The sequence below is a fragment of the Streptomonospora salina genome, from assembly GCF_014204715.1.
Lineage (GTDB): Bacteria > Actinomycetota > Actinomycetes > Streptosporangiales > Streptosporangiaceae > Streptomonospora > Streptomonospora salina.
Window position 1 is genome coordinate 4697057 of record NZ_JACHLY010000001.1, and the last position, 57671, is coordinate 4754727.

General features: G+C 72.8%; 50 protein-coding genes (1 of these 50 cut by a window edge). 48 read left to right on the plus strand and 2 right to left on the minus strand.

The window, feature by feature from the left end; all coding sequences use genetic code 11:
• The first annotated feature begins 24 nt into the window (after nt 1-24).
• The 20 genes from HNR25_RS21250 to HNR25_RS21345 all read left to right on the plus strand — a co-directional run bounded on the left by HNR25_RS21250 (nt 25) and on the right by HNR25_RS21345 (nt 18352).
• The gene (locus HNR25_RS21250; protein WP_184639651.1) at nt 25-1677 is read left to right on the plus strand and encodes a DUF885 domain-containing protein; all 1653 of its coding nucleotides are present in this window, start codon (nt 25-27) and stop codon (nt 1675-1677) included.
• 347 nt (nt 1678-2024) lie between these two features.
• Nucleotides 2025-2600 (plus strand): hypothetical protein, encoded by a 576-nt coding sequence (locus HNR25_RS21255; RefSeq protein WP_184638040.1) that lies wholly within the window; start codon nt 2025-2027, stop codon nt 2598-2600.
• Nucleotides 2601-2628: 28 nt separating this feature from the next.
• Nucleotides 2629-3411 (plus strand): TerC family protein, encoded by a 783-nt coding sequence (locus HNR25_RS21260; protein ID WP_184638042.1) that lies wholly within the window; start codon nt 2629-2631, stop codon nt 3409-3411.
• Between the two features lie 124 nt (nt 3412-3535).
• Nucleotides 3536-4081: an HIT family protein gene (locus HNR25_RS21265; protein WP_184638044.1), complete on the plus strand. Its 546-nt coding sequence runs from the start codon at nt 3536-3538 to the stop codon at nt 4079-4081.
• Between the two features lie 14 nt (nt 4082-4095).
• Nucleotides 4096-4530, plus strand: a complete 435-nt coding sequence (locus tag HNR25_RS21270; RefSeq protein WP_312862670.1) for a thiol-disulfide oxidoreductase DCC family protein — start codon at nt 4096-4098, stop codon at nt 4528-4530.
• Between the two features lie 121 nt (nt 4531-4651).
• A complete protein-coding gene (gene pgsA, locus HNR25_RS21275; protein ID WP_184638046.1) occupies nt 4652-5284 on the plus strand; it encodes a phosphatidylinositol phosphate synthase in 633 nt (210 codons plus the stop codon).
• A gap of 63 nt (nt 5285-5347) precedes the next feature.
• Complete coding sequence (locus HNR25_RS21280) at nt 5348-6274, plus strand: phosphatidylinositol mannoside acyltransferase (RefSeq protein ID WP_184638048.1); 927 nt, start codon at nt 5348-5350, stop codon at nt 6272-6274.
• Nucleotides 6271-7419 carry a glycosyltransferase family 4 protein gene (locus tag HNR25_RS21285; RefSeq protein WP_184638050.1) on the plus strand — a complete coding sequence of 383 codons (1149 nt, stop codon included), beginning with the start codon at nt 6271-6273 and terminating at the stop codon, nt 7417-7419. The genes HNR25_RS21280 and HNR25_RS21285 overlap by 4 nt, the downstream gene beginning before the upstream one ends.
• Nucleotides 7420-7445: 26 nt before the next feature.
• Nucleotides 7446-8000 carry a hypothetical protein gene (locus tag HNR25_RS21290; RefSeq protein WP_184638053.1) on the plus strand — a complete coding sequence of 185 codons (555 nt, stop codon included), beginning with the start codon at nt 7446-7448 and terminating at the stop codon, nt 7998-8000.
• A gap of 225 nt (nt 8001-8225) precedes the next feature.
• A complete protein-coding gene (gene pdxS / locus HNR25_RS21295; protein WP_184638054.1) occupies nt 8226-9134 on the plus strand; it encodes a pyridoxal 5'-phosphate synthase lyase subunit PdxS in 909 nt (302 codons plus the stop codon).
• A gap of 70 nt (nt 9135-9204) precedes the next feature.
• Complete coding sequence (gene pdxT / locus HNR25_RS21300) at nt 9205-9813, plus strand: pyridoxal 5'-phosphate synthase glutaminase subunit PdxT (RefSeq protein ID WP_184638056.1); 609 nt, start codon at nt 9205-9207, stop codon at nt 9811-9813.
• Nucleotides 9810-10559, plus strand: a complete 750-nt coding sequence (locus tag HNR25_RS21305; RefSeq protein WP_184638058.1) for a YebC/PmpR family DNA-binding transcriptional regulator — start codon at nt 9810-9812, stop codon at nt 10557-10559. The genes pdxT and HNR25_RS21305 overlap by 4 nt, the downstream gene beginning before the upstream one ends.
• Before the next feature lie 191 nt (nt 10560-10750).
• Nucleotides 10751-11266, plus strand: a complete 516-nt coding sequence (locus HNR25_RS21310) for a DUF4282 domain-containing protein (protein ID WP_184638059.1) — start codon at nt 10751-10753, stop codon at nt 11264-11266.
• A 345-nt stretch (nt 11267-11611) separates the two neighbouring features.
• On the plus strand, nt 11612-12178 hold the full coding sequence (gene ruvC / locus HNR25_RS21315; RefSeq protein ID WP_184638061.1) for a crossover junction endodeoxyribonuclease RuvC: 567 nt from the start codon (nt 11612-11614) through the stop codon (nt 12176-12178).
• 7 nt (nt 12179-12185) lie between these two features.
• Entirely contained in the window at nt 12186-12800 is a 615-nt protein-coding gene (gene ruvA / locus HNR25_RS21320; RefSeq protein WP_184638063.1) for a Holliday junction branch migration protein RuvA, read from the plus strand.
• An 11-nt stretch (nt 12801-12811) separates the two neighbouring features.
• Nucleotides 12812-13906 (plus strand): Holliday junction branch migration DNA helicase RuvB, encoded by a 1095-nt coding sequence (gene ruvB / locus HNR25_RS21325; protein WP_184638065.1) that lies wholly within the window; start codon nt 12812-12814, stop codon nt 13904-13906.
• 278 nt (nt 13907-14184) lie between these two features.
• A complete protein-coding gene (gene yajC, locus HNR25_RS21330; RefSeq protein WP_184639655.1) occupies nt 14185-14511 on the plus strand; it encodes a preprotein translocase subunit YajC in 327 nt (108 codons plus the stop codon).
• Between the two features lie 153 nt (nt 14512-14664).
• Nucleotides 14665-15213, plus strand: coding sequence for an adenine phosphoribosyltransferase (locus HNR25_RS21335; RefSeq protein WP_184638066.1), 549 nt, complete (start codon nt 14665-14667; stop codon nt 15211-15213).
• Between the two features lie 517 nt (nt 15214-15730).
• Nucleotides 15731-17902 carry a RelA/SpoT family protein gene (locus HNR25_RS21340; RefSeq protein WP_184638068.1) on the plus strand — a complete coding sequence of 724 codons (2172 nt, stop codon included), beginning with the start codon at nt 15731-15733 and terminating at the stop codon, nt 17900-17902.
• 120 nt (nt 17903-18022) lie between these two features.
• Nucleotides 18023-18352 (plus strand): cupin domain-containing protein, encoded by a 330-nt coding sequence (locus HNR25_RS21345; RefSeq protein WP_184638070.1) that lies wholly within the window; start codon nt 18023-18025, stop codon nt 18350-18352.
• A 51-nt stretch (nt 18353-18403) separates the two neighbouring features.
• Here HNR25_RS21345 and HNR25_RS21350 read toward each other — a convergent pair whose 3' ends face one another.
• Nucleotides 18404-19636, minus strand: coding sequence for a DUF349 domain-containing protein (locus tag HNR25_RS21350; RefSeq protein ID WP_184638072.1), 1233 nt, complete (start codon nt 19634-19636; stop codon nt 18404-18406).
• A 442-nt stretch (nt 19637-20078) separates the two neighbouring features.
• On the opposite strand from HNR25_RS21350, the gene HNR25_RS21355 reads away from it, so the two are divergent.
• From HNR25_RS21355 to HNR25_RS21370, 4 genes are all read left to right on the plus strand, one after another.
• Nucleotides 20079-20765: an MBL fold metallo-hydrolase gene (locus HNR25_RS21355; protein WP_184638074.1), complete on the plus strand. Its 687-nt coding sequence runs from the start codon at nt 20079-20081 to the stop codon at nt 20763-20765.
• A gap of 242 nt (nt 20766-21007) precedes the next feature.
• Nucleotides 21008-22756: an aspartate--tRNA ligase gene (gene aspS, locus HNR25_RS21360; RefSeq protein ID WP_184638076.1), complete on the plus strand. Its 1749-nt coding sequence runs from the start codon at nt 21008-21010 to the stop codon at nt 22754-22756.
• A 739-nt stretch (nt 22757-23495) separates the two neighbouring features.
• Entirely contained in the window at nt 23496-25529 is a 2034-nt protein-coding gene (locus HNR25_RS21365; protein WP_184638078.1) for a SpoIIE family protein phosphatase, read from the plus strand.
• Between the two features lie 58 nt (nt 25530-25587).
• Nucleotides 25588-26946: a replication-associated recombination protein A gene (locus HNR25_RS21370; protein WP_184638080.1), complete on the plus strand. Its 1359-nt coding sequence runs from the start codon at nt 25588-25590 to the stop codon at nt 26944-26946.
• A 130-nt stretch (nt 26947-27076) separates the two neighbouring features.
• On the opposite strand, the gene HNR25_RS21375 is transcribed toward HNR25_RS21370, so the two are convergent.
• On the minus strand, nt 27077-28597 hold the full coding sequence (locus HNR25_RS21375; protein ID WP_184638082.1) for a serine/threonine-protein kinase: 1521 nt from the start codon (nt 28595-28597) through the stop codon (nt 27077-27079).
• A gap of 329 nt (nt 28598-28926) precedes the next feature.
• Between HNR25_RS21375 and HNR25_RS21380 the strand changes: the two genes are divergently transcribed.
• The 24 genes from HNR25_RS21380 to HNR25_RS21495 form a co-directional block, all read left to right on the plus strand.
• Nucleotides 28927-29319 carry a DUF948 domain-containing protein gene (locus HNR25_RS21380; RefSeq protein WP_184638084.1) on the plus strand — a complete coding sequence of 131 codons (393 nt, stop codon included), beginning with the start codon at nt 28927-28929 and terminating at the stop codon, nt 29317-29319.
• A complete protein-coding gene (locus HNR25_RS21385) occupies nt 29316-29630 on the plus strand; it encodes a hypothetical protein (RefSeq protein WP_184638087.1) in 315 nt (104 codons plus the stop codon). Before HNR25_RS21380 ends, HNR25_RS21385 begins: the two co-directional genes overlap by 4 nt.
• Nucleotides 29630-32302: an alanine--tRNA ligase gene (gene alaS / locus HNR25_RS21390; protein WP_184638089.1), complete on the plus strand. Its 2673-nt coding sequence runs from the start codon at nt 29630-29632 to the stop codon at nt 32300-32302. The genes HNR25_RS21385 and alaS overlap by 1 nt, the downstream gene beginning before the upstream one ends.
• Before the next feature lie 102 nt (nt 32303-32404).
• Nucleotides 32405-32884, plus strand: coding sequence for a Holliday junction resolvase RuvX (gene ruvX / locus HNR25_RS21395; protein ID WP_184638091.1), 480 nt, complete (start codon nt 32405-32407; stop codon nt 32882-32884).
• The gene (mltG, locus tag HNR25_RS21400; protein ID WP_184638093.1) at nt 32881-34965 is read left to right on the plus strand and encodes an endolytic transglycosylase MltG; all 2085 of its coding nucleotides are present in this window, start codon (nt 32881-32883) and stop codon (nt 34963-34965) included. Before ruvX ends, mltG begins: the two co-directional genes overlap by 4 nt.
• Nucleotides 34965-35807, plus strand: a complete 843-nt coding sequence (locus tag HNR25_RS21405) for a shikimate dehydrogenase (RefSeq protein WP_184638095.1) — start codon at nt 34965-34967, stop codon at nt 35805-35807. The genes mltG and HNR25_RS21405 overlap by 1 nt, the downstream gene beginning before the upstream one ends.
• A gap of 472 nt (nt 35808-36279) precedes the next feature.
• Nucleotides 36280-36906: a translation initiation factor IF-3 gene (gene infC / locus HNR25_RS21410; protein ID WP_184638097.1), complete on the plus strand. Its 627-nt coding sequence runs from the start codon at nt 36280-36282 to the stop codon at nt 36904-36906.
• Between the two features lie 191 nt (nt 36907-37097).
• Nucleotides 37098-37289: a 50S ribosomal protein L35 gene (gene rpmI, locus HNR25_RS21415; RefSeq protein ID WP_184638099.1), complete on the plus strand. Its 192-nt coding sequence runs from the start codon at nt 37098-37100 to the stop codon at nt 37287-37289.
• A 117-nt stretch (nt 37290-37406) separates the two neighbouring features.
• Nucleotides 37407-37787 carry a 50S ribosomal protein L20 gene (gene rplT, locus HNR25_RS21420; protein ID WP_184638101.1) on the plus strand — a complete coding sequence of 127 codons (381 nt, stop codon included), beginning with the start codon at nt 37407-37409 and terminating at the stop codon, nt 37785-37787.
• A 24-nt stretch (nt 37788-37811) separates the two neighbouring features.
• A complete protein-coding gene (locus HNR25_RS21425; protein ID WP_184638103.1) occupies nt 37812-38663 on the plus strand; it encodes a TrmH family RNA methyltransferase in 852 nt (283 codons plus the stop codon).
• Between the two features lie 258 nt (nt 38664-38921).
• Nucleotides 38922-40052, plus strand: a complete 1131-nt coding sequence (locus HNR25_RS21430) for a sensor histidine kinase (RefSeq protein ID WP_184638105.1) — start codon at nt 38922-38924, stop codon at nt 40050-40052.
• Nucleotides 40053-40178: 126 nt separating this feature from the next.
• Nucleotides 40179-41297: a phenylalanine--tRNA ligase subunit alpha gene (pheS, locus tag HNR25_RS21435; protein WP_184638107.1), complete on the plus strand. Its 1119-nt coding sequence runs from the start codon at nt 40179-40181 to the stop codon at nt 41295-41297.
• On the plus strand, nt 41297-43804 hold the full coding sequence (pheT, locus tag HNR25_RS21440) for a phenylalanine--tRNA ligase subunit beta (protein WP_184638109.1): 2508 nt from the start codon (nt 41297-41299) through the stop codon (nt 43802-43804). Before pheS ends, pheT begins: the two co-directional genes overlap by 1 nt.
• 419 nt (nt 43805-44223) lie before the next feature.
• Nucleotides 44224-45453, plus strand: a complete 1230-nt coding sequence (locus HNR25_RS21445) for an aminotransferase family protein (protein WP_184639657.1) — start codon at nt 44224-44226, stop codon at nt 45451-45453.
• 170 nt (nt 45454-45623) lie between these two features.
• Nucleotides 45624-46118, plus strand: a complete 495-nt coding sequence (locus tag HNR25_RS21450; RefSeq protein ID WP_184638111.1) for a MarR family winged helix-turn-helix transcriptional regulator — start codon at nt 45624-45626, stop codon at nt 46116-46118.
• A gap of 176 nt (nt 46119-46294) precedes the next feature.
• Complete coding sequence (gene argC / locus HNR25_RS21455) at nt 46295-47323, plus strand: N-acetyl-gamma-glutamyl-phosphate reductase (RefSeq protein ID WP_184638113.1); 1029 nt, start codon at nt 46295-46297, stop codon at nt 47321-47323.
• A 34-nt stretch (nt 47324-47357) separates the two neighbouring features.
• Nucleotides 47358-48509: a bifunctional glutamate N-acetyltransferase/amino-acid acetyltransferase ArgJ gene (gene argJ, locus HNR25_RS21460; RefSeq protein WP_184638115.1), complete on the plus strand. Its 1152-nt coding sequence runs from the start codon at nt 47358-47360 to the stop codon at nt 48507-48509.
• Between the two features lie 92 nt (nt 48510-48601).
• Nucleotides 48602-49525, plus strand: a complete 924-nt coding sequence (argB, locus tag HNR25_RS21465; protein WP_184638117.1) for an acetylglutamate kinase — start codon at nt 48602-48604, stop codon at nt 49523-49525.
• A gap of 3 nt (nt 49526-49528) precedes the next feature.
• Nucleotides 49529-50725, plus strand: a complete 1197-nt coding sequence (locus HNR25_RS21470; RefSeq protein ID WP_184638119.1) for an acetylornithine transaminase — start codon at nt 49529-49531, stop codon at nt 50723-50725.
• A complete protein-coding gene (gene argF / locus HNR25_RS21475) occupies nt 50722-51702 on the plus strand; it encodes an ornithine carbamoyltransferase (RefSeq protein ID WP_184638121.1) in 981 nt (326 codons plus the stop codon). The genes HNR25_RS21470 and argF overlap by 4 nt, the downstream gene beginning before the upstream one ends.
• Nucleotides 51699-52232, plus strand: coding sequence for an arginine repressor (locus HNR25_RS21480; RefSeq protein WP_184638123.1), 534 nt, complete (start codon nt 51699-51701; stop codon nt 52230-52232). The genes argF and HNR25_RS21480 overlap by 4 nt, the downstream gene beginning before the upstream one ends.
• A 69-nt stretch (nt 52233-52301) precedes the next feature.
• Nucleotides 52302-53501 (plus strand): argininosuccinate synthase, encoded by a 1200-nt coding sequence (locus HNR25_RS21485; protein ID WP_184638125.1) that lies wholly within the window; start codon nt 52302-52304, stop codon nt 53499-53501.
• A 138-nt stretch (nt 53502-53639) separates the two neighbouring features.
• The gene (gene argH / locus HNR25_RS21490; RefSeq protein ID WP_184638127.1) at nt 53640-55070 is read left to right on the plus strand and encodes an argininosuccinate lyase; all 1431 of its coding nucleotides are present in this window, start codon (nt 53640-53642) and stop codon (nt 55068-55070) included.
• A gap of 451 nt (nt 55071-55521) precedes the next feature.
• On the plus strand, nt 55522-57671 hold the 5' portion of the coding sequence (locus HNR25_RS21495; protein WP_184638129.1) for a sensor histidine kinase. It continues 517 nt past the right edge of the window; only the first 2150 of its 2667 coding nucleotides appear in the window; the start codon lies at nt 55522-55524; the stop codon falls past the right edge of the window.

A 57671-nucleotide genomic window follows, 5' to 3' on the forward strand; every position in this document is an offset into this window, starting at 1 on the left:
CAGCCCGACCCCGGCGCCAACGCGATGACGGACCGCTTCCGGTCCGTGGGCGAACGCGTCCTCGACGCCCTCCTCGAAGACGCCCCGGAATGGGCCGACGACCTCGGTGACCACCGCTTCGCCGATCGGCTCACCGACCACTCCGCCGACGCCGACGCCGCCCGCGCCGGAGTGCTCACCGACGCCCTGGGCGCCCTCGACGAGATCGACGACCTGCTGCTGCCCCCGGACGACCGGGTCGACCTGGAGATGCTGCGCAACCGCGTCTCGGCCGACCTGTGGCAGCTCACCGAGTTGCGTCCGCAGACCTGGGACCCGCTGGTGCACCTGCCCGGCGACGCGCTCTACGGCCTCGTCACCGGAACGGACCTGCCGGCCGAGGAACGCCTGAGCGCCGCGGTCCGGCGCTGCGCCGCCGTCCCCGAATTCCTGGCCACCGCGCGTGACCGCCTCGAAACCGGCCCCGGCATGCCGCGCGTGCACGCAGAGGCCGCGATCGCCCGCGCCGAGGGCGTCCTCGGTCTGCTCGGCGGCGGGATCGACGGCCTCATCGAGCAGGCGCCCTCCCTGCGCGCCGACGCCGGCCGCGCCCGCGAGTCCGCCGCCGACGCGCTGCGCGAGCACGTCTCCTGGCTGCGATCGCGGGTCGGCACCGCCGACGGCGACCCCCGCCTGGGAGCGCGCGACCACGCCGCCCGGCTGTGGTACACGCTGGACTCCGAGTTGTCCCAGGACGCCCTGCTGACCCGCGCCGAAAGCGACCTCCTGGCCACCGAGGAGGCCATCGCAGAAGCGGCCTCCGACTTCGCCGGCGCACCGCCGCGCCCCGGCCAGGTGCGCGAAGTGCTCGACCGGATCGCGGCCGAGGCCGCGGTCTCCGAAGACGCGGTGCGGCCCGTCTGCGAACAGGCCCTGGAGCATCTCGCCGGCCGCGTCGGCGAGCTCGGCTTCGCGACGCCGCCCGACCCCCCGGCGCGCGTCGTCTCCGTGCCGGAGTCGCACCGCGGCACGGCGGTGGCCTACTGCGACCCTCCCGGCCCCCTCTCGCCGCGGCCCGAGCGGCCCGCCCGCATCGCCGTCGCTCCGCCGCCGGCCGAGTGGCCCGCCGAGCGCCGCGCCTCCTTCTACCGCGAGTACAACGCCGACATGCTGCGCGAGCTGATGGCGCACGAGGGCGTGCCCGGCCACGCGCTGCAACTGGCCCGCGCCGCGGGCTACAACGGGGCCACCCGGCTGCGCCGGGCCCTGCACAGCGGGACCTTCGTCGAGGGGTGGGCGGTGTACGCGGAGGAGGCGCTGCAGGAGGCGGGGTGGAGCGAGGACCCCGACCGGAACCGGCGGCTGCGCATCGTCCAACTCAAGACCCGGCTGCGCATGATCATCAACGCCGTCCTCGACGTGCGCGTCCACGCCCACGGCATGACCGAGTCCGAGGCCATGTCCCTGCTGGTCGAGCGCGGACACCAGGAGGAGGGCGAGGCCGCCGGCAAGTGGCGGCGCGCCCGGCTCGGCAGCGCCCAACTGTCCACCTACTACGTCGGCTACCAGGAGGTCTCCGCGATCGTGCGCGACCTGGCCGCCGCGCGGCCCGGAGCCTCCCGCCGCGAGCTGCACGACAGCGTCCTGGACCACGGCTCCCCGGCCCCGCGCCACTTGCGCACCCTGCTGCACGTGTGAACGGCCCGATCCGGCCGCCGGAGACCCGCGGATTCCCGAGAGCGCACGCGGCACCATGGCCTAGACTCCTGACGGCCTGAAATCCCCTGATCCCTGACAACCGGAGCTGACGTCCCCGCTGTAACGGGTTCTCCCGCCTGATGGCAGGGGCTTTCACCCTCGGGTGAGGCCCGCCGTTGCCAGCACTAGCCAACACCACAAGGGAGGTGACCACGTTGGCTACGTTCCACACAGGACCACAGACCCACCAGGCCGTGCCTCCTCAGCGGCCTGCTCTGGAACCCGGCCCAGCAGACAACCCCGGGAACAGGGACGAAACGGGGGCCGGGCGCCGCGACGCACCCGGTGTGGAACACGTGCGAGAGGAGACCCCCGGTCGTGCACCTGCGACCGGGGGCGCCACCCCCGGCCCTTCCGGGATCGGGGAGCAGGGCCGTGAGTGGGCGCTGTGGCGCGCACTCGACACCCGCCTACCCACGCACGCGGGATCGGGCGGGCGCACCAAATGGAACCGCACCCGCAACCGTTTGCCCAAGACCCACACCCTCGACGCGCTATGCGCCGGCACGACCGACACCGTCACCGCAACCGTGTCCGCGGTGCTGGTGGCCGCCTGCACCGGCCGCGGAACCCACGCCCGCACCCGGTGCGGCAAGCACGGGTTCCCGAGGCTGTACATGCCCCGCACCAAGGCGTTCCACGGGTTCGCCACCGGCGACCTCGTCCGCGCGGTCGTGCCCACCGGCAAGAACGCCGGAACCCATACCGGCCGGGTCGCGGTGCGGTCCAACGGCAAGTTCAACGTCACCACCGACCGCGGCGCTGTCCAGGGCATCCACCACCGCCACGTCCGCCGCCTCCAGCGAGGAGACGGTTACGGCTACACAACCGGAAAGGAGGGAGCGGCTTCCTCCCCGGTCTGACGGCCGGGGGATCCGCTGCAGAACCCTGATGACCACGGATCTGATCGTCGGATTCTTCACGCTGACGGCGCTGGAGATCGTCCTCGGCATCGACAACCTCGTATTCATCTCGATCCTGGCGAACAAGCTGCCCGAGCACCAGCGACACCGGGCGCGCCAGCTCGGGATCGGACTGGCCCTGATCGGCCGGTTGGCGCTGCTGGGCTCGATCACGCTGATCATGCGGCTGACGGAGCCGCTGTTCGCGGTCGGCTCGTTCGAATTCAGCGGTCAGGCGCTCATCCTGCTCGTCGGCGGGCTCTTCCTCATCGCCAAGGCCACCTACGAGATCCACGAGAGCCTCGAAGGCGAGGAGGACCACGCCGGCTCGAAGGTGCGCGCCGCGATGGGCGCGGTGCTGATGCAGATCGTCGCACTGGACATCGTCTTCTCCCTGGACTCGGTGATCACGGCGGTCGGCATGATCGGGCCCGACGGCATCTGGGTGATGGTCGCCGCCGTGGTGATCGCCGTGATCGTCATGCTCGTCCTGTCGGGGCCGCTGAGCCGCTTCGTCAGCGACCACCCCACGGTCAAGATGCTGGCCCTGGCGTTCCTGCTGCTGATCGGCATGACCCTGGTCGCCGATGGCCTCGGCTTCCACGTGCCCAAGGGCTACATCTACACCGCGATGGGCTTCTCGCTGTTCGTGGAGGTCCTCAACCTGCTGCGCCGGCGCGCCCGCAGCGCTCCGGTGAAGCTCAGCAGCCGCTACTCCGAGGAGGGGGAGAGCCACGGCTCCGGCGCCCCCGCCGTCGGAAAGGCCGAGTGACCCGCCCGACCGCCGGGGGGTCGGTCCCGCGCCGCCGGGCGGATTATGCTGGGAGCAGCACGGCGCCGCGGACCGGTCCGCGGCGGTCGGGGCGGATCCCAGACGCGGTGGGGGTGAGCGCACGATGAGCGAGGCCGAGCGGGAAGCCCCCTTCGGCGACCCGGACGGCTTCCAGCGCCTGTGGACCCCGCACCGCATGGCCTACATCAAAGGCGAGAACCGGCCCACCGGCCCCGCCCCCGACGACGGATGCCCGTTCTGCCGCGCCCCCGGGCTGCCCGACGGCGAAGGCCTGGTGGTGGCCCGCGGCGAAACCGGGTACGCGGTGCTCAACCTCTACCCCTACAACAGCGGGCACCTGCTGATCTGCCCCTACCGGCACGTCGCCGACTACACCGCACTCGACGGTGCCGAAGCCGCGGAGGCGGCGGCCCTGACCCAGGCCGGGATCACCGCGATGCGCCGCGCCTACGGGCCGCAGGGGTTCAACGTCGGTATGAACCTCGGCGCGCCCGCCGGCGCCGGAATCGCCGCCCACCTGCACCAGCACATCGTCCCCCGCTGGGAAGGCGACACCAACTTCATGCCCGTCATCGGGCGCACCAAGGTCCTGCCCGAACTCCTCGAGCAGACCCGCGAGGCCCTTTCCCAGGCCTGGCCTCAGGAGTGACCGCCGCAGAAGAGGTGAGTCCCATCGCCACGCAGCGCCCCGCACCGGTGCTGATCTTCGACGGCGACTGCGGTTTCTGCACCGGCAGTGTCCGGCTGGTATGCCGCTTCGTCGAGCCGCGCCTGCGCGCCGTTCCCTGGCAGACCGGCGACCTGCCCCCGGCCGCGCGTACCCGGGCCCGGGAGGAGGTCCTGCTGCTGGACGCCGCCGGCACCCGGCTCTGGGGCGGTATCGACGCGGTCGCCGTGCTCCTGCTCGCCAGCCGGCGCCCCCTGTGGCAGCCGGCCGGCTGGCTGCTGCGCCGCGCGCCCCTGCGCGCCGTGGGCGGCGCCGCCTACCGCTGGGTCGCACGCAACCGCCACCGGTTGCCCGGAGGGGCGCCGGCCTGCGCCGCCGGCGCCGCGGACGGTGCCGGGCCGCGTCCCGCGGCTGCGGGAGGTGGCGGGTGACGTTCGCACGGAAAGCGACGTGCGGCGCCGGCGGGCTCGGCGGCCGACCCCCGTCCGGCCCGCGTGCGCCGGACCGCCGCGTGGCCTCTCCCGCTCCTGCGCACTACGATCTTGAGAGATCATGCTGAGAAACCTGCGTCCCGTTTTCAACCGAATGCTGCTGCCCCCCGGCCGACTGCTGGCCAGGGTCGGCGTCACCCCGACCATGGTCACCCTCGTCGGCGCCTTCGGCGTCGTCGCCGCGTCCCTGGTCTTCTACCCCCGCGGCGAGCTCTTCATCGGATCGGTCGCGGTCACGGCCTTCGTGCTGCTGGACATGCTCGACGGCGCCGTGGCCCGCGCCGCCGACCGCACGACCCGCTGGGGCGCCTTCCTCGATTCGACTCTGGACCGCCTTTCCGACGCGGCCATCCTCAGCAGCCTGGTGCTGTGGTTCTTCGGCGGCGGAGACGCGCCCCTGCTGGGCTATGTCACCCTGTTCTGCCTCGTCAGCGGGTTCGGCATCTCCTACATCAAGGCCCGCGCCGAAGGGCTGGGCGCCAACTGCGACGTCGGGTTCGCCGAGCGCACCGAGCGACTCGTGATCCTCCTGGTGGCCGTGGGCCTGGGCGGACTCGGCGTGCCCTACGTGCTGTCGGCCGGGTTGTGGATCCTGGCCGCCCTCAGCGGCATCACCGTCGTGCAGCGCCTGATCGAGACGCGCAACCGCCTCACCCGGCCGCGCCGCCCCGCCGGCGACACCGGCACGGTTTAGGGCGCGTCCGATGGGCCGCTCGCCACGGACGGACGCGTCGAACACACCCGAAAGGGGGCGGACATGTCCGAACGCGCGACGACGGCGCTCTACACTCTGGGCTGGTCGCTGCTGCGGCGCGTCCCCGAACGCGCCGGGCGCGCCGCGTTCAGCGCCGTGGCCGACGCCGCATGGCTGCGCCGCGGCCCCGGCGTGCGCCGCCTGGAGGCCAACCTGCGCCGCGTGGCCGGTCCCGAAGCCGGCGGCGACCGCATCCGCGCGCTCGCGCGCGTCGGCATGCGGTCGTACCTGCGCTACTTCTACGAGATGTTCATGCTGGAGGCTTACAGCGACGCGGACGTGCGCGAGCGCGTGCACTGCACCGGCGTCGACGCCCTCCAGGACATCCTCGACTCCGGGCGCGGCGTCGTCGCCGCGCTTCCGCACATGGGCAACTGGGACCTCGCCGGCGCGTGGATCACCCGCTACGGAATCCCCCTGACCACCGTGGCCGAGAGACTCGAACCCGAGGCGCTGTTCCAGCGCTTCGTCGCCTTCCGCGAAAGCCTCGGCATGGAGGTGCTGCCGCTGACCGGCGGCCCCGCCCACAGCGCCGGGGTTCTCGCCCGCAGGCTGCGCCAGGGCGGCTTCGTGTGCCTGCTCGCCGACCGCGACCTCACCGAGAACGGAATCGACGTCGAATTCTTCGGCGAATCCGCGCGCCTTCCGGCCGGGCCGGCGGCGCTGGCCGAGCGCACCGGCGCCGCTCTGCTCCCCGTGGCGATGTGGCACGACGGCGGGCGCCTGCGGATCGACATCCGCGCCGAGATCCCGGTGCCCGCCGCGACCGGCCGGACCGAGCGGGTCCGGGCCATGACCGCCCAGCTCGCGGGGGTCTTCGAAGGCGCCATCGCCGAACACCCGCAGGACTGGCACATGCTCCAGCGCGTCTTCGCCGCCGACCTGGACTCCGGCGGCCGCGTCCCGAACCGGAAGCGGACGACGCGATGAGGGTCGGTCTGGTCTGCCCCTACACCTGGGAAGTCCCCGGCGGTGTGCAGCAGCACGTCGGCGACCTCGCCCGAGCGCTGCAGCGGCTGGGCCACGACGTCTCCGTGCTGGCGCCCTGCGACTCCGAGACCGAGCTCGACGACCACGTCGTCTCGGCGGGGAGGGCCGTGCCCGTGCCCTACAACGGTTCGGTCGCGCGGCTGTCCTTCGGGTTCCGCGCCGCCGCGCGGGTCCGCCGCTGGATCCGCGCGGGCGCCTTCGACGTGCTCCACGTGCACGAGCCCGCCGCGCCCAGCCTGTCCCTGCTGGCCTGCTGGGTCGCCGAAGGCCCGATCGTGGCGACCTTCCACGCCTCCACGCCCCGCTCACGCGCGCTGGCCGTCTCGGCCGGCGCGCTCCAGCCCGCGCTGGAGAAGATCAACGGCCGCATCGCCGTCTCCGACGCCGCGCGCACGACGCTCGTACAACACCTGGGCGGCGACGCCGTACTCGTCCCCAACGGTGTCGCGGTGGACCGCTACACCCACGCCCGCCCCTTCGACGGCTGGCCCGGCGAGGGCGGCGCCATCGGATTCCTGGGCCGCATCGACGAGTCCCGCAAAGGGCTGGGCGTGCTGCTGGACGCCTTCGACACCCTCGGTCGCGAGCGCACCGGTCTGCGACTGCTGATCGCCGGCCCCGGCGACACCGCCGAGGTGCGCGAGCGCGTCGCGCCCGAGCTGCGCGACCGGGTCGTCTGCCTGGGCCGGGTCGACGAGGCCGACAAGGTGCGCGCTTACCACTCGGTCGACGTGTTCTGCGCCCCCAACCTGGGCGGCGAGAGTTTCGGGATCGTGCTCGCCGAAGCGATGTCGGCGGGAGCCCCGATCCTCGCCAGCGACATCCCCGCCTTCTCCAGCGTGCTGCGCGAAGGCGCGGCCGGACGCCTGTTCGCCACCGGCGACCCGGCCGGACTGGCGCGCGGCGCCGCCGAACTGCTCGACGCCCCCGAGCGCCGCGAGACGCTCTCCCGCGCCGCCCGCGCGGCCGTCGACGCCTACGACTGGCGCACGGTCGCCGCCGACGTCGTGCGGGTCTACGAGACCGTGCTGCCGCTGGAACGCAACGCGGGTCCGGTGACCGCCGGCCGCCAGGAGCCCGTATGACCGCCCGCGACCCCGGATAGCCGCCGATGCCCGACTGGATCTCCACCCTGGCTCTGGCCGTCGCTGCGCTCGTGCTGCTGTCGGCCTACGTATCCTGGCGCGCCGGGCGGCTGGACCGGCTGCACACCCGCGTCGAGACCGCCTACGCCGCGCTGGACGCCGCGCTGCTGCGGCGCGGCGCCGTGGCGCTGGAGCTGGCCGCCTCCCCGGAGCTGGAACCGGCCTCGGCGGTGCTGCTGGGCGACGCCGCGGCCTATGCGCGCCGCGCCCACGGCGGCGACCGCGCGGCGCGCGAACAGGCGGAGAGCAACCTCTCGCGGGCTCTGCGCGCGGTGCTGGACGAGCCCGGGTTCGCCGAGGAGACGGCCGCCGCCGACGGTGCCGCCGCCGACGTCGCCGCGGAAGTGCGGGCCGCCGCCAAGCGGGTGCTGCTGGCCCGGCGCTTCTACAACAACGCCGTGGCCGGCATCCGCGAGGCCCGGTCCCGCCGGCTGGTGCGGCTGCTGCGGCTGGCGGGCCGCGCCCCCGTTCCCGAGTTCTTCGAGATGGACGACGAGCCGCCCGCACCCGTCCCCGCGTGAGCGCTGGACCCGCAGCCCCCGGGCCCGCTGGAACAGCGGATCGGCCGGATGTGTTGTCCCCGCAGAGTCGTCCCCGCACAGGTGCACGAACCGGTGCACGAACCGGTGAACTACCATGGAGCCCGGGACAGCACCGGCCGCACGCCGCTGACGTGCCAGGTCGACCATCCGACGCGCACCGGGCCCCGCACCCCGGTCCGCCCGACCTTTTGGGAGTCCGCCACCGTGACCGACACCGCCGACACCGCCGACAGCGCCGTCGGCACCACCCGCGTCAAGCGGGGGATGGCAGAGCAGCTCAAGAACGGCGTGATCATGGACGTGGTCACCGCCGAGCAGGCCCGGATCGCCGAAGACGCCGGAGCCGTAGCGGTCATGGCCCTGGAGCGCGTGCCCGCCGACATCCGCTCGCACGGCGGCGTGGCGCGCATGTCCGACCCCGACATGATCGACGGCATCATCGAGGCCGTCTCCATCCCCGTCATGGCCAAGGCCCGCATCGGCCACTTCGTCGAGGCGCAGGTCCTGCAGTCCCTCGGCGTCGACTTCATCGACGAGTCCGAGGTGCTCACCCCCGCCGACGAAGCCCACCACGTCGACAAGTGGGCCTTCACCGTCCCGTTCGTCTGCGGCGCCACCAGCATCGGCGAGGCGCTGCGCCGCATCGCCGAGGGCGCGGCCATGATCCGCTCCAAGGGCGAAGCCGGCACCGGCAACGTCGTCGAGGCCACGCGCCACATGCGCGCCATCCGCTCCGAGATCGCCCGGCTGGGCACCCTGGACGGAGCCGAGCTCTTCGGCGCCGCCAAGGAGATGCAGGCGCCCTACGAGGTCGTCAAGGACGTCGCGCGCCTGGGCAGGCTCCCGGTGCCGCTGTTCTCCGCCGGCGGCGTCGCCAGCCCGGCCGACGCGGCACTGATGCGCCAGCTCGGCGCCGAGAGCGTCTTCGTCGGATCGGGCATCTTCAAGTCCGGCGACCCGGCCAAGCGCGCCGACGCCATCGTCCAGGCGACCCTGCACTACCGCGACCCCGGGGTCGTCGCCAAGGTCTCGCGCGGTCTGGGCGACGCGATGGTCGGCATCAACGTGGACGACCTGGAGGAGTCCGAGCGCTACGCCGGACGCGGCTGGTAGAACCGCCCGCGGAGCCGGTGCGGGACGCCCGCGCCGGCCGCGGCCGAGCCACCCGAGCGAGAGGGAGTCTGTGACCGCCACACCCACCGTCGGCGTTCTCGCCCTGCAGGGCGACACCGCCGAGCACCTGCGCGTGCTCGGCGACCTCGGCGTCCCGGCCGAACCGGTCCTCGCCCCCGAAGACCTCGACCGGGTCGACGGAGTGGTCCTGCCCGGCGGGGAGTCCACCACGATGTCCAAGCTCGCCGCGCGCTACGGGCTCCTGGAGCCGCTGCGCAAGCACATCGACGGCGGCATGCCCGCCTACGGCACCTGCGCCGGCATGATCCTGCTCGCCGACCGCATCCTCGACGGCGCCGCGGAGCAGGAGACCGTCGGCGGCCTCGACATGACGGTGCGGCGCAACGCGTTCGGCCGCCAAAGCGACTCCTTCGAGGCGGGCATCGACATCGACGGCATCGGCGGCGCCCCCTTCGAAGCGGTCTTCATCCGGGCGCCCTGGGTCGAGTCGGTGGGCGATCGGGTGCGGGTCCTGGGCCAGACCCCCTACGGTGAGCGGGCCGGTAGGATCGTCGCGGTACGACAGGGCGGCCTGCTGGCTACCTCTTTCCATCCCGAACTCACCGGTGACCCGCGGATACACCGGTTCTTTGTCGACATGGTGAAAGGACAGGTATGAGCGGCCACTCCAAGTGGGCCACCACCAAGCACAAGAAGGCCGCGATCGACGCCAAGCGCGGCAAGCTCTTCGCCAAGCTGGTGAAGAACGTCGAGGTGGCTGCACGCACGGGCGGCGGGGACCTGGAAGGCAACCCCACCCTGTACGACGCCATCCAGAAGGCGAAGAAGAGTTCGGTGCCGCTCGACAACATCGAGCGCGCCCGCAAGCGCGGTTCCGGCGAAGAAGCCGGCGGCGCCGACTGGCAGACCGTCTGGTACGAGGGATACGCCGCAGGCGGGGTCGCGCTGCTCGTCGAGTGCCTCACCGACAACCGCAACCGCGCGACCTCCGAGGTGCGCATGGCGGTCACCCGCAGCGGCGGCTCGATGGGCGACGCCGGATCGGTGTCCTACCTCTTCACGCGCAAGGGCGTCGTGACGGTCTCCAAGGACAGCGCCACCGAGGACGACGTCACCCTCGCGGTGGTCGAAGCCGGCGGCGAGGACGTCAACGACCTCGGCGAGTCCTTCGAGGTCGTCAGCGAACCCAACGAGATCGTCAACGTGCGCACGGCACTGCTGGAAGCGGGCATCGAGTACGACTCGGCCGAGGTCTCCTTCCTGCCCAGCGTCGAGGTCCGGGTAGGCGAGAACGACGCGAAGAAGGTCATGCGCGTGGTCGACGCCCTGGAGGACTCCGACGATGTGCAGAACGTCTACACCAACGCCGACATCCCCGACGACGTCATGGCCAAGCTCGGCTAGAGTCCCCGCGCCTCCGCGCCCGTACGCCGCACGCCCCGCACTCCGGTCCCGGAGCGGGGCGTGCGGCGTTTCGCGCCCGCCGGGCCGCCCGGGTGCCGCGGATCCGCCCGCTCGCCCCGCTGCGCGCGGCCGCGCGCGGTAGGGTGGCCAACCGCCGAAGCAGTCCCGCCCAGCCGCGTGAGCGAGGCCCCATGAATCCCCCCGGTGACACCCCCGACGAGTCCGGCCGTCCCGACTACGGTTCCCGGCCCGGGCCGGATCCGTCCGGCTACTCCGATCCTGCGGGCTATCCCGGCCAGCCGGGCCAGCCGGGCGCGTCCGGCCCCCAGCAGGGCCGGCAGCAGCCGCCGCACCAGCCGCCCTACGGCGCGCCCGGTCCCGGCCCGGCGGCTCCGCCGCCCGCGGCCGGCCCCAACTTCGTCACGGCGCTGTTCGACTTCGAGTTCCGCAGCTTCGTCACCACCCGGATCACCAAGGTGCTGTTCGTCCTCGGCCTGGTGCTGATCGCGATCTCCACCCTCAGCGGGATCGTCGGCTCCTTCGACCTCATATCCCACAACGCACTGGCCGGCCTGCTGGCCCTGCTGGGAGCACTGGTCGGCGGAGCCGTGTCGGTGCTGCTCACGCGTGTGGTCCTGGAAGTGCTGATCGTGCTGTTCCGCATCAGTGAGCACCTCGCCGCGCTCCGCGCCCGCAGCGGCATGTGAGCCGGCGGGTGCTCCGCGGGCGGCGCCCGTCGGCGGAGTCCGCCGGGTCTTGTCGGGGGTGGTGCCCCGGTCCTCACCGAGCGCGGGGTTCTCACCGGCACAGTGCTGGAGAACGGTTGAAACCCCGCGCTCGTTTTCGGTGCACCCGACACAACGGGCCGCGGCCGAGGGCGGACGCGCCGAAGGGCGGGGGAGAGGAGCGTCGCCGGTTCCCGATAGGCTCGGAGCCTGCGAACGGGCGTTCGAGGACGGCGCCGCGGCGCGCAGAGCCGCTGTCGGGAACGGCGGAGCGCCCGCACGGGCAGGCAGCGCCCGCCCGGCCGGTGCGGACGAGGGAGGAGCGGCGTGCGAGTCATGGGGGTCGATCCGGGGCTGACCCGGTGCGGAGTGGGAGTGGTCGACGGCGCGGTCGGGCGGTCCCTCGCGCTGTCGGGCGCCGGGGTCGTGCGCACCGGCGCCGACGCCGACCTGCCCGAGCGGCTCCTGGGCATCGAACACGGCATCGAGGACTGGCTGGACCGGTACCGCCCCGACGCCGTCGCCGTCGAGCGGGTCTTCGCCCAGCACAACGTCAGCACCGTCATGGGCACCGCCCAGGCCAGCGCGATCGCGATCACGTGCGCGGCCCGCCGCGGACTCCCCGTCGCGCTGCATACGCCCAGCGAAGCCAAAGCCGCCATCACCGGCAGCGGACGCGCCGACAAGGCCCAGGTGCAGACCATGGTCGCCCGGCTGCTGGGCCTGGACGCCGCCCCCAAACCGGCCGACGCCGCCGACGCCGCCGCACTGGCCATCTGCCACATCTGGCGCGGCGGTGCCCGGGACCGCATCGCCCAGGCCCAGCAGGACCTCGCCCGCAAGGTGGAGCTGGCGCGCCGCACCCGTCCGACCCCCGAAACCCCCGGAAGGTGACGCCGACGTGATCGCGTTCCTCAGCGGCCGCGTGGCCGCCCGCACCGGAGGGACCGCCGTGATCGAGGTCGGCGGCGTCGGCATGACCGTGCACTGCACACCGACGACCCTGGCCGGCCTGCGGGTGGGCGAGCAGGCCACCGTCCCCACCTCGCTGGTGGTCCGCGAGGAGTCGCTGACCCTCTACGGATTCGCCGACGACGACGAGCGCGAGGTCTTCGAACGGCTCCAGCAGGCGAGCGGGGTCGGGCCGCGCCTGGCGCTGGGCATCCTCGCCGTGCACACGCCCGACGTCCTGCGTTCGGCCGTCGCCTCCGAAGACACCGCCGCCCTCACCCGCGTACCCGGCGTCGGACCCAAGGGCGCCCAGCGCATCGCCCTGGAACTGCGCGACAAGCTCGGTCCGCCCCCGGCCGCCGACCCCGCCGTCGCCGAGCACGGTGCCGCGCCTCCCGCGGCCGAGGCGCCGTGGCGCCCGCAGGTGGTCTCGGGGCTGGTCAACCTGGGATGGTCGGCCAAGGACGCCGAAACCGCGGCCGAGGCCGTCGCCCCCGAGGCCGCCGACTCCCCCGATGTGGCCGTGCTGCTGCGCAGCGCCTTGCGCAGGCTCAGCCGGTCTTAGGAGCACACACGATGAGCGACTACGAGCGCGACGCCGTCGCGGCCGACGCCGACTCCGACGAGCGTGCGCTGGAAGGAGCGCTGCGTCCGCGCAGCCTGGACGACTTCGTCGGCCAGGAGCGTGTCCGCCAGCAGCTGTCGCTGGTGCTGCGCGGCGCTCAGCGGCGCGGCCGGGCCCCCGACCACGTGCTGCTCTCCGGCGGGCCGGGCCTGGGCAAGACCACCCTGGCCATGATCATCGCGGCCGAGCTCGGCGCGCCCCTGCGCATCAGCTCCGGACCGGCCATCGAGCGCTCCGGCGACCTCGCCGCGGTGCTGTCCACCCTGCACGACGGCGAGGTGCTGTTCCTCGACGAGATCCACCGGATGGCGCGCCCCGCCGAAGAGATGCTCTACGTCGCCATGGAGGACTTCCGCGTGGACGTGATGGTCGGCAAAGGGCCGGGCGCGACCGCCATCCCGCTGGACGTCGCCCCCTTCACCCTGGTCGGCGCCACGACGCGTTCGGGACTGCTGCCCGCACCGCTGCGCGACCGGTTCGGCTTCACGGCCAACATGGACTTCTACGACGCCGCCGACCTGGAGTGGATCCTGCGCCGCTCGGCCGGCCTGCTGGGCGTCGAGGTCGACGGCGACGCCGCCGCCGAGATCGCCGGGCGTTCGCGCGGCACCCCCCGCATCGCCAACCGGCTGCTGCGGAGGGTGCGCGACTACGCCGAAGTGCACGGCGACGGCCGCCTCACCCGCGACACCGCCTGCGCCGCGCTGACGCTGTTCGAGGTCGACCACCACGGGCTGGACCGGTTGGACCGGGGGGTGCTGGAAGCCCTGTGCGGGAAGTTCCGCGGCGGTCCGGTCGGGCTGTCGACACTGGCTGTGGCGGTGGGGGAGGAGCCCGAGACCGTCGAAGTGGTCGCCGAACCGTTCCTGGTGCGCTCGGGACTCATCGCCCGCACCCCGCGCGGGCGGGTGGCCACCCCCGACGCCTGGAACCACCTGGGTATCGCGCCGCCGGCCGACGCCGCGTTCGGGGCCGCGGCGGCCGCCGACACCGCGGCCGCCCCGCGCGCCGTCGACGCGTCCGGAACCGAAGGCGCGGCCCGGTGAGGCGGAAACATCCGCGGGCGGGGGTCCGCTGCGCGGACCGGTAGGTAAACTGGGACGCGGACCTTGCGAGTCGGCAACGATGGACGCGGATCGCAGCCGCGGGGAACACGCGGCGCCGCCCACGCGTTGACCTGCGGCGGCGTGGTGCCGCGGAACGCGGATCCGCGACCGCGGTGGCGGCGCGGCCGCTAAGGTCGGAACAATCTATGGAAGGACACCCCGTGCTGGCCCAGACAATTTTGGCCGAGGGCACCCAAGACACCGGCGGCCTCCTCGGGATGGTCCTGCCGCTCGTGCTCATCGCACTCGTCTTCTGGCTGCTGATCCTCCGCCCGCAGCAGAAGCGCAAGCAGCAGGAGACCAAGCTGCAGAGCCAACTGCAGCCGGGCGTCGAGGTGCTGACCAAGGCGGGCATTTTCGCCACCGTCGTGGAGGTCCGCGAGAACGAGGTCGAGTTGGAGATCTCCCCGGGTACTCGGGTCCGGATGCTCAAGGCGGGCGTCGGCGACGTCGTCACGCCCAACGACGGCGTGAGCGACGACACCCCGGTCGAAGACCGCCCCGACTTCCCGGGCAACGACGACAAGAACGACGGCTCCCGCTAGGAGCCGGTGACGAAGCGGGCCCCGCCGCGGGCCCCGTTTCGTGCGTCCGCGCCCGGTCGGCGCGCCCCAACGCCCCCGCCGCTGCGGCCCGGGCCGCCGGGCGCGCCGCCGACCCCCGCCCCCATCAACCGAGACGAGGAGACCCCCTCCGCCATGCCCGCCGACTCCAGTGCCCCCGCCGACCTCGAATCCCGGATCACGTCCGGCATGCGCGACGTCCCCGACTTCCCCAAGGAAGGGGTCGTCTTCAAGGACATCACTCCGCTGCTGGCCGACCCCGAGTCCCTGCGGGCCGTGGTCGCGGGCATCGCCGGCCGCTACGCCCGGGGCTCGGTCGACGCCGTGCTCGGACTGGAGGCGCGCGGCTTCATCCTGGGGGCCCCGATCGCGCTGGAACTGGGCGCCGGCTTCGTGCCCGTACGCAAAGCCGGGAAACTCCCGCGCGAGACCCACCGGGCGTCCTATGATCTGGAATACGGCTCGGAGACCATCGAGATGCACGCCGACGCCGTGGGCCCGGGAAGCCGTGTCCTGATCGTCGACGACGTGCTCGCCACCGGCGGCACGGCTCGGGCCGCGGTGGAGCTGGTCGACAAGGCGGGTGGTACGGTCGTGGGATTCTCCGTCCTGGTCGAGCTCGGGTTCCTCCAGGGTCGGCGGAAACTGACCGACGTGGAGCCGCACGCATTGGCCGTGCTTTAGCGGCCGGGTTCCGGGCCGTGCGCCCCGGACCCGCCGAATAGGCCCTGACATGCGAAAATCGCTGCCGTCCGGCAGTAGAATCGCGGGCATAACAGGGCTGCGGTGATGCGTTGCTACAGGTGACACCTGACGTGCACGACGCAGACGTCGACCCGGCGGGCCGAGCGGCGGCGACCCCGCGGCGCGGTCACCCTCCCGCAGCGAGGCGGAGTGGACCCGGCCCCCGGGAGAACCCGCGGGAGGGATGTCCATGGCAGGCGAAGCGGCATCGGCCGAGGCGGCCTCCGCACTGCGCGGAGCCTCCCCGAGCGGGCACGACCGCTCCGGGAACGCGCATACCCCCGAGCCGCCCGCCGCACACGCCGCCGACCCCGCTGATTCCGGCGCCGCGTCCCGACAACCCGGTCCAGACAGCGGAGCCGACGGCCGGAACGCCTCCCCGGCCGGCTCCAACCCGTCGTCCGGCGTGCGGGTACGGCGCAGACTCGCACGACTCGGTGCACAGCGGGGGGTATCCATGAACCCGGTCCTCGAACCACTCATCAAGACCGTCCGGGCGACCCATCCCAAGGTCGACGTCCGGCTCATCGAGCGCGCCTACGACGTCGCGGCGCACTACCACCGCGACCAGAAGCGCAAGAGCGGCGACCCCTACATCACCCACCCGCTGGCGGTGGCCACCATCCTCGCCGAGCTGGGCATGCAGGAACCCACGCTCGCCGCGGCGCTGCTGCACGACACCGTCGAGGACACCAGTTACCCCCTCGACCAGCTGCGCAAGGACTTCGGCGACGAGATCGCCGAGCTCGTCGACGGGGTGACCAAGCTCGACAAGGTCAAGTACGGCGAGGCCACCGAGGCCGAAACCGTGCGCAAGATGGTCGTGGCGATGTCCCGCGACATCAAGGTGCTGGTCATCAAGCTGTGCGACCGGCTGCACAACATGCGCACCCTCCGCTACCTGCCCGAGGCCAAGCGCGAGAAGAAGGCCCGCGAGACCCTGGAGATCTTCGCGCCCCTGGCCCACCGGCTGGGCATGAACACCATCAAGTGGGAACTCGAAGACCTCGCCTTCGCCACCCTCTATCCCAAGCGGTTCGACGAGATCGCCCGCCTGGTCTCCGAGCGGGCCCCGCGCCGCGACGTCTACCTGCAGGACGTCATCGAAGCGGTCTCGGCCGACCTGCGCGACGCCAAGATCAAGGCGACGGTGCGCGGGCGGCCCAAGCACTACTACTCGATCTACCAGAAGATGATCGCCCGCAACTGCGGCTTCGACGAGATCTACGACCTCGTCGCCGTGCGGGTGCTCGTCGACAGCGTCCGCGACTGCTACGCGGCCCTGGGCACCATCCACGCGCGGTGGAACCCCGTCCCCGGACGGTTCAAGGACTACATCGCGATGCCCAAGTTCAACATGTACCAGTCGCTGCACACCACGGTGATCGGTCCGTCGGGCAACCCCGTCGAGCTGCAGATCCGCACCCGCGCGATGCACCGCCGGGCCGAGTACGGGATCGCGGCGCACTGGAAGTACAAGGAGGAGCGGGCCGCCGCCAAGGAAGCCGGGACGTCCAAGGGCACCGCCGACATGGCCTGGCTGCGCCAGCTCATCGACTGGCAGCAGGAGACCAAGGACCCCGGCGAGTTCCTGGAGTCGCTGCGTTTCGACCTGTCGGTGCAGGAGGTCTTCGTCTTCACCCCGCAGGGCGACGCCATCGCCCTGCCGCAGGGGGCCACCCCCATCGACTTCGCCTACGCGGTCCACACCGAGGTCGGGCACCGCACCGTGGGGGCCAGGATCAACGGCCGGCTCGTGTCTCTGGAGAGCGAGCTGCACAACGGCGAGACCGTGGAGATCCTCACCTCCAAGGCCGGCGACGCCGGCCCCAGCCGCGACTGGCTGCAGTTCGTCAAGAGCGCCCGCGCGCGCAACAAGATCCGGCAGTGGTTCACCAAGGAGCGCCGCGAGCAGGCCATCGAGCGGGGCAAGGACGCCATCGCGCGGGTCATGCGCAAGCAGGAACTGCCGATAAAGCGGTTGTTCAGCGGCGAAGCCCTGATCGCGCTGGCGCGCGACCTGCGCTACGGCGACGTCGACTCCCTGTACGCCGCCGTGGGCGAGGGCCGCATCGGCTCGCAGAACGTCGTGCAGAAACTCGTCGACTCGCTCGGCGGGATCGAGAGCGCCGAGGAGGACATCGCCGAGTCCTCCCTGCCGACCCGGACCCGGCCGCGGCCGGCCGGCAACCCCGGCGTGGTCGTCGAGGGCGACTCCGCCGTGTGGGTGCGGCTTTCCAAGTGCTGTACGCCGGTTCCCGGCGACGACATCGTCGGATTCGTCACCCGCGGCAACGGGGTATCGGTGCACCGCAGCGACTGCGTCAACGCCCGCGCCCTGGACCAGGAGCGCATGGTCGACGTGGAGTGGCAGCCCACCGAGGACTCCATGTTCCTGGTGGCGCTGCAGGTCGAAGCGCTGGACCGCTCCCGCCTGCTGTCGGACATCACTCGGGTGCTGTCCGACCAGCACGTCAACATCCTTTCGGCCACCGTGCAGACCAGCCGCGACCGGGTCGCGCTGAGCCGGTTCACCTTCGAGATGGCCGACCCCACCCACCTCGGCCACGTCCTCAAAGCCGTGCGCGGGGTCGACGGGGTCTACGACGTCTACCGGATGAAGAACTGACCTCCCCGGTAGGGCCGCACGGGCGGTCCCGGCCGGCGGTCCCCGCGTGTTCCGCCGGCCCGCGGCGGCCTGCGGCGTTTCGCGGCGTGTGAGCCGCCGCGCAGCGGTCAGAATGTCGGCATGAACAAGTTGTCGTTGGACGCCCTCGCCCGCAACCACCTGGAGACGGCGGCGGCGGCGCCGGCCGGCCGCAGTTCCGAAACGTTCTACGGCGGGCACGAGCGCACGCTCCGCCAGACCCTCATCGCGCTCACCCGGGGCAGCACCCTGTCGGAACACCCCAATCCCGGCGAGGCGACCGTCCTGGTCCTGCGCGGCCGCGTCCGCCTCGACGCCGACGGGGACAGTTGGGAAGGCCGGGCCAACGACGTGCTGGTCGTCCCGGAGAAGAGCCACTCGCTGGAGGCGTTGGAGGACTGCGCGATCGTGCTCACCGTCGCCAAGAGCTGACACCGGAGGCGGCCGCACCGCGGAGACCGCGCAGGACCGCCGCCCGCCGCATCAGCTCATCTCGTCCAGCGCACGCTGCGCCTCCTCCAGCCAGGACCGGCGCGCGGCCAGCGCCTCCTCGGCCTCGCGGATCTCGCGGTCGTCGCCGCGCCGCTTGGCGCCGTCGAGGTCGTCCTCCAACTGGGAGATCGCGCCGCGCAGCCGGTCGGCGGTGGCTTCGGCGCGCGCCCGGGCCTCGGGGTTGGTGCGCTGCCACTCGCGGTCCTCGGCCCGGCGCACCTCGTCCTCGAGCTTGCGGAAGGCGCCCTCCAGCCGGTCGCGCTGGTCGCGCGGCAGCGGCCCCGCCTCCTCCCAGGCCTCCTGGAAGTCGCGGAGCCGGGCGCGCGCCGCCCGCGGTCCGGTGATCTCCGACAGCTCGGTGCGCGCATCCTCCAGGAGGCGTTCCTTGGCCTCGGCGTTGCCCCGCAGTTCGGCGTCGCGCTCGGCGAAGGCCGCGTTGCGCGCCTGGAAGAACCGGTCCTGGGCCGCCTTGAACCGCGACCACAGCTTGTCCTCGCTGGTGCGGTCGGCGCGGCCGCTGCCCTTCCACTGCTGCATCAGATCCCGGTAGCGGGCCGCGGTGGCGCCCCAATCGGTGGAGTCGGTCAGCGACTCCGCCTCGGCCACCAGGCGCTCCTTGTCCTGGCGTACCTGCTCGCGCTGCTGGTCAAGGCCCGCGAAGTAGGCCTTGCGGCGCTTGGAGAAGGAGTTGCGCGCCGCCGACATCCGCTTCCACAGTGCCTGTTCGGTGGGCCGGTCGGTACGCGGCGCCGCCTTCCACTCGTCGATCAGCTGCCGCATCCGCTCGCCACCGGACTTCCAGTGCGTGGTTTCGGCTGCGACGCGCTCGGCCTCGGCGACGATGCGCTCCTTGACCTCGCGCGCCTCGGACCGCGCCTGCTCCTGCGCCTGCTTCTGCTCGACCCTGCGCTTCTCGGCCTGCTCGGTCAGCACGTCCAGACGCCGCGAAAGCGCATCGAGGTCGCCCACGGCGTTGGCTTCGCGCACCGCGGTGCGCAGCTTCTCCACGCTCGACAGCGCCTGCGACGCCGACAGGTCCGTGGTGCGCAGCCGCTTCTCCAGCAGATCGACCTCGGTAACCAGGGCGTCGTATTTGCGGCGGAAGAACGCGAGGGCCTCCTCGGGCGCGCCCGCCTGCCACGATCCGACGACGCGCTCGCCCTCGCCCGTGCGCACGTAGACCGTGCCGTCGTCGTCAACGCGGCCCCAGGGGTCCGTGGTCACCGTGTCCTCCAGAGTCATGAGCCCGGCCCGCAGGCCAGGTCCGGGTGGTCCGGCGGGCGGCTTTCGCCAGAGCCGGTGTGAACCGCCGTGACTGAGCACGATATCCGCACACCTCACCGGATACCGTCCGCCTCCTGTCAGCGTCGTCGCACATCAACGGCGCAAGCCGTTTCGAGGCATGCCGTCCGGACACACCGGACGCGTGCGACGCGACCAATATGACACTGACGGGGCGTTTGGCAAAGAGCCGTGAGTACGGCGGTGATCGAATGGTGATGTGCGCCTGAACGGCGGGCGCGGCGCGACCGCGCGCAATCCGGTCGCCGCCGCGCCCGCGCCTCGGTAGGCTCGGACCACGGGCGGGGCCGGCGGCCGCATCCGCTCCCGCTCGGCACGCCGCCCGCAGAGTTCGACAGAGTTCGAGAGGAAGTCAGCGCTCACCGTGTTCATATCCGCTTTCCCCGCCGGGCCGCTCGCCGCGAACTGCTACCTGGTCGCTGCGGCCGATCGGGCGGCGGAGTGCGTGATCGTCGACCCCGGCCAGGACGCCGGCGAGCAGATCTCCGCCCGCCTGGCCGAGCACGGGCTGGTGCCCGCGGCCGTGCTGCTGACCCACGGCCATTTCGACCATGTGTGGTCGGCCGCCGAGGTGGCCCGCGACCACGGCGTCGCCGTCTACGTGCACGGCGCCGACCGGCCGCTGCTGAGCGACCCCGCCAAAGGGCTGGGCCCCGGACTGGCCGCCCAACTGTCGGCGCTGCTGGGGCAGGCCGAGCTGGAGGAGCCCACCGACGTGCGCGAACTGGCCGGCGGCGAAACCCTGGAGCTGGCCGGCCTGGAACTGTCGGTGGAGCACGTGCCCGGACACACCCCCGGGTCGGTGTGCTACGGGCTGGCCGGCGGTGCGGCGGGCGATCCGGTGCTGTTCACCGGCGACCTGCTGTTCGCCGGCGCCATCGGGCGCACCGACTTCCCCGGCGGCGACCACGGTGAGATCCTGCGCAGCCTGGAGCGCGTCTGCCGCGACTGGCCCGACGGCACCGACGTCCGCCCCGGCCACGGGACCCCGACCACCATCGGCGGCGAACGCGCGGCCAATCCGTTCCTCGCGGATATCCCGGGGCGCTGACCCGCTCCGGAACCCGACGCGCGCCGCGAGCGTGGCCCGCCGCGGCGCGCAGGGTCAGGGCCCCGCCCGCACACCAGGGCCGGACGACGGCGGCCCGAACGACCACAGACCCGCCTGCTCGGACCGACCGCGCCACGAACCCGCCTGCGACGGCAGGTTCCGGCGGTCCCCGGTACGGGACCGCGCACGTGCGCAGGTCAGGCAAGATGAGTAGGTACGAGAGACACTGAAGGAGAACTCCGTTGATCCGCACGCATGACGCCGGCGCCCTGCGCGCCGAGCATGCAGACGCGACCGTCGTACTGGCCGGGTGGGTCGCGCGCCGCCGCGACCACGGCGGCGTCGTCTTCCTCGACCTCCGCGAAGCCTCGGGCGTCGTCCAGGTCGTCGTCCGCGAGGACGACCTGGCCCACGACCTGCGCGCCGAATACTGCATCAAGGTGACCGGCAGGGTCCGCGTGCGGCCCGAGGGCAACGAGAACCCCGAGATCCCCACGGGCGGCGTCGAAGTCGTCGGCGACCGGATCGAGGTCCTCAGCGAATCGGCTCCGCTGCCGTTCCCGCTGGACGGGTCCCAGGACGTCGCGGAGGAGACGCGCCTGCGCTACCGCTACCTCGACATGCGCCGGTCGGAAACGGCCTCCGCGCTGCGGGTGCGGTCCCACGCGGGATACGTCGTGCACGACGTGATGCGCGACCACGGATTCCTCAACGTGGAGACGCCCAACCTCACCCGGTCCACGCCCGAGGGCGCGCGCGACTTCCTGGTCCCGGTGCGGCTCCAGCCCGGCCACTGGTACGCCCTGCCGCAGTCGCCCCAGTTGTTCAAGCAGCTTCTGATGGTCGGAGGGCTGGAGCGCTACTACCAGATCGCCCGGTGCTTCCGGGACGAGGATTTCCGAGCCGACCGGCAGCCCGAATTCACCCAGATCGACCTGGAGATGAGCTTCGTCGACCAGGACGACGTCATCGCCGTGGCCGAAGACCTCGCGTCGCGCTTGTGGCGGGAGGTCCTGGGATACGAGATCCCGACCCCGCTGCCGCGCATGCCGTTCTTCGAAGCCATGGCCCGTTTCGGGTCCGACAAGCCGGACCTGCGCTTCGGCCAGGAGCTGACGGAGCTGACCGGGTTCTTCGCCGACACCCCGTTCCGGGTGTTCCAGGCGCCCTACGTCGGCGCGGTGGTCATGCCCGGCGGGGCCTCGCAGACCCGCAAGGAGCTGGACGGCTGGCAGGACTGGGCCAAGTCGCGCGGCGCCAAGGGGCTGGCCTACGTGCTGATCCAGGAGGACGGCACGCTGAGCGGACCGGTCGCCAAGAACATCTCCGAGGCCGAGGGCGCGGGGCTGCCCGAGGCCGTCGGCGCGCGTGCCGGAGACGCCGTCTTCTTCGCCGCCGGGCCCCGGCGCGCATCGCAGGAGCTGCTCGGCGCCGCCCGCTTGGAGATCGGCACTCGTCTGGGCCTCGTCGACACCTCGCAGTGGTCGTTGCTGTGGGTGGTCGACGCTCCCATGTTCGAGGAGGACGGCAACGGCGGCTGGACCCCTGCGCACCACCCCTTCACCGCACCCAAGCCGGAATGGGCCGACTCGTTCGAGCAGGACCCGGCCAACGCTTTGGCGTACGCCTACGACATGGTCTGCAACGGCAGCGAGATCGGCGGCGGATCGGTCCGTATCCACCGCGCCGAGATGCAGCAGCGTGTCTTCGACACCATCGGAATCACCAAGGAGGCCGCTGAGTCGAAGTTCGGGTTCCTGCTGGAGGCCTTCAAATACGGACCGCCTCCGCACGCCGGCATCGCTTTCGGCTGGGACCGGATCGTCGCCCATCTGACAGCCGCGGACTCCATCCGCGATGTCATCGCGTTCCCCAAGACCGCCTCCGGCGGCGACCCGCTCACCGGCGCGCCCACCGAGATCACCCCGGGCCAGCGCACCGAGGCCGGCATCGACTACGTCCCTGAGGACGAGACGGCCGGGGAGAAGTAGGCGCGGACCCGCCCCACGCAGCACGCAGCGGGCCGGTGCGGACGGCGACGGGCCGTCCGCACCGGCCCGCCTGTGCGGCCGCCGCCCCCGCCGATCTGGCGCGCGGTATTCGTGGCGTCGAGCGCTCACAGCGGCGAAAACCGCGCGGTAGACGGCCGCCGCCCCGCGCGATCCCCGTTTCAGCGAACGCGGCGGGGCGGATAGCCGGCAGGCGCCGCCTCACTTCTTTGCGGCGCCGCAGCGTTGGCAGCAGATGTCTTCGTTGTCGGGATTGCTGTAGGAGCAGAGGCGGCACGTCCAGTTGCGGAGGATGAGCGCGTTCCTGAGGGCCGGGCCCGTGGCGATCGCTGGTTCACGCATGACCGAATTTTAAGCCGGACTTTTTCCGCGTACGGGGGACTGCGAGCTGCCGCGGATGTGTGGCGCAGGCTGTACGCGGACTTTACGCAGTTATGCGCTACCGGTTACGCGTGTGTAACGATTCCCCGATTGCCGTGGTTCGGGGGCGCGTGTTTCGCGGTTTTCCCCGCTGTTCGGGCTGCTTTTCGTATTCTTGTGTGCCGAATGGGGTGTAGGGGTGCGGGAGGATGAAAGGGACGCGGGGCGGTCCCTGGGCAGGCGTCGGCCACCTGCACGGACGGGCGGTGATCTGGCTAGACTGAGCCGAATCGGATGTCCCCGGGAGGAGCGCGCGATTGCGCGAAATGGACGTCTGTGACGATATAGGGATGATCTAGTCGTGAACGGTGCAACCGGTTCCACTGACGGCTCCGCAGGAGCCTCGGCGGCGTCCGAAGGCGAACAGGAACAGGGCCACCGGGCCGGCACCGCCTTCGGCGCGGCCCCGGTCGCCATGCTCGTGGCCGACGGGGCGGCGCGCGTCACGCTGGCCAACCGCGCCTTCACCGAGTTCACCGGGCGCTCGTCCGAGGACGTGGTCGGCCGCCCCTGGCCGGTGGTACTGGCCGAGGACGCCGACGCGGACTCGGCCTGGGAACTGCACCGGGCCGCCCGCGGCGGCGCACCGGTGCACCACCGCGCCCTGGTCACCGCGGCCTACGCCGGCCGGCAGCACCGCGTCGTCGCCGAAGCCCAAGCGCTGCCCGGCGACCGCTCCGCCGCCGAACCCGACGGCGTCGTCGTGGTGTTCCGCGAACCGCTGCGCGAGGAGGAGACCCTCCGCGTCATCAGCGAACTGCGTACCGAGAACGCCGATACCGCACTGTGGACCCTGGACCTGCGCACCGGGCGGCTGCACGAACTGTTCGGACCCTCGCCGCTGGGCCGGCTGCTGGCGGGCGACGCCGGCGGGCTCGACGACATCCTCGCCCGCGTCCACCGCGACGACATCGCCCGCGTCCGCGACGCCATCGAAGCCTCCCACCAGGGCCGCGACTACGAACAGCGCTTCCGCATGTACGACGACCTCGGCGACGAGCGGTCGCTGCACACCCGCGCCCGCTACGTCTCCGGCGACCACCCCCGGCTCGTGGGCATCGTCGACGACGTCACCGAACACGTCCAGCTCATCCGCCGGCTGGCCGACCGCCGCCGCATCGAGGCCGCGCAGGGCCGCCAGGTCACCGACCTGGCCGCCAAACTCGTCTCCGCGACCACCGTCGAGGAGGTCACCGGGCTGCTCACCGACGAGTTCGTGCCGATCTTCGGCGGCGTCGGCGCCTCGGTCGTGCTCGTCGAGGAGGGGCGCCTGCGCGCCTCGCCGACCCCGCCGGAGCAGTCGCCGGGCCCCATGGGCACGGGCGACGAAGCCGCATACGACGTCGCCCACCCCGTCGGCGCGGTCGTCCAGGACCGCCAGCCGCGCTTTTTCGAAAGCCGCGCCGAACTCCTGGAGCGCTTCCCCGGGGTTGCGGAGTTCCTGCACCGCACCAGCGCCCAGTCCTGGGCGACCATCCCCGTCTTCGGCGACCGCCGGGTGGCGCTGGGGGTCTGGCAGGTCGCCTGGGGCGAGTCGCACCACGCCACCCCCGACGAGCGCGCCCTCATGCTCACCCTCGCCGGACTGGCCGGCCAGGCGCTGCAGCGGGTGCGCCGCCAGCAGGAGGAACTGCAGCTCGCCGACGCCATCCAGCGCCGTATGCTGCCGCCCCAGATCTCCCGGTTCGCCGAGTTGAGCATCGCCGTGCGCTACCTGCCCTCCCGCGCGGGCTGGCGGGTCTGCGGCGACTTCTACGACGTCATCCGCCTGCCCGGGCGCCGCGTCGGCCTGGTCGTGGGCGACGTCCAGGGACACGGGGTCGAGGCCGCCGCGGCCATGGGCCAGATCCGCGTCGCGTTCCGCGCCTACGCCAGCAACCAGGTCGACCCCGGCGTGGTCCTGGCCGAGACCAACCGCCTGCTCACCGAGACCGGCGAGATCGTCTTCGCCACCTGCGGCTACCTCGTCCTCGACCTCGACAGCGGCGAGATGCAGGCAGCCTGGGCCGGTCAGCCGCCCGCCATCGTCGCCACCCCCGACGCCTACGACCTGTGGGAACCCGAAACCGGGCCGCCCGTCGGCGTCGACGGCGACAGCAAGTACCCGGTGACCACCCGCCGGCTGATCCCCGGCGACACCCTGCTGATGTGTTCCGACGGCCTCGTCGAGAGCGCGCAGACGCCCATGGACCAAGGGCTGCGCGCCGTCGGCGAGGACCTGCGGGGACTGGCGACCGACGTCGAGGCGGCCGCCGGCTCGCTCATCGGCCTCACCCCGGCCGGGCGCGGCGACGACATCGCCCTGCTCATCGTCCGCATGAGCGGCGCCGGCTGAGTACCGCCGCCCCGCGCTCGCCGTGCGCCACCCCGGCTCCCTCGCTTAGGCTGGGAGCGTGTCCGAAACACTGTTCGACGACGCCGGCGCCGAAGCCCAGCGCGGCCAGGAACCGCTTGCGGTGCGCATGCGCCCGCGCACCCTCGACGAAGTCGCCGGCCAGCAGCACCTGCTGGGCGAGGGCAGCCCGCTGCGCCGCCTGGTCGAGGACGACGCGCCCATGTCGCTGTTCCTCTGGGGCCCGCCCGGCACCGGCAAGACCACCCTGGCCACGGTGGTCAGCCGCGTCACCCGGCGCCGTTTCGTGGAGCTGTCTGCCGTCAGCGCCGGGGTCAAGGACGTCCGCGCGGTCATCGACGACGCCCGCCGCCAGATGGGAATGCGCGGAACCCGCACCCTGCTGTTCGTCGACGAGGTCCACCGCTTCAGCAAAACCCAGCAGGACGCGCTGCTGCCCGCCGTGGAGAACCGCTGGGTCAGCTTCATCGGCGCCACCACCGAGAACCCCTTCTTCTCCGTGATCAACCCGCTGCTGTCGCGGTCGCTGCTGCTGACCCTGAACGCGCTCACCGACGACGACGTCGGCGGCGTCGTCGACGCCGCACTGGGCGACGAACGCGGCCTCGGCGGCCGCTACACCCTCGCCTCCGACGCCGCGGAGCAGCTGATCCGCCTCGCCGGCGGCGACGCCCGCCGCTCGCTGACGTACCTGGAGGCCGCCGCCATGGTGGCCGGTGAGCGCACCGAGATCGGCGTCGCCGACGTCGAGCGCGCCGTCGACCGCCACGCGGTGAGCTACGACCGCACCGGCGACCAGCACTACGACGTCATCAGCGCTTTCATCAAGAGCATGCGCGGCAGCGACCCCGACGCCGCGCTGCACTACCTGGCCCGCATGATCGAGGCGGGCGAGGACCCGCGCTTCATCGCCCGCCGCATCGTCGTGCACGCCAGCGAGGACGTGGGCATGGCCGACCCCACCGCGCTGCAGGCCGCTGTCGCCGCAGCCCAGGCGGTGGAGCTCATCGGCCTGCCCGAGGCGCGCATCAACCTCGCCCAAGCCGTCGTGCACATCGCCCTGGCGCCCAAGTCCAACGCCGTCATCGGGGCGATCGACGCCGCCATGGCCGACGTTCGCCAGGGCCGCGCCGGCCCGGTGCCCGCCCACCTGCGCGACGCCCACTACCAAGGGGCCCGCGACCTCGGCCACGGCGCCGGCTACGCCTACGCCCACGACTACCCCGGCGGGGTCGCCGCACAGCAGCACGCGCCCGACGCCCTGGTGGGCCGCGACTACTACGTCCCGACCGCCCACGGCGCCGAGCGCCGCTTCGGCGAGGTCCTGCACCGCATCAAGGGCGTGCTGCGCGGCGAGTCCGGCGGAGGCCGAGGGGACGAGCCGCCCGCCGAGCGCTGAGGCCCACCGCCGGCCGCGCCGCCGAGCGCACGCCGCACCGCTTCCCGCGAGGCCCGTCGCCACATCGGAAGCGCGCCTCCGGGCGGTGCCCGGGGGAGCCCGGCCGGCGGCGGCACCGCGGCGCGTCCCGCTAGTCCGCCGGCGTCGGGTAGACCTCGACGATGCGGGAGATCTCACGCGGCCCGTCGCCGCCGTCCTCGGCGAACTCCAGCTCCGCGATCACCGGCTCGCCCCAGGAGAGGTAGTCGATGAACTCCGGGCCGCTCAGGGGGAAGGTGCCGCGGTCGTCCTCGATATAGCCCGGGCCCGGTACGCAGAACCGGCCGCACAGCACCTCGGTGTCCGCGGTGATGACCGCCTCCCGGACCGCGTCCCCGCCCGCCGGCCGCCACTGCTCGCTCCAGGCGTCGGGCGCGAGCGTGGCCGCCGGCGTCTCCGGCGCCGACGGGCGGCGCTCCACCCGGGTGTAGGTCCACGGGCCCTCGGCCGGGTTCTCCTGGTCGGCCGGGTCGAACCGCACGATCGGCGGGCCCTGCTGCGCCTCGGTGGAGGGCGGGGGAGACGACGGCGCGGGCGGGTTCTCCGCCTGCTCGGTACCGCCGCCGTTCAGCGCCGCATAGGCCGCGTAGCCCCCGCCGCCGATCAGCGCGAGCGCCACCACCGAGCCGCCGGCGACCAGCGCGGCCCGCCCGGCGCCGCGGCGCCGGTTCGCGCCCAGCCGCACCAGGCGCGGCAGCCGGTCCGGCTCCACGATGCCCCGCCACTCGCGCGTGAGTACCTGTGTGACGGCGGTTCCCTGCACCGGCGGGGCGTCCGAGCCGCTGACGGCCTCCCAGGCCGCGATCGTGGCGCCCAGGACCTCGCGCACCGTGGGCCGGTCGCGGGGCGCCTCCGACAGCGCGCGGCGCACGATCGGGCGCATCTCGGCCGGTAGCCCCTCCAGCCACGGGGTCGAGGAGGCGGGAGTCCCCTCGTCCTCGACCGGCGGCCGTCCGCTGGCGGCGAATACCGCGATCGCCGCCCATGAGAAGACGTCGGACGCCGCCGAGGCGTCACCGCCCTCCAGCCGCTCCGGCGCCGTCCACGCGGCCGCGGTGCGGCGCAGCAGCTCGCCGTCGCCCGGCAGCGCGCAGTCCAGCAGGCGCGGTCCGCGGCCGCTCAGCAGCACGTTCCCGGGCGTGAGGTCCCCGTAGGCCACGTCGTCGCCGTGCAGGGCCGACAGGGCCTCGCCCAGTGCCGCCACGAGTGCGATGAGCCGCCCCCGCCCCAGCGGCCCGTGCTCGCGCACGAACCCGTCCAGCGCCAGGCCCGCGACATAGGGCATGGCCAGCCACGGGTGCTCGGCCTCGGCGTCGAACGTCACCGGCGGCACGTAGCAGCGCCCGTCGACCCCCGCGAGCGCCCCGAGGCGGGCCTGCAGGCGCGCGCGATCCTGCGGGTCCTCGACCGGCCACGGGTGCACCACCTTGACCGCCACCAGCTCGCCGTCCGTATCGGCGGGGTCGACCGCGGCGAAGACGGTACCGGTTCCGCCGGCGCCGAGGCGGCCGATGAGCACGTAGGGACCGACCGCCCCCGGGTCTCCGGGGGCGAGCGGGGCCAGGTGCGGTGGTACCAGAACGGAGATCTCGCGCTCGGCGGGGCGGCTCATGGGCATCCTGTCTGCACGGGGGGCTGTGCCAACTGCGCCAGCGGATCGCGTGGCGAAGAATTCGATGCCATGATTCTGCGACATCTCGGGATTTTCGTCGACGTCGGAACGGCGGATGCCCCCTCGGGGTGCCCGGCGCCACACACCGGGCGCGCACGGGCGCATCCGCCCCGGACGCGATAGGGTCTCCCGTATTCGGATCTCCGCATTCCGTCGGCCCGGAGCCGACCGGTGGTGCCGACGAGGCCGCTTCCGCCGTGGACGGCCGGGCGAGCCCCCGAATGCCGCCGATGGAGATGCCGCCACCCCGATTCGCCAACGGAGTCCGCATGCTGACCGCAGGAGACGTAGCAGCGCTCATCGCGGCGGTGGTCTGGACGGTGCTGGTCGCGTTCATGTGCGTGGCCCTGGTGAAGCTCACCAGGCTGCTGTCGGAGACCACGAAGGTCGTCGCGGAGTTCGGCGAGCGCACCCGCCCCATGCTCGACGACGTCGCCGCGACGGTCGAGCGCACCGGAGCCTCCCTCGACCGGGTCGAGGAGATCACCGCCAACGTCGCCACCGCGACCGAAGACGTCTCGACCGTCACCGCGCTGACCCGCTCCACGGTGTCGGGGCCGCTGGTCAAGGCGGCGTCGTTGTCCTACGGCGTGCGCAAGGTGCTGGGCCGGCGCCGCGCTCTGGCCCTCGTGCGCAGCCGCCGCAGGAAGGAGCGCCGATGATCCGCCGACTGGCGTATCTTGTCGCAGGTGCCGCGCTCGGCGGGTATGTTGTTCACAAGCTCAACCGCACGGCCCGTGCGTGGAGCCCGGCGGGGATCGCCGGCCGCGTCGAGGACCAGGTCGCCGATTACCGCGCCGTCCTCCGCGAGTTCAACGAGGACGTCCACGACGCGATGCGGCAGCGCGAGGCCGAGCTGCAGGCCCGCTACGACGGCGGCGCCGAGCCCCCCGCACTGCCCCTCGACACGCCGGGCCGCGCGACCCGACCCCGCGGCGCTATCGACGCCCCCGACACGAAGGACGGCCGCTGATGGAGACGGCAGAGATCGCCCGCCGCTTCCTCTCATTCTTCGAGAAGAACGGACACACCGTGGCGCCGTCGGCCAACCTGGTCGCCGACGATCCCACCCTGCTGTTCGTCGCGGCCGGCATGGTGCCGTTCAAACCCTACTTCCTGGGCCAGCGCACGGCCCCCTACGACCGCGCCGCCAGCGTCCAGAAGTGCATCCGCACCATCGACATCGAAGAAGTCGGCAAGACCTCGCGGCACGCGACGTTCTTCCAGATGCTCGGCAACTTCTCCTTCGGCGACTACTTCAAGGAGAAGGCCATCCCGCTGGCCTGGGAGCTGCTGACCTCCCCGGTCGAGGAAGGCGGCTACGGCGTCGACCCCGAGCGGCTGTGGGTGACCGTCTACCTCGACGACGACGAGGCCGCGACCGTCTGGCGCGACAAGGTGGGCGTGCCCGCCGAGCGCATCCAGCGCTTCGGCGCCGAGGAGAACTACTGGTCCATGGGCGTGCCCGGCCCCTGCGGCCCCTGCTCGGAGATCTTCTACGACCGGGGCCCCGAATACGGCGCCGAAGGCGGGCCGGCCGCCGACGAGGACCGCTACGTCGAAGTGTGGAACCTCGTCTTCATGCAGTACGAGCGGGGCGAGGGCGGCGCCAAGCAGGACTTCCCGATCCTCGGTGACCTGCCCCGCAAGAACATCGACACCGGCATGGGCCTGGAGCGCCTGGCGACCCTGCTGCAGGGCGTCGACAACATCTACGAGACCGACACCCTCGGCCGCATCCTGCGCGACGCCTCCGAGCGCACCGGCGTGGCCTACGGCGACGACGAGCGCTCCGACGTCATGCTGCGGGTGGTCGCCGACCACGTGCGCAGCGCCACCATGCTCGTCTCCGACGGCGTCCGGCCCGGCAACGAGAAAGCCGGCTACGTCCTGCGCCGCATCCTGCGCCGCTCCATCCGCAACCTGCGCCTGCTCTCCGGGACCGACACCCCCTACATGCACGGCCTCACCGAGACCGCCATCGAAGCCATGCAGGGCATCTACCCGGAGCTGCGCACCGACGCCGACCGCATCCACGAGGTCATCGAGACCGAGGAGACGAACTTCTCCGACACCCTGCGCTCGGGCACGGCGCTGTTCAGCCGCGCCGCCGAGCGCACCCGCAGCAGTGGGGCCGACCGGATCTCCGGCGCCGACGCCTTCCAGCTGCACGACACCTACGGCTTCCCCATCGACCTCACCCTGGAAATGGCCGCCGAGCAGGGGATGGGCGTCGACGAGGACACCTTCCGCACGCTCATGGCCGAGCAGCGCGAGACCGCCAAGCGCGATGCCAAGGCCAAGAAGCTCGGCAACGCCGACGTCAGCGTCTACGGCCGGCTGCTGGAGAGCGCCGGTGCCACCGACTTCCTCGGCTACACCGACCACGGGACCGAGTCGCGCGTGCTGGGCCTGGTCGTCGGCGGCGAGTCGGTCGGAGCCGCATCTGCGGGCGACCGGGTCGAGCTGGTGCTGGACCGCACCCCCTTCTACGCCGAAAGCGGCGGCCAGCTCGCCGACAAGGGCAGCGTCTCCGCGCCGGGACGCGGCACCGTCGACGTCGAAGACGTGCAGAAGCCCGTGCCCGGACTGTTCGTGCACCGCGGCACCGTGCGCGAGGGCACCGTCGCCCTGGACGACCGCATCGAGGCCGTCATCGACTCCGACCGCCGCGCCTCGGTCTCCCGTTCGCACTCGGCCACCCACCTCATCCACTCCGCGCTGCGCAACGCGCTGGGCCCCTCCGCCGGACAGGCCGGGTCGGAGAACCAGCCCGGCCGGCTGCGGTTCGACTTCACCGCGAGCAAGCCGCTGGGCACCTCGGAGCTCGCCGAGATCGAGGACGAGGTCAACACCGTGCTCTCCGGCGACATCCAGGTGCGCGACTTCACCACCTCCATGGACGAGGCATTGTCGATGGGCGCGCTGGCGATGTTCGGGGAGAAGTACGGCGATCGGGTCCGCGTCGTCGAGATGAGCGACTACTCCCGCGAGCTGTGCGGCGGCACGCACGTCGGCGCCACCGGACAGCTGGGCGTCGTCAAACTGCTGGGCGAGTCGTCGGTGGGCTCGGGCGTGCGCCGCGTCGAGGCGGCCGTGGGCATCGACGCCTTCCGCCGGCTCTCCCGCGAGTCGCTGCTGGTCGGCCAGCTCTCCGAGCAGCTGAAGACCCCGCGCGAGGAGCTTCCCGAGCGTGTCGACTCCCTCGTCACCCGGTTGCGCACCGCCGAGAAGGAGATCGAGAAGCTGCGGGCCGACCAGGTGCTGCAGGCCGCCGGCGAACTGGCCGCCAACGCCCGCAGGCACGGGTCGGCGCTGATGGCCGCCCACCAGGCTCCCGACGGCACTACCGCCGACGACCTGCGCCGGCTGGCCGCCGACGTGCGCCAGCGGCTCGGCGACGACGGCCCGGTCGTGGTCGCCGTCACCGCGGTCCCCCAGGACCGTCCCGTCGTCGTCGTGGCCGTGAACAAGAAGGCCCAGGACAGCGGACTCAAAGCCGGCGACCTCGTCGGCCTGGCGGCCCGCGCCCTCGGTGGCGGAGGCGGCGGCAAGCCCGACATGGCGCAAGGCGGCGGCACCGACGCCTCGGCGGTCGGCAGCGCCCTGGAGGCCGTCGAGCAGCGCGTCGCCCAGCCCTCCTGACCCGCATCCACGGGCAGAGAAAGGACACCCCGAGTTGATCAGGCACCTCCCCGGCGCGCTGCTGCGCGTACTGCCTTGCCCCCGCATGGGGGAGTCCGGTTCTTGAGGCGCGGAGTTCGGATCGCTGTGGATCCCGGCAGCACCAGGATCGGGGTCGCGCGGTGCGACCCCGGCGGCATGCTCGCCACGCCGGTGGAGACCGTCCGCCGCGGCGACGGCGATCTCGACCGGATCGCCGAGCTCGTGCTCGAACACGAGGCCCGCGAGGTCGTCGTCGGCTACCCCGCTTCGCTCTCGGGCGAAGCGGGCCCGTCGGCGCGCCGGGCGCGGTCCTTCGCCGAGACGCTGTCCCGCAGGCTCGCGCCCGTGCCGGTCCGGCTGGTGGACGAGCGCATGACCACGGTGACCGCTCAGGACCAGTTGCGCTCCGGCGCCTCCTACGGCCGCCGCGGCGTCGCGGGCGGTAAGGCGCGGCGCTCGGTCGTCGACCAGGCCGCGGCCGTCGTGCTGCTGCAGAGCGCTCTGGACGCCGAGCGTCAGAGCGGCCGCCCGCCCGGTGAGACCGTCGGGGGAGATTCATGAGCGACCGAGCCCCCTACGACGGCGGCGACAACGGGCGGCGCGGGCGCCGCCGCGCTTCCGCACCCGTCGACGACGACCGCGGGAGCGGCCCCTCGTCCGGCGCCGGCTACTACACCGACCCGCACACCGACCCGGTGCGCGCGGCGCGCGACGGCGGCTCGGACGACCCGCCGACCGACCCGGGGCGCCGGGGCGGGGCCCCGGGCGTGCCCGGCCCCGGTGGTGAACCGGCGCCCGCCGATCGGGGCGACGCCCGGACCGCCCGCCCCCGCGGGCGCCGGCACCGCGCCCCGGACGCGGACGGCCCCGGGCCGTCCGCCGGGCCGCCGCAGCAGGCGTCTCCCGAGGATCCCGGCCCGCGCTCCCGTCGCCGCAGGGCCCGCTCCGATCAGGACGCCGAAGAGCACTTGGCCTGGAGCCGCGGCGATTCCGGCGACGAGGACGGCGGTTTCCAGCCCGTGCAGCCGCGGGCCCTGGACTTCGACGCCGTCCCGGTGCGGCGCAAGCGTTCGCGCGGCGCGGAGCCGGGGGAAGGGGCGCGCGGAGCCGGGCGCAGGCGCTCCGGCGACACCGGATCCGTCCCCGCCGTACCCGAGCAGGGCCCCGAACGCGGCGGGGCCGACGGCGGGCGCGGGGCCGGGCCCGAATCGGGCGGCCTCGCGGCGGTCGAAGATACCGGCACCGGGAGCGGAAGCGGCGCGGATCCCCGCGGGGGCCGCAGGCGCCGCCGCGGCGACGCCGCCGAGGACCCGCGGGGGCGCCCCGCCGGGGCCGCCTCCGCCCCGTCGCACGAGGCGGAGGCCGAGCCCGCCCCGCCGCGCCGCTCCCGCCGGGCTCCGGCCGAGCCGGGCCGCGACCGGCGGAAGAGCCGGCGCGCCCCGGCCGAGGAGCCCGACGACGCCGGTTCCGGCTTCGGAGCCCAGGACGGAGCCGAAGACGAGGACCGCGAACCGGTCGGCGAGCCCGGCCGTCGGCGCGCGCGCACCGGCGGCCGGGACGGGGGCCGCTCGCGAAGCCGTCGTCCGCGGGCCGCGAAGAAGCGCACACGCCGCCGCACGTTCCCGGTCGTGCTGGTGTGCGTGGTGCTGGTCGCCGGACTCGCCGGGGGCGGCTACCTCGGCCGCACCTACCTGTTCCCGCCCGACTACGAGGGCGAGGGAAGCGGCGGTGTCCGGATCACCGTCGCCGAGGGCGCCAGCGGCAGCGCCGTCGCCAGCGAACTCGCCGACGAGGGCGTGGTCGCCGGCCCGCGGGCGTTCCTCAACGCGCTCGACGCCGACGGCGGCAATCTCGAACCCGGCACCTACCGGATGAACGAGCGGATGAGCGGCGAGGCCGCCGTAGCCGCGCTCATGGACCCCTCCTCCCGCGTTAAGGCGCACATCACCTTCAAGGAAGGGCTGCGCTCCTCGGAGATCCTCACCCTGATCTCCGAGGAGACCGACATCCCCATGGAGCGGCTGCGCGCGGCGCTGGAGAACGGCGAGCAGTTGGGGCTTCCCGGATACGCCGAACAGGGAGCGGAGGGCTACCTCTTCCCCGACACCTACGACATGCCGGCCGACGCCGGCGCGCCCGCGCTGCTCAAGCGCATGGTCGACCGGTACCACCAGGTGGCCGAGGACGTGTCGCTGAAGGAGAAGGCCGACGAGCTCAACCTGACGCCCGACGAGGCGCTGTCGGTGGCGGCCGTGGTCCAGGCGGAGTCCGGCTCGGCCGAGGACATGCCCAAGGTCGCCCGCGTCGTCTACAACCGGCTGCAGGACGGAATGCAGCTGGGCATGGACAGCACCTGCTTCTACGTACTGGACGAGTACGGGATCGCGCTGACCAGCGACCAGGTCGAGAAGTGCGAGAACAGCGGCAGCGAGTACGCCACCTACGGCCGCACGGGCCTGCCGGCCGGGCCCATCGTCAGCCCGGGCCGTGACGCCATCGAGGCCGCGCTGGAACCGGCCGAAGGCGACTGGCTGTACTTCGTGGCCACCGACCCCGAGAACGGGGTGACGGAGTTCGCCGAGACCTACGACGAGTTCGCGCAGCTCAAGCAGGAGTTCGAGCGGAATCGGAGCGATGCGTGATGCGGGCGGCGGTCCTGGGTTCCCCGGTGGGCCATTCGCTTTCCCCGGTGCTGCACACGGCCGCCTACGCGGCGCTCGGCCTGGCGGGGGAGTGGTTCTACGGGTGCTTCGAATGCGCCGAGGACGGGTTGGACGGTTTCGTGAAGGGCTGCGGCGACGGTTGGGCGGGGCTCAGCGTGACGATGCCGCTCAAACACGAGGCGCTGCGGCTGGCCGACGAGGCCGAACCCGTCGCCCGCGACGTCGGCGGAGCCAACACCCTCGTCTTCGGCAGCGGGCGGCTGCTGGCCTTCAACACCGACGTCCACGGGATCGCGGCCGCGCTGCACGAGGCGGGGGTCGAGCGTGTATCCGCCGCCGCGGTACTGGGTGGCGGCGCCACCGCGGCCTCCGCCGTGGCGGCGCTCCGCGACCTGGGCGCGGATCCCGGCGGCGTCACCGTTCTGGCACGCGATCCCGCGCGGGCCGCCGGCGCCGTGGCCGCGGGTGAGCGGATGGGCATGCGGGTCGCCACCGCGCCGCTGGCCGAGATCGGGGCGCACCTCGACACCGACGTGGTGGTCTCGACACTGCCCGCGGGCGCCGGCGACGCCTACGCCGAAGCGGTCGCCGGCTGCGGGGCGGCCGTGTTCGACGTGGTCTACAGTCCGTGGCCGACCGCGCTCGCGGCGGCTTCCCAGGCGGCCGGGCGCACCGTCGTCGGCGGCTTCCCGATGCTGCTGCACCAGGCGGCGCGCCAGGTCGAGCTGATGACCGGTGCGGAGTCCGCACCGGTGGAGGCGATGCGCACCGCCGGTCTCGCGGAGCTGCACCGCCGTACCGCAGCCGGAGCCGAGCGCTGACCGGGGTTCCATCCGGCGACCTCTGGCCGGACCCCCGGGAAACGGCGGTGCGGGGCCGGGCGGCGCGAAGCGTCTCCGGTCGGGCGCGGGCGGCGAGCGGGAATAGTGCCCCTCCGCCCGATGTTCGACGAGTCAGACTGCGGGTGTCACCCGACGACGATGACGGAGTGCAGCGGAACTGCTGGTACGATGGGAACCTGACCTGATCCGGTGCATCGCGCACCGGACACGCGTAAGCGGAGGCGGATCCTCCCACCCGCCGGGGCAAACCCCGTCCGGGTTCCGGTCGGCGGCGCACACGGTGCGCTGTCCGGCGTCGCCGGTTTCGGCGGCGGCGCGGCGCAGGGGCGGTGGGACCGTCCCGATGGATGCGGCGCGTCTCGGTGGATCACCCCGCTTGCACACCGCCGGCGGGGTTTTCGTTTTTCGGTTCCGTTCAGAGCCGGGTGACCCCCCACAAAGATTCTCGACAATGCTAGGGAGGGGTCCCATCAGCGCTGAGCAGCCCCGCATCAATGACCGCATCAGGGTAGCCGAGGTCCGGCTCGTCGGTCCCAACGGCGAGCAGGTCGGTATCGTGCCTGTGCAGGACGCACTGCGTCTCGCCGAAGAGGCGCAACTCGATCTCGTCGAGGTCGCGCCCACGGCACGCCCGCCGGTCGCGAAGCTGATGGACTACGGAAAGTACAAGTACGAGTCCGCGGTCAAGGCGCGCGAGTCGCGCAGGAACCAGTCGAACACGATCATCAAGGAGATCAAGCTCCGTCCGAAGATCGACCCGCACGACTACGAGACCAAGAAGGGTCACGTCGAGCGGTTCCTCAAAGGCGGGGACAAGGTCAAGGTGACGATCATGTTCCGCGGTCGCGAGCAGTCCCGCCCTGAGCTGGGGCGCCGTTTGCTGGGCCGGCTGGCCGAGGACGTCTCGGATCTCGGGGCGGTCGAGTCGCAGCCCAAGCAGGACGGCCGCAATATGGTCATGGTCCTCGGGCCGCACAAGCGCCGGTCCGAGAACAAGGCCGAGGCTCGCGGCGGCGGCGGGAAGTCGCGGCGCGAGCAGCCCAAGCAGGAGCAGGAGCAGGCCGGCCAGGGGACCTGACGCCGGCGGATCAGGCCGGGCGTGCAGCGCCCCGGCACGTTGGTGCAGCGCGGTGTACCGCCGCTCGCCCCACCGGGGAGGCGGAGGTGCGCCGCAGTATGCCGATGTGCTGTGTGCAGACCAGTCGTGCCGCCGGTGGGACCGGCGGCATTCGATTGAGAACTGAGACTGAGTAGGAGACGACGGCGACTATGCCGAAGAACAAACCCCACAGCGGGGCCAGCAAGCGCTTCCGTGTGACCGGCTCCGGCAAGGTCATGCGCCGCCGTGCGAACAAGAACCACCTGCTCGAGCACAAGGCGAGCAAGCGCACCCGCCGCCTCAGCAGCGACGTCGAGCTCGCCCGCCCTGACGCCAAGAACATGAAGAAGCTGCTCAGCTAGAGGCTGAGTTTCGTTCCGTCCGATCCGTCCGGCCGGATCCCTCCGGCTTAGGGCACCGCGCACCCGAGCCGATCGGGATCGCGGCGGATGCCGACGCCAACCCACAAGGGAGTCACAGTGGCACGCGTGAAGCGGGCTCTCAACGCCAAGAAGAAGCGCCGGGAAATCCTCGAGAGCGCCAAGGGGTACGAAGGTCAGCGTTCGCGCCTGTACCGCAAGGCCAAGGAGCAGTGGCTCCACTCGAACACCTACGCCTACCGCGACCGCAAGGACCGCAAGGGCCAGTTCCGCAAGCTGTGGATCCAGCGCATCAACGCCGGCGCCCGCGCCAACGGCCTGACCTACAACCGGTTCATGCAGGGCCTCAAGCTCGCCGGCATCGACGTCGACCGCCGCATGCTCGCCGAGATGGCCGTCAACGACGAGCAGGCCTTCGGTACGCTCGTCGCGACCGCGAAGAACGCGCTGCCCGCGCAGCCGCAGTCCTCCGCGGCCTGAACCCCCGACGGATAGCACGACGCGATGGCGAGCCACGAGTTCACGAGTGCCAGGTCCCCCCGCATCAAGGGGGCTCGTCGGCTCGCCAAGCGCGCCTTCCGCCGGCGTGAGCGCCGGTTCCTGGCCGAAGGGCCGCAGGCGGTACGCGAGGCGATCGCCGCGCCCGGACGGGTGCACGAGGTCTTCGCCACCGCCGAGGCCGCCCAGCGCCACGCCGACCTCCTCGACGCCGCCGACGCGCACGGCGCCGCCGTCCACCGGGTCACCCTCGAGGTGATGACCGAGATAGCGCAGACGGTCACCCCCCAGGGGCTGCTGGCCGTGTGCGACTTCGTCGACGTCGAGCTGGGCGAGATCGGCCCCACCCGGCTGGTGGCGGTCCTCTCCCACGTGCGCGACCCCGGCAACGCCGGAACCGTCGTGCGTACCGCCGACGCCGCCGGCGCCGACGCGGTCGTCTTCACGGACGCGTCGGTCGACCCCTACAACGGCAAATGCGTCCGCGCGTCGGCGGGGAGCCTGTTCCACCTGCCCGTCGTCGTGGGGGTGCCCGTCGCCGAAGCGGTGGGCCGCCTGCGCGGAGCCGGCGCGCGCGTGTTCGCGGCCGACGGCGGCGGCGAGCGCGATCTGCACGGCGCCGCCGACACCGGCGAGCTCGACGGCCCGGTCGGCTGGGTCTTCGGCAACGAAGCCTGGGGCTTGCCGGAGGAGACCGTCTCCCTCACCGACGGCGCCGTCGCCGTGCCCGTCTACGGCGGCGCCGAGAGCCTCAATCTGGCCACCGCCGCCGCCGTATGCCTGTACACCACAGCGCGCCAGCAGCGCGGCGCGGCCGCCGCATCGGGCCCCGCCCCGCGTTATGCGGCAGAGGCGTAGTTGTGCGGTCGGCGCATAGCGGCTACCCGCAACGCGGGTAGGACCGCCAGAGCGGACCAAGGGCCCTGGTGAGGCGTCCCCGGATCCGGTAATTCCGGCCTATGCCCAGCTTCTCCCGCGTTCTGCGGGTTGCCCGTATCCCCGGTGTTGCCGATACGCTCAAGCCCTCATCTACGGGGCGCCGGCGCAGCGCGGCGGGACCGCTCCACGGCCGTCGGAGCCGACGCCCCGGAGCGTAGCCGGCGAGGACTGCGGGTAATGATCCCCGGCGGGGCAGTCACATCAGGGCGTGGGGAGGCGGTCGTGGGCGGCGACCAACCAGGGCAGCACAGCGACGCGGAGCACGTACGCACGGTGCCCGTGTTTTCGGCCGAGGACCTTCCCGACGGCCTCGTCGTCGCCGACAGCGAGGGCCGCATCGTCACGTTCAACCGCATGGCCCAGCGGCTCGCCCGCGTCGCGCCCGACGACGCGCTGGGGCGCGACTTCCGCGACGTCCTGGCGCTGCACGACGCCGACGGCCGCGACTGGTGGAAGTGCAGCGACCCCTACGGCGGCCTGCGCACCCGCACCCGCCAGCCCGAGCGCCCGCTGTTCCTCGCCGACGGCCGCGAGATCCTGGTCGCCGCGCGCTACATCCGCGACACCGCCACCGGCGACCTGACACAGCTGGTCGTCACCCTGCGCGACGCCTCGCACCGCGCGCGCGGCGAACGCAGCCGCGCCGACCTGGTCTCCACCGTCGCCCACGAGCTGCGCTCGCCGCTGACCAGTGTCAAGGGCTTCACCGCGACTCTGCTGGGCAAATGGGAGCGGCTCACCGACAAGCAGAAGATGTTCATGCTCGAAACGGTCAACGCCGACGCCGACCGCGTCACCCGGCTGATCACCGAGCTGCTGAGCGTCTCGCGCATCGAGTCCGGCCGGGTCGAGATCCGCAAGCAGGTGGTCGACCTCTCCGAGCTGGCACGGACGCTCATCGCCGGCCGGGTGGCCGCGGGAGAACCCGCCGACCGCTTCCGCCTGGAGGTGCGGGGACCGCTGCCCGAACTCTGGCTGGATGCCGACAAGATCGGCCAGATCATGGCGAACCTGCTCGAAAACGGGGTACGGCACGGCGCTGGTACCGTCACTGTTGTGATCGAGCCGTACGAGGACGGTGCCGTTGTGTCGGTACGCGACGAAGGCAAGGGCATCGCGCCCGACGCCGTTCCGCGTGTCTTCCGGCGGTTCTGGCGCACCCGGCGCCGCGGCGGCACCGGCTTGGGACTGTTCATCGTCAAAGGGTTGATCGAGGCCCACGGCGGCGAGATCACGGTCGGGCGTGCCCCCAGCGGCGGCGCCGAGTTCCGATTTACCGTGCCCGCCGGCGCCCCCGAGTTCGCGTGAGCGCACTCGGGAGCGGCCGCGGCGGGCGGTTTCTTCCCAGGTCCCTGTCGGCTTGAGCCCACGCACAGCGCTGGGCCGTGACGGCCGCCCCCGCCCACGCGGGCGCGGGCGGCGAGGCGAACATCCATGTCTGCACCCAACAACCAGTACGATCCGGTCGAAGTGACCCCTCTGCATCCCGACGAGGTCGCCCGGATGCGCCAGGAGGCTCTCGCGGCCATCGCGGCGGCCACCACGCTTGACGAGCTCAAACAGGCGCGCTTGGCCCACGCCGGCGACCGCTCGCCGCTGGCGCTGGCCAACCGCGAGATCGGCGCGCTTCCGCCCTCGGCCAAGGCCGACGCCGGCAAACGGGTGGGCGGCGCCCGCCGCGAGGTCGGCGAGGCGCTCAAGCAGCGCCAGACCGAGCTGGAACAGGAGCGCGACGCCCGCGTCCTCGTCGAAGAGGCCGTCGACGTCACCCTGCCCTCCGCCCGGCTGCCCCGGGGCGGGCGCCACCCGGTGACCACCGTCGCCGAGCGCATGGCCGACATCTTCATCGGCATGGGCTTCGAGGCGGTCGAGGGCCCCGAGGTCGAAGCGGAGTGGTACAACTTCGACGCGCTCAACTTCCTGCCCGACCACCCCGCCCGCACGATGCAGGACACCTTCTTCGTCGAGTCGCCCTCCGGCGGGGAGTCCGGACTGGTGCTGCGCACGCACACGTCGCCGGTGCAGGTGCGCGCCCTGCTGGAGCGCACGCCGCCGGTCTATGTCGTCGCGCCCGGAAAGACCTTCCGCACCGACGAGCTGGACGCCACGCACACGCCCGTGTTCCACCAGCTCGAAGGCCTGGTCGTGGACGAGGGCATCACCATGGGCCACCTGCGCGGGGTCATCGACGCCTTCGTGGAGAACATGTTCGGCAGCGGACTCGGCACCCGCTTCCGGCCCTCCTATTTCCCCTTCACCGAGCCCTCCGCCGAAGTCGACATGCAGTGCTTCGTGTGCCGGGGCGCGTCGGTGGGCGACCCCGCCAACCCCTGCCGCACCTGCTCTTCGGAGGGGTGGATCGAGGTCGGCGGGTGCGGCGTGGTCAACCCGCGCGTGCTGACGGCGGCGGGTGTGGACACCGGCCGCTACAGCGGTTGGGCCTTCGGCCTGGGCGTGGAGCGGACCCTGATGTTCGCCCGCGGAGTGGAGGACATGCGAGACATGGTCGAGGGCGACATTCGGTTCACCTCGGCGTTCGGGATGGAGAACTGATGCGCGTCCCCGTTTCCTGGCTCAACGAGTTCACGGACCTGCCGGAAGGGGTTTCGGGCCGCGAATTGGCCGAGAAGCTCATCGCCCTGGGGCTGGAAGTCGAGACCGTCGACCGTGTCGGCGCCGACATCAGCGGCCCGATCACCGTGGGGCGGGTGCTGTCCGTCGAAGAACTCACCGAGTTCAAAAAGCCCATCCGCTACTGCCGGGTCGACGTCGCAGCGGCCAACGGCAGCGGCGAGCCGCAGAACATCGTCTGCGGCGCCCGCAACTTCGGCGAGGGCGACCTGGTCGTGGTCGCCCTGCCCGGCGCCGAACTGCCCGGCGGCTTCGCCATCGGCGCCCGCACGACCTACGGCAGGGTCTCCGAGGGCATGATCTGCTCCGCCGCGGAACTGAACCTGTGGGAGGACCACACCGGCATCGTCGTGCTGCCCGGCGGCAGCGCCGAACCCGGCGACGACGCCTATGCGCTGCTGGGACTGCGCGAGGACGTGCTCGACATCGCCGTCACGCCCGACCGCGGCTACGCCCTGTCGGTGCGCGGCGTGGCGCGCGAAGCGGCTACCGCCTACGGCACGGACATGCGCGACCCGGCCCGGGTGGAACCGGCCGGGAGCCCGGGGGCGGGATACCCCGCCGCGGTCGCCGACCCCGCCGTGTGCTCCAGCTACGTCCTGCACGGCGTCAGCGGATTCGATCCCGAGGCGCCCACGCCGATGTGGATGAAGCGCCGCCTGGCGCTCGCGGGGGTGCGCTCGGTCTCACTGGCGGTGGACGTGACCAACTACGTGATGCTGGAAGCGGGGCAGCCGCTGCACGCCTGGGACCGCGCCGCGCTGCGCGGGCCGATCGAGGTCCGCCTGGCGCGCTCGGGCGAGAAGCTGGAGACCCTCGACCACGTCACGCGCGCCCTGGATCCCGACGACATCGTCATCGCCGACGACTCCGGGCCGATCAACCTGGCGGGCGTCATGGGCGGTGTGACCACCGAGATCGGCCTGTCCTCGACCGACGTGCTGGTCGAGGCGGCCCGCTTCGCCGAGACCCACATCGCCCGCGCGGCACGCCGCCACCAGCTCTCCTCGGAGTCCTCGCGGCGCTTCGAGCGCGGCGTCGACTCCGCGCTGCAGATCGCCGCCGCGACGCGCGCGGTGCGGCTGCTGGCCGAACTGGGCGGCGGGACGGTCGACGGGGGATTCACCCGCATCGCCGACGATGCCGCCTCCGCGCCGCAGCCGATCGTGATCGCCGCCGATCTCCCCGACCGCATCGCGGGCGTCGCCTACGGGCGCGACCGCACCGCCGCGGTGCTGGAGCGGGTCGGCTGCACCGTCGATCCGGAGGCGGGCGGCGCCGAGCTGCGCGTCACCCCGCCGACATGGCGGCCCGACCTGACCGACCCCAACGACCTCGCCGAAGAGGTCATCCGCGTCGAGGGCTACGACGACATCCCCTCGATCCCGCCGCGCGCGCCGGCGGGGCGGGGTCTGACGCCGAGCCAGCGGCTGCGGCGCTCGGTCGGTCGGCGCCTGGCCGCCACCGGCTTCGCCGAGGTGTTGAGCTATCCGTTCATGGGCGAGCGCGACCTCGACGGCCTGCAGGTCGAGGCCGAGGATGCCCGCCGGAGCGCGCTGCGGCTGTCCAACCCGCTCAGCGAGGACGAGCCGCTGCTGCGCACGACGCTGCTGCCGGGGATGCTCAAGACCCTGGTGCGCAACGTGGGCCGCGGTTTCCACGACGTCGCCCTCTTCGAGATCGGGCTGGTCTATGCGCCGCGCCCCGGAGCGCCCGAGCGCGCGCCGATGCTCCCGGTCGACCGGGGCCCCGCGCCCGAGGAGCAGGAGTCGCTGGCCCGGGCGCTGCCCGAGCAGCCTCGCCGCGTGGGCGCGGTGCTGGCGGGCGACCGCGAACCCGCTACCTGGCAGCGTCCCGGGAGCCCGGCCACCTGGTCCGACGCGATCGAGGCCGCCCGGGACACGGCCCGATCGGCCAACGCCGAACTGATCGTGCGGGCGGCCCGGTACGCGCCGTGGCACCCCGGCCGCTGCGCCGCGCTGTACGTGCGTGTCGACGGCGCGGAGCGGCTCGTGGGCCACGCGGGTGAACTGCACCCGCGTGCAGTGGCGGCCTACGGGCTGCCGGAGCGCACCTGCGCCATGGAGGTCGATCTGGACACGGTCGAGGCGGCCGGGGGCCCGGTGCGTGCGCCGGAGGTCTCGGGCTACCCGGTGGCGCTGCAGGACGTAGCGCTTGTGGCCGCCGACGGCGTCCCGGCCGCCGAGATCGAGGACGCGCTGCGCACGGGAGCGGGCGAGCTGCTGGAAGACGTGCGCCTGTTCGACGTCTACACCGGTGAGCAGGTGGGTGAGGGCCGCCGCTCGCTGGCCTACACGCTGCGGTTCCGCGCTCCCGACCGCACGTTGGCGGCCGAGGAGATCGCCGGGGCACGCGAGGCGGCTGTGGCGGCGGCGGCCGAGCGGACCGGAGCGGTGCTGCGCGGCTGAGGCCGGCGGCTTCCGGAAGCCGCCGGCGCCACTGGCTCTGCGTATCGGCCCCCGCCTTTGTCAAACATCCGAAGGGCGGGGGCCGACGCACCTTTCTCAGAAGATTTTCCCCTTGTTTTCCCAGGTCATGAGTTTGAAGGCAGTCTCAGGTCAAAGGTAGGATGAATGTCTCCGGTTAATTCGGGGATTATTCTGAGTTTCGTCTCTTGAAGACGGTCGGTCTCAGAACTTAACCTGCAGTCACCTGCCGCGATCCGGGGTCCCGGGGCACTCGCGGAACAGCTGTTTCTTTCGGCGTTTGCGTGTCCGCACGCACAGCTCGGCTCGGAGGTCGCTCTATGACCGAAACAGTGGTTTCGTACGCGCGCACACCGATGGAGCGGCTCGAACCCAGCCGCTTCTGGCACACTTTCAGCGATATGAACGCGGTGTCCCAGGGGCCGAAGTTCGTCGTCGAACAGGCCGAGGGCGCCTGGCTCTGGGACGACAACGGCGACCGCTTCCTCGACGGCACCGCGAGCCTGTGGTACTGCAACGTCGGCCACGGGCGGCGCGAGATCGCCGATGCCGTCCACCGGCAACTGACGACGCTGGACGCCTTCGCCGTCTACGGCGACTTCGCCAACCGCCCCGCGTTGGAGCTGAGCGAGCGCCTGGCTTCCCGCGCCCCCGTAGTCGACCCGCGGGTGATCCTGACCTGCGGCGGCGGGGAGTCCATCGAAACCGCCGCAAAGCTGGCGCGCCGCTTCTGGTCCGCTCAGGGACGGTCCGGCAAGCGGCACCTGATCAGCCGCGCCGGCGGCTACCACGGCCTGCACGGCATCGGCACCGGCCTCATCGGCATGGACCGCTTCCGTACCGGCTTCGGCCCGATGGTCGAAGACGCCTCGGTGGTGCCCCACGACTCGGTGCGGGCGCTGGAAGAGGAGATCCTGCGCGTCGGTCCCGAGAACGTCGCCGCGTTCTTCGCCGAGCCCGTCATCGGCGCCGGCGGGGTCTGGGCCGCCGACACCGAGTACTTCGCAGGCGTATCCGAGGTATGCCGCCGCCACGGCGTGCTCTTCGTCGTCGACAGCGTCATCTGCGCCTTCGCCCGCATGGGCAACTGGTTCGGAATCGAGCGCTACGGCGTGCGCCCGGACATGATCGTCTTCGCCAAGGGCGCCACCAGCGGATACCAGCCCCTGGGCGGAGTCATCGCCAGCGGCGAGGTCGCCGAGCCGTTCTGGAACCGCCCCGGCAACCCGTTCCACCACGGCACCACCTACGCCGGCCACCCCACCTGCTGTGCCGCCGCGTCGGCCAACATGGACATCCTCGAGCGCGAGGACCTGTTCACCGTCGCGATCGAGCTCGAAGCCCAGCTCGACGCGGCGGTGCGCTCCCTGGCGGACCACCCGCTGGTGGCCGACGTCCGGTCGGGCACCGGGGTCATGGCGGCGGTCCAGCTCACCGAGGAGGCGCTGGGCGAGCGCGGCATCACCACCGCCGAGGTCTTCGCCGAGGCCCGTGCCCGCGGCGTGATTCTGCGGGCGATCCCGCACTCCCTGCTGATCTCGCCGCCTCTGATCATCACCTGGGAGCAGATCGACCATCTGGTGTCGACCCTGCGCTCCGCGCTCGACGCGGTCGCCGAGCGCCACCAGTGACGCCTCGGCGGGCCGGGCTGGGGCCCGGCCCGCCTCGTTCGGCAGGGGCGCCTCCGCGGTGGCGCTCCTGCCGGGGTGCCCCAGGGGAACGGCCAATCGTTTAACGCGAAAGATATTTCTTCGGTAGGCTAATTTGTGTCGTGGAGGTCGATGAGAGCGGAGGCGGACCGGTGAGCGCGAACGCGGACGGCGGGGCCGGCGCGGACGGCCCGAGCGCCGTCACCGACGACGAACTCATCACCGCCTGGGGGCTGCTGGTCGAGGCCCACAACGAGACGTCGCCGCTGCTGCTGCGCGGTGTCGACCCCAGCGGCGGGGACATGTCCGGCCCGTGGTTCGAGGTTCTCATCCGGCTGCAGCGCTCGCCGGAGAACCGGCTGCCGATGAGCGTGCTCGCCCGCGAGGTCAGTCTCAGCAGCGGAGGATTCACCAAACTGGCCGACCGCCTGGAGCGCCAGGGCTACTTGGTGCGGACCTCCTGTCCGGAGGACCGCCGCGTCGTCTACGCCGAACTCACCGCCGAGGGCCGCGCGTTCGCCGAGAAGGCACGCGCCCAGCACGTGGTCCTGCTGCGTGAGCACGTGCTCGGCCCACTCGGCGAGGCCGGCGTCCGCGGCATGAGCGAGCTCGCCCGCCTGCTGCGCGACAGCTCCCGCGACGCCTGACGGCCGCCCCGTCCGGCCGGGCTCGGCCGCAGCGGAGCCCGACAGGGCGGCCCGCACCTTTCGCTTCGCCGGAACCGCCGGCCGCGCTCAGGCGGCAGCGACCTCAGTTGCATAACCTTGCAACCTGATGCATGATAGTTCAGAGATGGCGGAGGGGTGCACCACAGGGGGCGACTATGGGATACACGGCGGCCGTCGCCGGAGCCAGCGGCTATGCCGGAGGGGAGCTGCTGCGCCTTCTGCTGGACCACCCCGAGATGGAGGTCGGTGCGCTGACCGCCGGGGGGAGCGCCGGCAGCCGGCTCGGTGAGCACCAGCCGCATCTGATGCCGCTGGCCGACCGGGTCCTGGCCGAGACCACCGTCGACACCCTGGCCGGCCATGACGCGGTCTTCCTCGCACTGCCGCACGGGCAGTCGGCGGCCATCGCCGAGCAGCTGGGCCGGGACGTCCTCGTGGTCGACTGCGGCGCCGACTTCCGCCTCACCGACGCTCGGGCGTGGGAGCGCTACTACGGCACCCCCCACGCCGGCACCTGGCCCTACGGCCTGCCCGAGATGCCCGGCGCCCGCGCGGCCCTGGCCGGTACCCGCCGCATCGCGGTCCCCGGCTGCCACGTCGCCACGGCCACACTGGCGCTGATGCCCGCACTGGCCCGGGCGCTGGTCGAACCCGACGCCGTGGTCGTCTCCGTCACCGGCACCTCCGGAGCCGGAAAGGCCCCCAAGCCGCACCTCATGGGCAGCGAGACCATGGGGGCGGTCAGCCCTTACGGCGTCGGCGGCACCCACCGGCACACCCCCGAGATCGTGCAGAACCTCTCGGAGGCCGCCGGCACCCCGGTGACACTGTCCTTCACGCCGGTACTCGCCCCCATGCCCCGCGGGATCCTCGCCACCTGCACCGCGCCGCTGCGCGACGGCGCCACCGCCGAACGCATCACCGCCGCCTACCGCGAGCGCTACGCCGACGAGCCCTTCGTGCACCTGCTGCCCGAGGGCACCTGGCCCAGCACCGCCATGACACTGGCCGCCAACAGCGCGCTCGTCCAGGTCACCGTCGACCCCGACGCCGGCCGCCTGGTCGCGGTGGCCGCGTTGGACAACCTCACCAAGGGCACCGCCGGCGGCGCCCTGCAAAGCGCCAACATCGCCCTGGGACTGCCCGAGGACAGCGGACTGCCCGTCACCGGCGTCGCGCCCTAGGGCCGCTTCGACTCTTCACGTGAAAGGCCCCATTGTGAGCGTCACCGCACCCAACGGGTTCCGCGCCTCCGGCGTCAGCGCCGGCCTCAAACCCGACGGCGCCCGCGACGTCGCCGTCGTCGTCAACGACGGCCCCTCCCGCGCCGCCGCGGCCGTGTTCACCCGCAACCGCTTCAAGGCCGCACCGGTGCTGTGGTCGCAGCAGGTGGCCTCGGGCGGCCGGGTCCGCGCCGCAGTACTCAACGCGGGCGGCGCCAACGCCTGCACCGGCCCGGCCGGGTTCCGCGACGCCCACGCCACCGCCGAGCACGTCGCCGACGCGCTGGAGGACTCCGCCGGCGAGATCCTCGTCTGCTCCACCGGCATCATCGGCGAGCGGCTGCCCATGGACACGCTCCTCGACGGCGCGGGCACCGCCGTCGGCTCGGCGGGGCGCGACGGCGGCACCGCCGCGGCCGACGCCATCCGCACCACCGACACCGTCGCCAAGATCGCGTTCAAGCGCGGCGCCGGCTACACCATCGGCGGCATGGCCAAGGGCGCCGGCATGCTCGCCCCCGAGCTGGCCACCATGCTCTGCGTCGTCACCACCGACGCCGACCTCACCGCAGCCCAGTGCGACGCGCTGCTGCGCGCCGCGACCCGCCGCACCTTCGACCGCGTCGACACCGACGGCTGCATCTCCACCAACGACACCGTGGTGCTCATGGCCAGCGGCGCCTCGGGAGCCGCACCCGACGAGGCGGAGTTCGGCGCGCTGCTCACCGAGGTCTGCGACGACCTCGCCCGCCAGCTCGTCGCCGACGCCGAAGGCGCCACCAAGTCCATCTCCGTGGAAGTCGTGGGAGCCGCCTGCGAGGACGACGCCGTCGAAGCCGCCCGCGCCGTGGCCCGCAGCGATCTGTTCAAATGCGCCCTGTTCGGCGAGGACCCCAACTGGGGCCGTGCCCTCTCGGCGGTGGGCACCACACGGGCGGCGTTCGAACCCGACGCGGTCAACCTCGCCATCAACGGCGTGTGGGTCTGCCGCGGCGGCGCCATCGGCGACGACCGCTCCAAAGTCGACCTCGGCGGCCGCGACGTCACGGTCACCGTCGACCTCTCGGCCGGGAGCGAGGCCGCGACCGTGCGCACCACCGACCTGACCACCGGCTACGTGCACGAGAACGCGGCCTACAGCTCCTGACGACCCGCACGGGCGACGACGTTGGAAAGGGAGGGACGACGGTGCGCAGCGGCCCGGCCGGCTCCGGCCGCGGATGCGGCACCGGGAATCCGATGAACTCTCGCAAACAGGCCCTCGACAAGGCCACCACGCTGATCGAAGCCCTGCCCTGGCTGAGCAGGTTCCACGGCAGAACCGTCGTGGTCAAATACGGCGGAAACGCCATGACCGATCCCGCGCTGCGCGAGCGCTTCGCCGAGAACATCGTCTTCCTGCGCTACGCCGGCCTGCGCCCCGTCGTCGTGCACGGCGGCGGGCCCCAGATCGATGCGCACCTCGACCGCCTGGGCATGACCAGCACCTTCGCCGGAGGTCTGCGCGTGACCACCCCCGAGACGATGGACGTCGTCCGCATGGTTCTGGTCGGCCGGGTCAACCGCGACATCGTCGGGCTGATCAACGCCCACGGGCCCTTCGCCGTAGGCATCTCCGGCGAGGACGCCCACCTGTTCACCGCCGAGCGCACGTCCGCCTGGGTCGACGGCGCACCCGTCGACCTCGGGCAGGTCGGCGAAGTCGCCGACGTCCGGCCCGGCGTCGTGCGCACCCTGCTCGACGACGGACGCATCCCCGTCGTCTCCAGCGTCGCCCGCTCCGACGAAGGCGTCTTCAACGTCAACGCCGACACCGCCGCCGCCGCACTCGCGGTGTCGCTGGACGCGGGCAAGCTGGTCGTCCTCACCGACGTCGAAGGCCTCTACGCCGACTACCCCGCCTGCGAGGAGCTGATCAGCAGGCTCACCGCCGGCGAGCTGGAGGCCATGCTCCCCGAACTCTCCACGGGCATGGTCCCCAAAATGGAGGCGTGCCTGCACGCCGTGCGCGGCGGCGTGCCCCAGGCCCACGTCCTCGACGGACGCACCCCCCACTCCATGCTGCTGGAGATCTTCACCAACGAAGGCATCGGCACGATGGTCGTCGCCGAGGCCGAGGAACCCACCGACCCCGTGGACATCGTCGAAGGCGAAGGCGAGTGACCGATGAGCGCCACCACCGACCTGCAAGCCCGCTTCGACGCGGCGCTGATGCCCAACTACGGCACCCCGCCGGTCGCTCTCGTCCGCGGTGAGGGCTGCCGCGTCTACGACGCCGACGGCAAGGCCTACCTCGACCTCATCGCCGGAATCGCCGTCTCCGCGCTCGGCCACGGCCACCCGGCACTGGTGACCGCCGTGTCCGACCAGGCCGCCGCGATCGCCCACACCAGCAACCTGTTCCTGCACGAGCGCGAGGTCGAACTCGCCGAACGGCTCGTCGCCCTCCTCGGCGGCACCCGCGACCGCGATGCCCGGGTGTTCTTCGTCAACTCCGGCGCCGAAGCCAACGAGGCCGCACTCAAACTCGCCAAGCGCGCGGCCGACGCGGGCCGCACCCGCATCGTGGCCACCGAGCACGGCTTCCACGGCCGCACCCTCGGCGCGCTGTCGGTCACCGGGAAATCCGCCATCCGCGACCCCTTCGGCCCCTACGGCACCGACGTGGTCTTCGTCCCCCACGGCGACGCCGACGCGCTGCGCGACGCCGTCGACGAGACCTGCGCCGCCGTCTTCGTCGAACCCGTCCAAGGCGAAGCCGGCGTGGTGCCCGCCCCGGAGGGCTACCTCGCCGAGGTCCGCCGCATCTGCGACGCCACCGGCGCCGCCTTCGTCCTCGACGAGATCCAGAGCGGGATCGGGCGCACCGGGCACTGGTTCGCCCACCAGGCCCACGGCGTCACCCCCGACGTGCTCACCCTCGCCAAAGGGCTGGGCGGCGGACTGCCCATCGGCGCCTGCGTGGGCTTCGGCCGCTACGCGACCGCCTTCGCCAAGGGCGACCACGGTTCCACCTTCGGCGGCAACCCCGTCGCCTGCGCCGCGGCCCTGGCCGTGCTCGACACCGTCGAGAACGACGGCCTGCTGGCCTCGGCCGCCGAACTGGGCACCCTGCTGGAGCACGAGATCGCAGCCGTGGACCATCGGCTGCTGGACGGCGTCCGCGGCGCCGGCCTGTGGCGGGGTCTGCGGCTGAGCGCGCCCGCGTCCGCCGCCGTGCAGTCCTCCGCGGCCGCCCATGGCTTCCTGGTCAACGCGCTCACACCCGACACGATCCGGATCGCGCCCCCGCTGACGGTCTCGCGCGAGGAGATCCTGGAGTTCACCGCGGCCCTGCCCGCCATCCTCGAGGAGGCACGATGACCACCCCCGCCGCCCCCCGGATCCGGCACTTCCTGCGCGACGACGACCTCACCCCCGCCGAGCAGGCCGCCGTCCTCGACCTCGCCGACGCCATGAAGAAGGCCCCCTACGCCCACCGGCCGCTGGAGGGTCCGCGCACCGTCGCGCTGCTGTTCGACAAGCCCTCCACGCGTACCCGGGTGTCCTTCGCCGTCGGCGTGTCCGAACTGGGCGGACACCCTCTGGTCATCGACGCCCACGGCAGCCAGCTCGGGCGCGGCGAACCCGTCGAGGACACCGCCCGCGTGCTGGAGCGCCAGGTCGCCGCCGTCGTCTGGCGCACCTTCGGCCAAGAGCGGCTGGAAGCCATGGCCGCCGCCGGCAGCGTCCCCGTCGTCAACGCCCTCACCGACACGTACCACCCCTGCCAGGTCCTCGCCGACCTGCAGACCGTGCGTGAACGCAAGGGCCGCCTCGCCGGGGCCACCCTCGCCTACTTCGGGGACGGCGCCAACAACATGGCCCACTCCTACATGCTGGGCTGCGCCCTCGCCGGCATGCACGTGCGCATCGCGACCCCCGAGCGGTACCGGCCCGACGCCGACGTGCTCGCACGCGCCGCCGCCGTCGCCGACCGCACCGGCGCCTCCGTCACCGTCACCGACGACGCGGCCGCGGCGGCGTCCGGAGCCGACGTGCTGGCCACCGACGTGTGGACCTCCATGGGCCAGGAGGAGGAGGCCGAGCAGCGCGCCGCCCCCTTCCGCGACTACGCCGTCGACGAGCGCGCCCTGGCCGCGGCCGCCGACGACGCCGTCGTCCTGCACTGCCTGCCCGCCCACCGCGGGGAGGAGATCGCCGCCTCGGTGATCGACGGCCCCAACAGCGCCGTGTGGGACCAGGCGGAGAACCGCCGCCACGCCCAGAAAGCGCTCCTGCGGTTTCTGATCGCCGGCACCGCCGAGCCGGAAACGGGCACCGGGGGCGACCGACGATGACCGTCGACGGCGCCGGCTCCGCACCGATGACGAAAACGGCCCGCCACGCCCGCATCAGCGAGGTCCTCACCCGCCGCGACGTCCGCTCCCAGGCGGACCTGGCGCGGCTGCTGGCCGAAAGCGGCGTGCAGGTCACCCAGGCCACGCTCTCGCGCGACCTGGACGAGCTCGGAGCTGTGAAGCTGCGCACCGTCGACGGGGAACTGATCTACGTCCTCCCCGGAGAGGGCGGCGAGCGGCTGCAGCGGGCCCGTGCCGACACGCTCGGATTGGGCGACACCGTCAACGCACGCCTGACCCGCCTGGCCGAAGACCTCCTGGTCTCGGCCGAAGCCTCGGCCAACATGGTCGTCGTCCGCACACCGCCGGGCGCCGCCCAGTACCTGGCCTCGGCCATCGACCACACCGACTTCCACGCGATCCTCGGCACCATCGCCGGCGACGACACCATCCTGGTGATCTCCCGCGACCCCCAGGGCGGCGAAGAACTGGCGGCAGCGCTGCTGCGGCTGGCCGACCGGCGCCCCTGACGGCGCCGGCCGGGGGCGACCACGGCGCCGAACGCAGCGAACACACCTCGAACAAGCAAGGAGAAGGACATGACCGAGCGGGTCGTACTCGCATACTCGGGGGGACTGGACACCTCCGTCGCCATCGGCTGGGTCGCCGAGGAGACCGGCGCCGAGGTCGTCGCCGTGGCCATCGACTGCGGCCAGGGCGGCGAGGACCTCGACGTGGTCCGCCGGCGGGCGATCGACTGCGGGGCGGTCGAAGCCGTCGTCGCCGACGCCAAGGAGGAGTTCGCCGGCGAGTACTGCATCCCCGCCATCCAGGCCAACTCCCTCTACATGGACCGCTACCCGCTGGTTTCGGCGCTGTCGCGGCCGCTGATCGTCAAGCACCTGGCCGAGGCCGCCCGGTACCACAACGCCACGATGGTCGGCCACGGCTGCACCGGCAAGGGCAACGACCAGGTGCGCTTCGAAGCCGGCCTGGCCGCGCTCTTCCCCGAGCTGAAAGTCGTGGCACCGGTGCGCGACTCCGGCATGACCCGGGACAAGGCCATCGCCTTCGCCGAAGAGAAGGGCCTGCCCATCGACGTCTCCAAGAAGTCGCCCTACTCCATCGACCAGAACCTCTTCGGCCGCGCCGTGGAGACCGGGTTCCTGGAGGACATCTGGAACGGGCCCATCGAGGACGTCTACTCCTACACCGACAACCCCGCCGAGCAGCGCGAGCCCGACGAGCTGGTCGTCACCTTCACCGCGGGCGTGCCCACGGCCGTCGACGGCAAGGAGCTCTCCCCGCTGCAGATCATCGAGGAGATGAACCGCCGCGCCGGCGCCCAGGGCGTGGGCCGCATCGACATGGTCGAAGACCGGCTCGTGGGCATCAAGAGCCGCGAGGTCTACGAGGCGCCCGGCGCCATGGCGCTCATCGCCGCCCACCAGGAGCTGGAGGCCGTCACCGTCGAGCGCGACCTGGCCCGGTTCAAGCGCGGCGTCGACCAGCGCTGGGGCGAGCTGGTCTACGACGGCCTGTGGTTCTCCCCGCTCAAGGGATCCCTGGACCGGTTCGTCGCCGAAGCCAACCGGCACGTCTCGGGCGAGATCCGCATGGTGCTGCACGGCGGTCGCGCCGTCGTCACCGGCCGGCGCAGCGAGTCCTCGCTCTACGACTACGACCTGGCCACCTACGACACCGGCGACGCCTACGACCAGACGATGGCCCGCGGGTTCATCGACGTGTGGAGCATGCCCGCCAAGATCGCCAACCTGCGCGACCGCCAGCAGGGCTGAGCCCGACCGGACGCGGGGCCGGCCGCGCCGCCCGCCGCCGGCGGAGCGGCCGGCCCGGCGCCGGCGTCCGCCGCCCGATCCCGCGCGCACGCGGCGCCGGGACCCGCCGACCGCACGAAGAACGCAAAGGACCCGACCGTGGCCAACGAGAGCGACACCGAGGCCACCCGCCTGTGGGGCGGCCGCTTCTCCGGAGGGCCCTCCGAGGCGCTCGCCCGGCTCTCCCTGAGCACCCACTTCGACTGGCGGCTCGCCCGCCACGACATCGCCGGGTCGCGCGCACACGCGCGCGTCCTGCACCGCGCACAGCTGCTCACCGACGGCGAGCTGGCGGCGATGCTGGACGGACTGGACCGGCTGGAGGCCGACGTCGCCTCCGGCGAGTTCACCCCGGTGCTCGCCGACGAGGACGTGCACACCGCCCTGGAGCGCGGCTTCATCGAGCGCGTCGGACCGGAGCTCGGCGGGCGGCTGCGCGCCGGCCGCTCCCGCAACGACCAGATCGCCACCATGGTGCGGATGTACCTGCGCGAGCAGGCGCGCGCCGTCGCCGGAGAACTGCTGGACCTCGCGGCCGCGCTGGCCGACCAGGCCGAGGCCAACATCGCCGTGCCCATGCCCGGCCGCACCCACCTGCAGCACGCCCAACCGGTGCTGCTGGCCCACCATCTCCTCGCCCACGCGTGGCCGCTGCTGCGCGACGTCGAGCGCCTGCGGGACTGGGACGGCCGCGCCGCCGTCTCGGCCTACGGATCGGGGGCGCTCGCGGGATCGTCGCTGGGCCTGGACCCCGAGTCCGTCGGCGCCGAACTGGGCTTCGCCGCCGCGGCGGAGAACTCCATCGACGGCACCGCCGCGCGCGACGTCGTCGCGGAGTTCGGTTTCGTCAGCGCCATGACCGGCGTCGACCTGTCCCGGCTGGCCGAGGAGATCATCCTGTGGGCGACCAAGGAGTTCTCCTTCGTCACCCTCGACGACGCCTTCTCCACCGGCTCGTCGATCATGCCGCAGAAGAAGAACCCCGACATCGCCGAACTGGCCCGCGGCAAGTCCGGCCGCCTCATCGGGGACCTGTCGGGCCTGCTCTCCACCCTCAAAGGGCTCCCGCTGGCCTACAACCGGGACCTGCAGGAGGACAAGGAGCCCGTCTTCGACGCGGTCGACACGCTCACCCTGCTGCTTCCGGCCTTCACCGGCATGGTCGCCACCCTGGAGTTCAACGGTGAGCGCATGGCGGAACTGGCCCCCCAGGGCTTCTCACTGGCCACCGACATCGCCGAATGGCTGGTGCGGCAGCGGGTTCCCTTCCGCGAGGCCCACGAGATCGCCGGCGCCTGCGTGCGCACCTGCGAGGAGCGCGGCATCGACCTGCCCGAGCTCACCGACGCCGACCTCGCGGGCGTCTCCGCGCACCTGACGCCCGGAGTCCGCGAGGTCCTCTCCGTCGCCGGGTCGCTGGACTCCCGCTCGGCCAAGGGCGGCACCGCGCCCGCCCGCGTGCGCGATCAGCTGGAGCGCCTGCGCGCCGGCATCGCCGACCACCGCACGTTCGCCGAACCCGGGGCCTGAGCCCGCCGGTGCTCCGGTGCGGAGCCCGCCGCACCGGAGCACCGTCCGGAGCCCGAGGCGCCCGCCGGGAACGGCCTGAGTCGATGCCGGGTAGCCGGCCGCGGACGGCGCGGATCCGCCGGGCGGGCCGCCGACGGCGGCGGTACCGAACCGGAACCCGGCGGCGCTGCGGCGCCGGCCCCGATCGATCGCTCCTCCCGCGCCTCCGCGGCGGATCACCTGGGACTTCGTCCAAACCGCCGTCATAGTCGGAGGAATTGCTGTAGCGTCCCGGAACAGTGGGTACCTCGGGTATCGGATCCTGCGCAGACCGTGGCGGGAGACCGGGGGGAGGTGCGAGGGACAGCGGACCGTGAGGAGCGCCGCGTCGGCGATCGACGGGGCCGTGCCGCGGCCGCCGTGCGAATCCGTCCGGGTGCCCGCATCCGCGTACGCGTCGTGGGGGGACTCGATGAGTGAGCAGAGCGGCTCCGATCGCGGTATCAGAGCCCAGCTCAACAGGATCGTGCTGATTCCCGGAATCACGTTCCTGGCACTGTTCGCCGTGCTGAGCACGGCCACGCTCACGCAGGCGATCTCGCTGCGTATCGCCACCGGCGACGGCCGCACCGGCGTCCACCTCTACCGCTCGGTCGTCGAACTCCAGCGCGAGCGCCGGTTGGCGACCGAATACGCCGCCGCCCCCTCGCAGGACGTCGGCGAGGAGCTGCGCCGCCAGACCGGCGTCACCGACGACGTCCTGCAGGACGTCGACGCGCGGGCGAGCGGGCTGCGCAGCCACGCCGACGCCGGTACCGCCCGCATCGCCGACCGCTACCTCACCGGCATCGACGGGCGCACCGACGTGCGAAACGCGGTCACGGCCGGCGAGAGCGGCCCTCGGGCCGCTCTCGGCGCCTACGACCGCATGATCGCCCAGGGAATCCGCCTCTACGACTCGATCGCCCACAACCTCGACGACGGACCCTCCGCGTCCGCCGGCGCCGACGCGGTCGGTCTCATCCGCGCTCAGGAGTCCTTCACCCGCGGCGACGCGCTACTGAGCGGCGCCGTGGCGGCGGGAAACCTCTCGATCGGTCAGCAGACCGAGTTCGCTTCCCTGATCAACGACATGCGCGGACGCGTGGAGGGCCTGTCCCACTCCCTGGAAGGCGACACGGCCCAGGCCCGCAAGGGCATGGTCGACAGCGCCTCCTGGGGGCGGGTGAACGATCTCGCGGACACGGTCATCGGCTACGAGCCCGACATCGAGGTCGACCCGGTCACCGGCGCCGGTTCGCGCGACCGGGAGGCACCCGACGGGCTGGGCGACTGGCGCTCCGCCGCCGACGACGTCGACGCCGACCTGGTGGATCTCGCCGACGCCCAGGTCCGCGCGGTCATGTCCGCGACCGACGCCGCCAGTACCTGGATGTTCAACCTCGCGCTCGGCGGCGGTGTCCTGTCCCTGTTCGCGGGGACCGTCGCCTACGGCGTGGCCTCGCGGTCGGCGGCACGCCTGACCGCGCGGCTGAGCCGGCTGCGCGCCGACACCCTCAGCCTCGCCCGCGACGAACTGCCCCGGATCGTGCGGCGGCTCTCCGACGCCGAGCCCGTCGACCTCGATACCGAACTGCGCCGTCTCGACCACGGAAACGACGAGGTCGGCCAGGTCGCCGACGCCTTCAACACAGCGCAGCGCACCGCCGTCAGCGCCGCCGTCAAGGAAGCCGAGACCCGCGCCGGGGTCAATCGGGTGTTCCTGGCCATCGCCCACCGCAACCAGTCGCTGGTGCAGCGCCAGCTCCAGCTTCTGGACCGCGTGGAGCGCGAAGAGGACGACCCCGACCTGCTTGAGGACCTCTTCCACCTCGACCACCTGGCCACACGCGGGCGCCGCAACGCCGAGAACCTCATCATCCTCGGCGGCGGGCGCCCCGGCCGCCGGTGGCGCAACCCCATCCCGCTCGTCGACATCCTGCGCGGCGCCATCTCCGAGACCGACGAGTACACCCGCGTCAAGCTGCGCGGCGTCCCCGACCTTTCGCTGTCGGGATCGGTGGTCGCCGACGTCATCCACCTGGTAGCCGAACTCGTCGAGAACGCCACAGCGTTCTCTCCGCCGCACACGGTGGTGCACATCCACAGCGAGGTCGTACCCAAGGGCGTGGCCGTGGAGGTCGAGGACCGCGGCCTGGGGATGGGGCCGTCGACGCTGGACGAGGCCAACGCGACCCTGGAGCGGGCGCCCGAGTTCGACGTCATGGCACTGAACCAGGACTCCCGGCTGGGGCTGTTCGTGGTCGCCCGGTTGGCGGCCAAACACGCCGTCAGCGTGCGGCTGTGCCCGTCGCCCTACGGTGGAACGCGCGCCGTCGTGCTCATCCCCGCCGGGCTCATCTCGCCGAGCGAGGCCTCGGCCCCCGGACGGCCCGACGCGGTGCCCGCCGCAGCGCACAGCCGGGGCGAGGGCGACACGGGCGCCGCGGACACCTCCGCCGACCGCCGCGGCGACGTCGGCGGCGCCGACGGGGGCCGGGGAACCGAACCTCCGGCGCCCGCCCCCGCGCCCGCGCCGGCAGGCGGACACGACGGCGCGGCCCTGCCGCACCGGGTTCCCGC

Coding starts and splice junctions, on each gene's coding strand:
- argF (WP_184638121.1), top strand. CDS start 50,722: ATGACCACCCCCGCCGCCCCCCGGATCCGGCACTTCCTGCGCGACGAC.
- yajC (WP_184639655.1), top strand. CDS start 14,185: ATGGTCCTGCCGCTCGTGCTCATCGCACTCGTCTTCTGGCTGCTGATC.
- HNR25_RS21340 (WP_184638068.1), top strand. CDS start 15,731: ATGAACCCGGTCCTCGAACCACTCATCAAGACCGTCCGGGCGACCCAT.
- HNR25_RS21430 (WP_184638105.1), top strand. CDS start 38,922: ATGATCCCCGGCGGGGCAGTCACATCAGGGCGTGGGGAGGCGGTCGTG.
- alaS (WP_184638089.1), top strand. CDS start 29,630: ATGGAGACGGCAGAGATCGCCCGCCGCTTCCTCTCATTCTTCGAGAAG.
- HNR25_RS21480 (WP_184638123.1), top strand. CDS start 51,699: ATGACCGTCGACGGCGCCGGCTCCGCACCGATGACGAAAACGGCCCGC.
- rpmI (WP_184638099.1), top strand. CDS start 37,098: ATGCCGAAGAACAAACCCCACAGCGGGGCCAGCAAGCGCTTCCGTGTG.
- argB (WP_184638117.1), top strand. CDS start 48,602: ATGAACTCTCGCAAACAGGCCCTCGACAAGGCCACCACGCTGATCGAA.
- pheS (WP_184638107.1), top strand. CDS start 40,179: ATGTCTGCACCCAACAACCAGTACGATCCGGTCGAAGTGACCCCTCTG.
- HNR25_RS21285 (WP_184638050.1), top strand. CDS start 6,271: ATGAGGGTCGGTCTGGTCTGCCCCTACACCTGGGAAGTCCCCGGCGGT.
- HNR25_RS21405 (WP_184638095.1), top strand. CDS start 34,965: ATGCGGGCGGCGGTCCTGGGTTCCCCGGTGGGCCATTCGCTTTCCCCG.
- HNR25_RS21280 (WP_184638048.1), top strand. CDS start 5,348: ATGTCCGAACGCGCGACGACGGCGCTCTACACTCTGGGCTGGTCGCTG.
- HNR25_RS21470 (WP_184638119.1), top strand. CDS start 49,529: ATGAGCGCCACCACCGACCTGCAAGCCCGCTTCGACGCGGCGCTGATG.
- HNR25_RS21305 (WP_184638058.1), top strand. CDS start 9,810: ATGAGCGGCCACTCCAAGTGGGCCACCACCAAGCACAAGAAGGCCGCG.
- mltG (WP_184638093.1), top strand. CDS start 32,881: ATGAGCGACCGAGCCCCCTACGACGGCGGCGACAACGGGCGGCGCGGG.
- ruvB (WP_184638065.1), top strand. CDS start 12,812: ATGAGCGACTACGAGCGCGACGCCGTCGCGGCCGACGCCGACTCCGAC.
- HNR25_RS21290 (WP_184638053.1), top strand. CDS start 7,446: ATGCCCGACTGGATCTCCACCCTGGCTCTGGCCGTCGCTGCGCTCGTG.
- HNR25_RS21445 (WP_184639657.1), top strand. CDS start 44,224: ATGAACGCGGTGTCCCAGGGGCCGAAGTTCGTCGTCGAACAGGCCGAG.
- pgsA (WP_184638046.1), top strand. CDS start 4,652: ATGCTGAGAAACCTGCGTCCCGTTTTCAACCGAATGCTGCTGCCCCCC.
- HNR25_RS21375 (WP_184638082.1), bottom strand. CDS start 28,597: ATGAGCCGCCCCGCCGAGCGCGAGATCTCCGTTCTGGTACCACCGCAC.
- pheT (WP_184638109.1), top strand. CDS start 41,297: ATGCGCGTCCCCGTTTCCTGGCTCAACGAGTTCACGGACCTGCCGGAA.
- argC (WP_184638113.1), top strand. CDS start 46,295: ATGGGATACACGGCGGCCGTCGCCGGAGCCAGCGGCTATGCCGGAGGG.
- HNR25_RS21260 (WP_184638042.1), top strand. CDS start 2,629: ATGACCACGGATCTGATCGTCGGATTCTTCACGCTGACGGCGCTGGAG.
- HNR25_RS21250 (WP_184639651.1), top strand. CDS start 25: ATGACGGACCGCTTCCGGTCCGTGGGCGAACGCGTCCTCGACGCCCTC.
- HNR25_RS21265 (WP_184638044.1), top strand. CDS start 3,536: ATGAGCGAGGCCGAGCGGGAAGCCCCCTTCGGCGACCCGGACGGCTTC.
- HNR25_RS21335 (WP_184638066.1), top strand. CDS start 14,665: ATGCCCGCCGACTCCAGTGCCCCCGCCGACCTCGAATCCCGGATCACG.
- infC (WP_184638097.1), top strand. CDS start 36,280: ATGCTAGGGAGGGGTCCCATCAGCGCTGAGCAGCCCCGCATCAATGAC.
- HNR25_RS21485 (WP_184638125.1), top strand. CDS start 52,302: ATGACCGAGCGGGTCGTACTCGCATACTCGGGGGGACTGGACACCTCC.
- HNR25_RS21310 (WP_184638059.1), top strand. CDS start 10,751: ATGAATCCCCCCGGTGACACCCCCGACGAGTCCGGCCGTCCCGACTAC.
- HNR25_RS21385 (WP_184638087.1), top strand. CDS start 29,316: ATGATCCGCCGACTGGCGTATCTTGTCGCAGGTGCCGCGCTCGGCGGG.
- HNR25_RS21425 (WP_184638103.1), top strand. CDS start 37,812: ATGGCGAGCCACGAGTTCACGAGTGCCAGGTCCCCCCGCATCAAGGGG.
- HNR25_RS21345 (WP_184638070.1), top strand. CDS start 18,023: ATGAACAAGTTGTCGTTGGACGCCCTCGCCCGCAACCACCTGGAGACG.
- HNR25_RS21380 (WP_184638084.1), top strand. CDS start 28,927: ATGCTGACCGCAGGAGACGTAGCAGCGCTCATCGCGGCGGTGGTCTGG.